The 57,671-nt window shown below is 45.8% G+C and carries 50 protein-coding genes (2 of these 50 running past the window's edge); 36 read left to right on the top strand and 14 right to left on the bottom strand.

What is annotated here, in order from left to right; translation table 11 throughout:
- Window positions 1–105, bottom strand: the start of a protein-coding gene (locus HXT60_RS04790; RefSeq protein ID WP_004112993.1) for a thiamine diphosphokinase. It extends 633 nt beyond the left edge of the window; 105 of the gene's 738 nt are visible here — the first part of the coding sequence; its start codon is at window positions 103–105; the stop codon falls past the left edge of the window.
- A gap of 301 nt (window positions 106–406) precedes the next feature.
- Between HXT60_RS04790 and infC the strand changes: the two genes are divergently transcribed.
- The 18 genes from infC to HXT60_RS04700 all read left to right on the top strand — a co-directional run bounded on the left by infC (window position 407) and on the right by HXT60_RS04700 (window position 26,447).
- Complete coding sequence (infC, locus tag HXT60_RS04785; protein ID WP_013399724.1) at window positions 407–1,141, top strand: translation initiation factor IF-3; 735 nt, start codon at window positions 407–409, stop codon at window positions 1,139–1,141.
- Entirely contained in the window at window positions 1,122–1,316 is a 195-nt protein-coding gene (rpmI, locus tag HXT60_RS04780) for a 50S ribosomal protein L35 (protein WP_004112988.1), read from the top strand. Before infC ends, rpmI begins: the two co-directional genes overlap by 20 nt.
- Before the next feature lie 56 nt (window positions 1,317–1,372).
- Entirely contained in the window at window positions 1,373–1,756 is a 384-nt protein-coding gene (gene rplT / locus HXT60_RS04775) for a 50S ribosomal protein L20 (RefSeq protein WP_004114536.1), read from the top strand.
- 357 nt (window positions 1,757–2,113) lie between these two features.
- Window positions 2,114–2,407: an ACT domain-containing protein gene (locus HXT60_RS04770; RefSeq protein ID WP_004112985.1), complete on the top strand. Its 294-nt coding sequence runs from the start codon at window positions 2,114–2,116 to the stop codon at window positions 2,405–2,407.
- A 19-nt stretch (window positions 2,408–2,426) separates the two neighbouring features.
- The gene (locus HXT60_RS04765) at window positions 2,427–3,791 is read left to right on the top strand and encodes a PFL family protein (protein WP_004112982.1); all 1,365 of its coding nucleotides are present in this window, start codon (window positions 2,427–2,429) and stop codon (window positions 3,789–3,791) included.
- Window positions 3,792–3,872: 81 nt separating this feature from the next.
- The gene (locus HXT60_RS04760; RefSeq protein WP_032841012.1) at window positions 3,873–4,895 is read left to right on the top strand and encodes a ribokinase; all 1,023 of its coding nucleotides are present in this window, start codon (window positions 3,873–3,875) and stop codon (window positions 4,893–4,895) included.
- A gap of 67 nt (window positions 4,896–4,962) precedes the next feature.
- Window positions 4,963–5,979, top strand: coding sequence for a ribose-phosphate diphosphokinase (locus HXT60_RS04755; RefSeq protein WP_004112979.1), 1,017 nt, complete (start codon window positions 4,963–4,965; stop codon window positions 5,977–5,979).
- 172 nt (window positions 5,980–6,151) lie between these two features.
- Complete coding sequence (gene rpsF / locus HXT60_RS04750) at window positions 6,152–6,448, top strand: 30S ribosomal protein S6 (RefSeq protein ID WP_004112977.1); 297 nt, start codon at window positions 6,152–6,154, stop codon at window positions 6,446–6,448.
- A 74-nt stretch (window positions 6,449–6,522) separates the two neighbouring features.
- A complete protein-coding gene (gene ssb / locus HXT60_RS04745) occupies window positions 6,523–7,164 on the top strand; it encodes a single-stranded DNA-binding protein (RefSeq protein ID WP_004112976.1) in 642 nt (213 codons plus the stop codon).
- A 205-nt stretch (window positions 7,165–7,369) separates the two neighbouring features.
- Window positions 7,370–7,618 carry a 30S ribosomal protein S18 gene (gene rpsR, locus HXT60_RS04740; RefSeq protein WP_004105399.1) on the top strand — a complete coding sequence of 83 codons (249 nt, stop codon included), beginning with the start codon at window positions 7,370–7,372 and terminating at the stop codon, window positions 7,616–7,618.
- A 16-nt stretch (window positions 7,619–7,634) separates the two neighbouring features.
- Complete coding sequence (gene rplI, locus HXT60_RS04735) at window positions 7,635–8,081, top strand: 50S ribosomal protein L9 (RefSeq protein WP_004112972.1); 447 nt, start codon at window positions 7,635–7,637, stop codon at window positions 8,079–8,081.
- A 795-nt stretch (window positions 8,082–8,876) separates the two neighbouring features.
- Window positions 8,877–16,550 (top strand): peptidase, encoded by a 7,674-nt coding sequence (locus tag HXT60_RS04730; protein WP_421790897.1) that lies wholly within the window; start codon window positions 8,877–8,879, stop codon window positions 16,548–16,550.
- Window positions 16,551–17,342: 792 nt separating this feature from the next.
- Entirely contained in the window at window positions 17,343–18,500 is a 1,158-nt protein-coding gene (gene mvk / locus HXT60_RS04725) for a mevalonate kinase (RefSeq protein WP_421790895.1), read from the top strand.
- A 66-nt stretch (window positions 18,501–18,566) separates the two neighbouring features.
- Window positions 18,567–19,706, top strand: coding sequence for a diphosphomevalonate decarboxylase (gene mvaD, locus HXT60_RS04720; RefSeq protein WP_421790893.1), 1,140 nt, complete (start codon window positions 18,567–18,569; stop codon window positions 19,704–19,706).
- Entirely contained in the window at window positions 19,703–22,192 is a 2,490-nt protein-coding gene (gene fni / locus HXT60_RS04715) for a type 2 isopentenyl-diphosphate Delta-isomerase (RefSeq protein ID WP_421790891.1), read from the top strand. The genes mvaD and fni overlap by 4 nt, the downstream gene beginning before the upstream one ends.
- Window positions 22,193–22,336: 144 nt before the next feature.
- Window positions 22,337–22,531 carry a 50S ribosomal protein L28 gene (rpmB, locus tag HXT60_RS04710; protein WP_004105392.1) on the top strand — a complete coding sequence of 65 codons (195 nt, stop codon included), beginning with the start codon at window positions 22,337–22,339 and terminating at the stop codon, window positions 22,529–22,531.
- Window positions 22,532–22,626: 95 nt separating this feature from the next.
- Complete coding sequence (locus HXT60_RS04705) at window positions 22,627–25,044, top strand: ATP-dependent DNA helicase RecG (RefSeq protein WP_421790889.1); 2,418 nt, start codon at window positions 22,627–22,629, stop codon at window positions 25,042–25,044.
- A gap of 254 nt (window positions 25,045–25,298) precedes the next feature.
- A complete protein-coding gene (locus HXT60_RS04700) occupies window positions 25,299–26,447 on the top strand; it encodes a PfkB family carbohydrate kinase (protein WP_004113479.1) in 1,149 nt (382 codons plus the stop codon).
- A 125-nt stretch (window positions 26,448–26,572) separates the two neighbouring features.
- Here HXT60_RS04700 and HXT60_RS04695 read toward each other — a convergent pair whose 3' ends face one another.
- Window positions 26,573–27,994, bottom strand: coding sequence for an MFS transporter (locus tag HXT60_RS04695; protein ID WP_020759450.1), 1,422 nt, complete (start codon window positions 27,992–27,994; stop codon window positions 26,573–26,575).
- Window positions 27,995–28,022: 28 nt separating this feature from the next.
- Window positions 28,023–28,961, bottom strand: a complete 939-nt coding sequence (locus HXT60_RS04690; protein WP_004113476.1) for a nucleoside hydrolase — start codon at window positions 28,959–28,961, stop codon at window positions 28,023–28,025.
- A gap of 231 nt (window positions 28,962–29,192) precedes the next feature.
- On the opposite strand from HXT60_RS04690, the gene HXT60_RS04685 reads away from it, so the two are divergent.
- Entirely contained in the window at window positions 29,193–29,774 is a 582-nt protein-coding gene (locus tag HXT60_RS04685) for an RsmD family RNA methyltransferase (protein WP_004117328.1), read from the top strand.
- A gap of 384 nt (window positions 29,775–30,158) precedes the next feature.
- Here the strand turns inward: HXT60_RS04685 and trmD are convergent, their stop codons facing one another.
- From trmD to cysS, 7 genes are all read right to left on the bottom strand, one after another.
- Window positions 30,159–30,989 carry a tRNA (guanosine(37)-N1)-methyltransferase TrmD gene (gene trmD / locus HXT60_RS04680; RefSeq protein ID WP_285060435.1) on the bottom strand — a complete coding sequence of 277 codons (831 nt, stop codon included), beginning with the start codon at window positions 30,987–30,989 and terminating at the stop codon, window positions 30,159–30,161.
- 32 nt (window positions 30,990–31,021) lie between these two features.
- The gene (rimM, locus tag HXT60_RS04675) at window positions 31,022–31,606 is read right to left on the bottom strand and encodes a ribosome maturation factor RimM (RefSeq protein WP_421790886.1); all 585 of its coding nucleotides are present in this window, start codon (window positions 31,604–31,606) and stop codon (window positions 31,022–31,024) included.
- An 8-nt stretch (window positions 31,607–31,614) separates the two neighbouring features.
- Window positions 31,615–31,848: an RNA-binding protein gene (locus HXT60_RS04670; protein WP_004113470.1), complete on the bottom strand. Its 234-nt coding sequence runs from the start codon at window positions 31,846–31,848 to the stop codon at window positions 31,615–31,617.
- 2 nt (window positions 31,849–31,850) lie between these two features.
- On the bottom strand, window positions 31,851–32,312 hold the full coding sequence (gene rpsP, locus HXT60_RS04665) for a 30S ribosomal protein S16 (RefSeq protein ID WP_421790884.1): 462 nt from the start codon (window positions 32,310–32,312) through the stop codon (window positions 31,851–31,853).
- 718 nt (window positions 32,313–33,030) lie between these two features.
- A complete protein-coding gene (locus HXT60_RS04660; protein WP_285085115.1) occupies window positions 33,031–34,101 on the bottom strand; it encodes an endonuclease/exonuclease/phosphatase family protein in 1,071 nt (356 codons plus the stop codon).
- A gap of 25 nt (window positions 34,102–34,126) precedes the next feature.
- Window positions 34,127–35,827, bottom strand: coding sequence for a signal recognition particle protein (gene ffh / locus HXT60_RS04655; protein WP_004114574.1), 1,701 nt, complete (start codon window positions 35,825–35,827; stop codon window positions 34,127–34,129).
- 72 nt (window positions 35,828–35,899) lie between these two features.
- On the bottom strand, window positions 35,900–37,489 hold the full coding sequence (cysS, locus tag HXT60_RS04650; protein ID WP_421790882.1) for a cysteine--tRNA ligase: 1,590 nt from the start codon (window positions 37,487–37,489) through the stop codon (window positions 35,900–35,902).
- Between the two features lie 139 nt (window positions 37,490–37,628).
- On the opposite strand from cysS, the gene HXT60_RS04645 reads away from it, so the two are divergent.
- Entirely contained in the window at window positions 37,629–37,976 is a 348-nt protein-coding gene (locus HXT60_RS04645) for a DUF3039 domain-containing protein (protein ID WP_014554407.1), read from the top strand.
- On the opposite strand, the gene HXT60_RS04640 is transcribed toward HXT60_RS04645, so the two are convergent.
- Complete coding sequence (locus HXT60_RS04640; RefSeq protein ID WP_421790880.1) at window positions 37,973–39,382, bottom strand: nicotinate phosphoribosyltransferase; 1,410 nt, start codon at window positions 39,380–39,382, stop codon at window positions 37,973–37,975. The genes HXT60_RS04645 and HXT60_RS04640 overlap by 4 nt on opposite strands.
- Window positions 39,383–39,718: 336 nt before the next feature.
- Here HXT60_RS04640 and coaD point away from each other — a divergent pair, with 336 nt between their 5' ends.
- The 6 genes from coaD to HXT60_RS04610 all read left to right on the top strand — a co-directional run bounded on the left by coaD (window position 39,719) and on the right by HXT60_RS04610 (window position 44,488).
- Window positions 39,719–40,288, top strand: a complete 570-nt coding sequence (gene coaD, locus HXT60_RS04635) for a pantetheine-phosphate adenylyltransferase (protein ID WP_014554409.1) — start codon at window positions 39,719–39,721, stop codon at window positions 40,286–40,288.
- Between the two features lie 73 nt (window positions 40,289–40,361).
- Window positions 40,362–41,273, top strand: a complete 912-nt coding sequence (locus HXT60_RS04630; RefSeq protein ID WP_421790878.1) for a hypothetical protein — start codon at window positions 40,362–40,364, stop codon at window positions 41,271–41,273.
- Window positions 41,274–41,275: 2 nt separating this feature from the next.
- Window positions 41,276–41,920: a YceD family protein gene (locus tag HXT60_RS04625; RefSeq protein ID WP_421790876.1), complete on the top strand. Its 645-nt coding sequence runs from the start codon at window positions 41,276–41,278 to the stop codon at window positions 41,918–41,920.
- A 250-nt stretch (window positions 41,921–42,170) separates the two neighbouring features.
- Window positions 42,171–42,365: a 50S ribosomal protein L32 gene (gene rpmF, locus HXT60_RS04620; protein ID WP_004113441.1), complete on the top strand. Its 195-nt coding sequence runs from the start codon at window positions 42,171–42,173 to the stop codon at window positions 42,363–42,365.
- A gap of 110 nt (window positions 42,366–42,475) precedes the next feature.
- Entirely contained in the window at window positions 42,476–43,372 is an 897-nt protein-coding gene (rnc, locus tag HXT60_RS04615) for a ribonuclease III (protein WP_004117354.1), read from the top strand.
- Window positions 43,373–43,414: 42 nt separating this feature from the next.
- A complete protein-coding gene (locus HXT60_RS04610) occupies window positions 43,415–44,488 on the top strand; it encodes a tyrosine recombinase XerC (RefSeq protein WP_116439785.1) in 1,074 nt (357 codons plus the stop codon).
- Between the two features lie 9 nt (window positions 44,489–44,497).
- On the opposite strand, the gene HXT60_RS04605 is transcribed toward HXT60_RS04610, so the two are convergent.
- Both HXT60_RS04605 and HXT60_RS04600 read right to left on the bottom strand, forming a co-directional pair.
- Window positions 44,498–44,758: a Txe/YoeB family addiction module toxin gene (locus tag HXT60_RS04605; protein ID WP_004113436.1), complete on the bottom strand. Its 261-nt coding sequence runs from the start codon at window positions 44,756–44,758 to the stop codon at window positions 44,498–44,500.
- A complete protein-coding gene (locus tag HXT60_RS04600; protein WP_004113434.1) occupies window positions 44,751–45,014 on the bottom strand; it encodes a type II toxin-antitoxin system RelB/DinJ family antitoxin in 264 nt (87 codons plus the stop codon). The genes HXT60_RS04605 and HXT60_RS04600 overlap by 8 nt, the downstream gene beginning before the upstream one ends.
- A 232-nt stretch (window positions 45,015–45,246) precedes the next feature.
- On the opposite strand from HXT60_RS04600, the gene sufB reads away from it, so the two are divergent.
- The 9 genes from sufB (at window position 45,247) to HXT60_RS04555 (ending at window position 55,554) form a co-directional block, all read left to right on the top strand.
- Window positions 45,247–46,806, top strand: a complete 1,560-nt coding sequence (gene sufB, locus HXT60_RS04595; RefSeq protein ID WP_075038759.1) for a Fe-S cluster assembly protein SufB — start codon at window positions 45,247–45,249, stop codon at window positions 46,804–46,806.
- Window positions 46,806–48,095, top strand: coding sequence for a Fe-S cluster assembly protein SufD (gene sufD, locus HXT60_RS04590; protein WP_421790873.1), 1,290 nt, complete (start codon window positions 46,806–46,808; stop codon window positions 48,093–48,095). Before sufB ends, sufD begins: the two co-directional genes overlap by 1 nt.
- A 9-nt stretch (window positions 48,096–48,104) precedes the next feature.
- On the top strand, window positions 48,105–48,881 hold the full coding sequence (gene sufC, locus HXT60_RS04585; RefSeq protein WP_004113429.1) for a Fe-S cluster assembly ATPase SufC: 777 nt from the start codon (window positions 48,105–48,107) through the stop codon (window positions 48,879–48,881).
- 82 nt (window positions 48,882–48,963) lie between these two features.
- Complete coding sequence (gene typA, locus HXT60_RS04580; protein WP_004114597.1) at window positions 48,964–50,886, top strand: translational GTPase TypA; 1,923 nt, start codon at window positions 48,964–48,966, stop codon at window positions 50,884–50,886.
- Window positions 50,887–50,895: 9 nt separating this feature from the next.
- Entirely contained in the window at window positions 50,896–51,330 is a 435-nt protein-coding gene (locus tag HXT60_RS04575) for a hypothetical protein (RefSeq protein ID WP_029600477.1), read from the top strand.
- Between the two features lie 209 nt (window positions 51,331–51,539).
- Window positions 51,540–52,568: a prephenate dehydratase gene (locus tag HXT60_RS04570; RefSeq protein ID WP_421790870.1), complete on the top strand. Its 1,029-nt coding sequence runs from the start codon at window positions 51,540–51,542 to the stop codon at window positions 52,566–52,568.
- Window positions 52,562–53,629 carry a prephenate dehydrogenase gene (locus tag HXT60_RS04565; protein ID WP_421790868.1) on the top strand — a complete coding sequence of 356 codons (1,068 nt, stop codon included), beginning with the start codon at window positions 52,562–52,564 and terminating at the stop codon, window positions 53,627–53,629. The genes HXT60_RS04570 and HXT60_RS04565 overlap by 7 nt, the downstream gene beginning before the upstream one ends.
- Before the next feature lie 24 nt (window positions 53,630–53,653).
- Window positions 53,654–54,661, top strand: coding sequence for a site-specific tyrosine recombinase (locus HXT60_RS04560; protein ID WP_421790866.1), 1,008 nt, complete (start codon window positions 53,654–53,656; stop codon window positions 54,659–54,661).
- A gap of 53 nt (window positions 54,662–54,714) precedes the next feature.
- Complete coding sequence (locus HXT60_RS04555; RefSeq protein ID WP_004113420.1) at window positions 54,715–55,554, top strand: ParA family protein; 840 nt, start codon at window positions 54,715–54,717, stop codon at window positions 55,552–55,554.
- 239 nt (window positions 55,555–55,793) lie between these two features.
- Here HXT60_RS04555 and HXT60_RS04550 read toward each other — a convergent pair whose 3' ends face one another.
- Window positions 55,794–56,111 carry a DUF6725 family protein gene (locus HXT60_RS04550; protein WP_101890357.1) on the bottom strand — a complete coding sequence of 106 codons (318 nt, stop codon included), beginning with the start codon at window positions 56,109–56,111 and terminating at the stop codon, window positions 55,794–55,796.
- An 800-nt stretch (window positions 56,112–56,911) separates the two neighbouring features.
- Between HXT60_RS04550 and HXT60_RS04545 the strand changes: the two genes are divergently transcribed.
- Window positions 56,912–57,671 carry the beginning of a Rib/alpha-like domain-containing protein gene (locus tag HXT60_RS04545; protein WP_421790864.1) on the top strand. Its footprint extends 5,435 nt past the window's final position, so only the first 760 of its 6,195 coding nucleotides appear in the window; the start codon lies at window positions 56,912–56,914; the stop codon falls past the right edge of the window.

Raw genomic sequence — 57,671 nt, 5'->3', positions numbered from 1 at the left:
GCCACCATCTGCCGCAATAGTTAAAGCGCGATCAGGAACATGTTCGCGCGTATGGTCGTAATAATCTCCAGCTGCTAAAACAACGCAGCGCTTTAAAGGCTCCATAGTCTCATAATATCGCGCGCGTGGAATTGCGTTTATTTTGCGTGTTTTACTGCGATTTGTTTAGTATTTTTGAGCACGGTTGATTATTGGCATTGATTAATGTCAAGGCTCCAAGTAGAATAGACATTTGGCTTGAGTAATCAAGAAAGTGGTATATCCCACCTGGAAGCCCAAAGTGGTTTCGGGTTCATGACTTCGGTCACGTGGCATTTATTTATTGCTACAAAGCCGCACGGCTATGAATTTAGGTTGCGTGCTTATTTTGATTGATGTGTGAACTTGAATTTATCTTTGCCTTTTGGTGTGCTGTTCCACTGTTTTAACAAGGATTGGAGTCATCATTAGCGACGAACCACGCATTAACGAAGAGATTCGCGTCTCCCAGGTACGCCTTATCGGTCCGAAAGGCGAGCAAGTGGGGGTCATCGCGACCTCGGTAGCGTTGAACCTGGCAAAGGAAGCGAACCTCGATCTCGTCGAGGTGGCACCTACTGCTAAGCCTCCTGTAGCCAAGCTTATTGACTACGGTAAGTACAAGTACAACGAGAAGATTAAGGCTCGTGAAGCGCGTCGTAATCAAAGCACAGCTGAGATTAAGGAAATTCGTTTCCGACTCAAGATTGATGATCATGATTTCGATGTTAAGAAGGGTCATGTTCTTCGATTCCTAAATGGCGGCGATAAGGTTAAAGTCACCATTATGCTGCGTGGTCGCGAGCAATCACGTCCTATCGGCGGAGTTGAGTTATTGCGTAGGCTTGCAGATGAGGTTTCCGAAAGTGGAACTATTGAGTTTGCCCCTAAGCAGGAGGGTCGTAACATAATAATGACTCTCGCTCCTAAGGGCAAGAAGATTCATACTCAGTCTGAGCAGCGTCGTAGAGGCGCTGAATCGCGCGCAGAACGTCAGGCTCGCCAGGCAGCGCGTCTTGCAGCAAAGCAAGGAACTCAGGATGCGGCAGCAGTCGCAGCACAAGCTTCTGTAGAATCTGATCAGAATCATAAGGAGGGCAGCAATGCCGAAGATGAAAACTAATTCCGCAGCGTCCAAGCGCGTTCGCCTTACCGGCACTGGTAAGGTAATGCACGATGGTAGCGCAATGCGCCACAACTTGGAGCATAAGTCTGCTCGCAAGCGTCGTGCTTTGTCTGCAGATAAAGTTTTGGCTACAGCACAGAGCAAGAATTTGAAGGGCTTGCTGGCTAAGTAAGTTGCAGTAAAGCGAAGACGCAATTAAAGATTTTTTAAGAAAGCTGAGGAATACTTATGGCACGAGTAAAGCGCGCAGTTAATGCTCACAAGAAGCGTCGCGTTGTTCTTGATAGGGCTTCGGGTTATCGCGGTCAGCGTTCCCGTCTTTATCGTAAGGCAAAGGAACAGCTGCTTCACTCATTTACTTACAACTTCCGCGACCGCAAGGCTCGCAAGGGCGACTTCCGCAAGTTGTGGATTCAGCGTATTAACGCTGCAGTTCGCGCAGAAGGAATCACCTACAACCGCTTCATTCAGGGCTTGCGTTTGGCTGGCATCGAATTGGATCGCCGCGCTTTGGCTGAGCTCGCTGTTAGCGACGTTGAAACCTTCAAGGCAATCGTTGAAGCTGCTAAGGCTGCTTTGCCAGCTGATGTGAATGCTCCAGTAGAAGCCTGATTTAGTTTGATTTAGCCTGTTCGGTCTGACTATTCTAGCTAAGCTGATTAGTCAGGCTAAATAGATTAGACTGAATAGATTAAGCTAAATAGATAGTTTAGCTAGGTTTTTATATTAAACCCGCCCATTGTGGCGGGTTTTTGTATAAGTATTTTGCATATTATGTATGTTGCGTTTTATACATAACGGGCAATAGTATAAGCATTGAGCAAAAACCAGCGCTTTACTAGATCGAAACAGATCAGGTGACGTGCTGATGAGTCGCCAGCAACCGCCGATCGGTAAGGGTTTTGCGCCTAATAAAAATAAAAAAATAATAAGACCAATAAAAGAGAAAAATCGCCAATAGGAGTGATTATGAACACCACTAATCATGATGAAAACAAAGCCGTAATCACCGTAGTAGGCAAAGATGCCGTAGGAATCATAGCCAAAGTAACATCACATTTAGCAAGCCGCAAAGCGAATATCCTAGACATATCTCAAACAATCGTCAATGGCTTTTTTAACATGATGATGATTGTAGACGTAAATGAAATAAGCGTAGAATTTGGCGAATTAGCGGAAGAACTAGCAAAACTAGGCGAAGAAATCGGCGTTCGCATACACTGCCAGCGTGCGGAAATTTTTACAAACATGCACAGAATCTAGGGATTAGTAGGAGAAACCCATGCTAAACATTATGGAAGTGAGCGAAACAAACTCAATGATCGAGCAAGAAAAACTCGACGTTAGAACCATAACAATGGGAATAAACCTGCTAGACTGTGCAGACGCAAGCGTGCAAAAAGTGTGCGAAAACGTGTACAACAAAATTACGCGCATTGCAAAAGACTTAGTCAGCACGGGCTGCGCGATTGAACGCGACTACGGAATTCCTATTGTGAACAAGCGCATAACCGTAACACCAATAAGCCTAGTTGGAGCTTCTGCGTGCAAAAGCCCAGACGATTTTGTGCAAATTGCGCACGCGCTAGACAAAGCAGCAAAAAAAGTTGGAGTGGATCTAATCGGCGGATACTCAGCGCTGCCTGCAAAATCCATGACAACAGCCGACCGCATGCTTATAGAATCATTGCCAAAAGCCTTGAGTGAGACAGATATTGTGTGCTCAAGCGCAAACGTGGGGTCCACACGCACTGGAATTGACATGGATTGCGTGGAGCTACTTGGGCGAGTAATCAAACAAATTGCACAGGCGACTGCAGACCGAGACTCCTACGGATGCGTGAAATTCGTAGCATTCTGCAATGCCCCAGACGATAACCCGTTTATGGCAGGCGGATTCCACGGCGTAACCGAAGGAGACGCTGTGATAAACGTTGGCGTATCTGGACCAGGCGTGGTTTCGCGCGCGCTAGACGAGGCGCGCGGGAAGGATTTTGCGTTCTTGTGCGAAACGATTAAGCGCACGGCTTTTAAGATTACGCGAGTAGGCCAGTTGGTTGCGCAAGAGGCATCTAGAAGGCTAGGCGTGCCGTTTGGCATAATCGACTTGTCGCTTGCGCCAACACCAGCCGTGGGAGACTCCGTAGGCGAAGTCTTAGAAAAAATCGGACTTTCTACTGTTGGCGCTCCTGGCACAACAGCCGCTCTTGCAATGCTTAATGATCAAGTTAAAAAAGGCGGAATAATGGCTAGCAGCTACGTTGGTGGGCTTTCTGGCGCGTTTATACCTGTTTCGGAAGACGCAAACATGATTGCTGCGGCAAAGTCAGGCTGCCTTAGAATAGAAAAGCTAGAAGCAATGACGTGTGTATGCTCTGTAGGCTTAGACATGATTGCAATTCCTGGAAGCACAACAGCTGCAACAATATCTGGAATGATAGCGGATGAGGCAGCAATAGGCATGATAAATCAAAAAACAACTGCTGTGCGCATAATCCCTGTGGAAGGGAAAAGCGTTGGGCAAATGGCCAATTTTGGCGGTTTAATGGGGTATGCTCCGATTATGCCAGTAAACACCGAAAGCTGCGAGGAATTCGTTTCGCGCGGTGGGCGAATTCCAGCGCCTGTGCATAGCTTTAAAAATTAGGGCGATGTCGTCTAAAAGTGACGACGTCTAAAATTGTGTGAATATCTGTGAATATTTATGAATATTTATGAAAGGGTTTCTATGATAGAAAAAACTACTCCGTTAAGCAACGAAAATCTTGCTAACGCGCTTAAAAAAATAGGAGAAAGTCAAAATCGTGTTGCTGTAGTAGGTTCCATGAACGCAGATTACACAATAGTTGCCGACCGTCTTCCAAATCCTGGAGAAACTGTAAACGGAAGTGATTTGCGAGTCCTACCAGGAGGAAAATCTGGTAATCAAGCCGTTTCTGCAGCAAAAATCGGCGCGAATGTGCAAATGTTTGGTGCTGTAGGCAGCGACGAAAACGCAGAATTCCTTCTTAACACGCTAGAATCTGCAGGTGTAGACACGTCTAAAATTTTACGTGTAGAAGGCATAAAAAGTGGCGCAACAGTAATAACAGTAGATGCAAAAGCTGGCGAAAACACAATCGTCTATGCTCCAGGTTCTAATGCAAAAGTAAGTGTGGAATATATTAGTCAAGAAGATGTTAAGAAGGCTATTAGCAGTGCAAGCGTTTTAGGATTGTGCCTTGAAAGCCCAATGGAAACTGTAACGGAGGCTGCAAAAATTGCGCGCACAGCTGGCGTAAAAGTTTTACTTAATAATTCGCCTTTTGTAAGCGAGCTGCCACGCGAGTTGATTGAAAACGCAAGCATACTGCTTGTAAACGAGCATGAAATGGCGCAATTACTTAAAATTCACGAGCCAGAAGATGGCAATTGGGATGATTTTGACTGGTTTGATGCGGCGCGCATTATGCACGAGTATGGTTTCGACGAGGCAGTTGTGACTCTTGGTGCAGAAGGCTCTGTTGTTTTAGATTACAATGCGGAAGATGGTAAAAAGGCTGTTCGCATATGCCCGCAAAAAGTTTCTGCAGTAGACACCACGGGATGCGGTGACGCATTTATGGGAACCGTTTTGGCAGGACTTGCAGCTGGATTTAGTCTAGCTCAAAGTGCGCAAGTGGCAACATATGTTTCTGCGTACGCAGCAACAGGATTTGGAGCGCAATCGTCTTACGGCAGCGCGCAACAGGTGGTTCGTGCGTTTGAGTAGTGGCGCTGTATGCTGATAGACTAGGTTAGTATGCGTTTTTACAGATTTTGCAAATGGGAAGGCAGATATGTCAACAATTCTTGAAGGCACTCCAAAAAAGCAAATGATGCTGGTAACGGGTAGAGCGTATCCGCAACTTGCGGAAGAAACTGCCAAATACCTTGGAATAGACGTTCTAGAAACAACTGCCTACGATTTTGCAAACGGAGAAATGTATGTGCGCTTTACGCAGCCAGTTCGAGGCGCAGACGTTTTTGTTTTGCAAGCGCACACCGATCCAATCAACAATTGGATTATGGAACAGCTGCTTATGGTTGACTCTTTAAGGCGAGCATCCGCTAGAAGCATAAACGTTGTAGCACCTTTCTTTGGGTATTCGCGTCAAGATAAAAAGCATCAAGGTCGTGAGCCAATTACAGCGCGACTTATGTTTGACTTATTCCGTTCCGCTGGAGCTAAAAGGATTCTTACCGTTGACATGCACGCGGCTCAAGAGCAGGGATTCTTCGACGGACCTGTAGACCACTTAACAGCAATGCCAGTGTTGATTGATTACGTTCGTAACACTATGAGCCTAGAAAACACTACGATTGTTTCCCCAGACGCTGGACGAATCAAGGTTTCGGAGCAGTGGGCCGCAAAGCTTGGTGGATTGCCGTTAGCGTTTATTCACAAAACTCGAGATACAACAAGGCCAAATCACGCGGAAGCGCACGGAATTATTGGCGATATTCAAGACAGAGATTGCATTGTTGTAGACGATATGATTGACACGGCCGGCACGATTTGCGAAGCTGTGCGCACGCTTAGAGGAGCAGGTGCGAAGTCTGTTACTTTGGTGGCAACTCATGCGCTTCTTTCAGGACCTGCCGTAGAGCGACTTAAAGGTTGCGGAGCTCGCGAAATCATTTTGACAGACACTGTTCCTGTTCCAGAAGAAAAGCGCTTAGAGAATATGACGGTTCTTTCGATTGCACCTCTTCTTGCTGCTGGAATTAGGTCTGTGTTCAGGTCTGGATCGCTTGTTTCGCTTAGAAACGCACTTCCAGAAGACATGAAACACAGAAATATTTACGCTCATTAGTGTTGTTGATTAGCTGCGCGGTGGCGAGTCGCCAGCATGATGTAGACTTAACAGGTTGTTCGTAAAATTAAATTTGCAAAAAATATTGCGTAATAACTTAATTTGCGAACGATTTGCAAACACACTCCTGCTGTGGAAATTCCACAGCCGAATAGTCCGAAGGAGGTGGGTGATGTCTGCACATAAGTATGAACTGATGTTCATTGCCGATCCAGAGCTTGATGAGCGCGGTCTTAAGAAGTTGACCGAGCAGTATCTTGAGCTTGTCACCAAAGAGGGCGGTTCCGTTGACGGTACCGACTACTGGGGTCGTCGTAAGCTTGCCTATGAGATTGACGGCAAGACTGAAGGCAACTACGTTGTAGTGAATTACACTGCTGAGCCAGCTCTTAGCGACGAGCTTGACCGTGTTTTGAATCTTAACGAATCTGTAGTCCGCACGAAGATTCTTCGCAAGGACGCAAAGTAAAGTCAAAATAAAGTTGGATTTTTGTTCTAAAATCTCAAAGTAAGAAAAGTCTTAAAGTAGGGAATGAGGCTGCAATGGCTGGAGAAACTGTTATAACGGTGATTGGAAATTTGGCTAAAGAGCCAGAAACTGCCACCAGTTCTAACGGCAGTGTTAGAACTTCTTTCACAATTGTGTCTAATTCTTCGACTTTTGACAGAAGAACAAATAGCTACATTAATGGCACACCATTATCGCTTAGATGTGTTGCATGGGGAGACTTAGCTGAGCATTGCGCGCAAACGCTTACAAAGGGAATGCGTGTTATTGTTCAGGGCAGATTGCGTGCAAACAACTACGTTGATAAAAACAGCAACGAAAAGCGATACAGCATCGATTTGATGATTGATGAAATTGGGCCATCCCTGCGATTTGCTACTGCTCAAGTTAATCGTTTGAGCTCTAAAGGCGGTTTTGCTGGGAACAATAATGGATTCAATCAGGGCGCTGGTGCTGGAGCTGGTATGAATGCTGGTGGATACACTGGCGGTTATGCTGGCGGCGCGAATTATGCGAATAGTGCGGCTGCTGGTGCTGGAATGAATGCGCAAAATGGCGCTAATCAGGGCGTAAACGTTGAAGACCCGTGGAGTGCTTCTGCTCCATCAAATGGCGGATTTGCAACGTTTGGAGCTAGCTCCGATTTTGGTGGATCAGACGAAGAGCCAGAGTTCTAGTTTACTAGCTTACTAGGCGAGATAATGGCGGTTAATCCGCGGTTGCTTGCGACTATCTAGTTGGGCGCTTGTTAGTCTAATCTAAAACATAATTTAGAATTTGATTTAAAATCTAACTAAAAATTGACTTTTATAAACTTAAAAACATCAGTTTAGCGTGTAAACAAAAATAAATGTTTATAACGCATTTGAGAGAGGACATCCTATGTCACGTAAGAGGCCGCAACCACCGGTCAAGCCTTTCAAAAAGAAGCCAAATCCTTTGAAGGCTGCCAAGATTACTGAAATTGATTACAAGGACGTTGCTTTGTTGCGTAAGTTCGTTTCGGACCGCGGCAAGATTCGTTCCCGTCGTATTACTGGTGTAACCGTACAGGAACAGCGCAAGATCGCGAAGGCAGTTAAGAACGCTCGCGAAATGGCTTTGCTCCCATACGCCACCACTGGTCGCTGATTGAGAGGATAAGAACATGGCAGAAACCAAGGTTATTCTCACCAAGACCGTTGCAAACTTGGGTCACTCTGGTGACGTTATTACTGTTAAGGCTGGTTACGCACGTAACTACTTGATTCCACAAGGCTTAGCTTTTGCATGGAATAAGGGTGCTGCTTCCCAGATTGAAGCAATGCGCCGCGCTCGCTTGGCTAAGGCTGTTGCCACTCGCGAAGAGGCTGTTGCAGCTAAGGCAGCAATCGAAGGTACTGTTGTAGAAATCGCCGCTAAGGTGAGCGAGTCTGGCAAGCTCTTCGGTGGTATTTCCGCCGATAAGATTGCTGCTGCTTTGGCACCAAAGGCCGCCGTTGAAGCACGCGCTATTAGCGTGGCTGCAATCAAGACCACTGGCGAATTCCCAGCAACTGTGGCTCTTCACCCAGAAATCAGCGCTTCCTTTACTGTTAAGGTTGTAGCTGAGTAGTTAAACGTGTTCCAGCTTCCCACGCGAGTGTTGCGAGTTTTGTAGGATTTGCGTTGTATTTGCGTTGGGAGGCAATCCATTTGGATTGATCTTAAGCATTGGCTCTGTGTGAGTTGTGGCGAGTTTTACTTGCTGTGACTCACACAGAGCTTTTTTATTGCGAATCGACGTGCATGGGCGCTTTGCGCAAGATTCGTTACAAATGTCTTTCGCGTGAGACATATGTAACGATTTTTGATTGATTTTCGTTATATTTGCATCATTGATGAGACATTTGTAACGTTTTTTGGCTTAATTTCGTTAGATTTGTCTCGCTCATGATGCAAATATAACGCGCGCGATTCGCCTTACTTGGTATTGTGCGAGGGGTATTCCTGAATTTGTTTATCGAAACGCCAAATATGGGAACAAACGCTGGATAAAAGAAAAAAGCGCGCTGTATAGGGTCTAAAAATGTGATTTGTATCATATACAAATGTTTAGATGAGTGAGCTAAAAATGGCGGTCGACTCGCCAGAATCGCAAGAATCTTTGAAAAAATTATCTCGCAAAAACCCTTAAAATAAAAGGCTTGGGGGGGGGGGTATGCGCCCCTAATTGCCGTAAACATTTGTTTATTAAGTATTAAAAATATTCTTTAGATGTTACAATGACTAATCAACGACTGCTACTCCTTTATAGTTGCACACTATTGAAAATTAGATAACTACTTTTTAGAGCTTATGACTTTTTGTCGCTCATAGGTTTAGAGCATTCAAAATTTTTGACTATTTTTCTAATGGAAAGAAGATGAAAATGACTACAAAATCCGGTAAGCACGCCAATAAGATTGCAAAGAATGCATTGGATTCTGCAGTCAACAAAGGTGTTGCAAAGGCTGTTGATATCCGCAAAGTGGCCGCTCTTTCCGCTGGAGCTGCTGGCGTGATTGCTGGTGCTGCTATTGCTTTTGGATCAACTCCTGCAATGGCTGTGGAGGCGAATACTTCTGCGCCTGTTAATACGAATGATCCTGCAAAAGAGCAGAGTGTAATTGGTAAGAAGAATGAGTCTTCTAAGTATGAGACTCCTAATAGTGAAGTGAAGGAGCAAAATAAGAAGAAAGAACCTAAGAAAGAACCGACTGAGCAGATTAAACCTACTGAGCAGACTGTAGTAAATGCTGAAGGCGCTAATTCTGATGTTACTGAGCTTGATAATAATGCTGAGCAGAAGGTTGTGGGCACTGAGGGAGGGGATGCTAAGACTTATAATAGGTCTGTAGATAACAAAGATGTGAAACAGAATACTGCAGAAAATAGCACTCCTTCAGAATCTGGTGCAAAGAAGCGTGCAAGGCGTTCGCTAGATGCAAATAAGCAACCTGATGATAGTACTGTTGTCACAGATCGCGCAACGACCCCTGCACGAGCGCCTCAATCACAATCTAACAGCACAATCGAACTTTCACAAGATAAAAAAGACACACTGCCTAACATGTACGCATGGGGCAAGTCTGACAATGTTTACGTTGAAAATGGCCAGAATCAAGAAGTAACCTTTAAGTTTGCAAAGCCAGAAGACGGTAGAACTATTACCAATATAGCTATTTTCCCGTCTGATATTAATTCTATTACTAACACGTCAATGGGATTTCTTGAGTATTATTCGGCTCCAGATGCTGGTGACCCGCATCAATCATATTCCGGTACATACAATTTTAAGGTAAATGCAGATGGCACAGCCACGCTTACCATGACTAAGTTGTATAGAGATGGCAATCTTAATAGTGCAGAAAAGTATGCTGCCAACCGTTGTATTTACGTGTACGGAAAAGGTAATGACGGTAAAGAAGTTCTGCTGTACAAAACGAATATTGTGCGTGCAACAACACTTGTTCCGCCTAAAAATGCTGGTTCGATTGTTCTAAAGTATGATGAGCAGCTTACTGACGAACAAATTCGTGCAAGGCTTAAACAGGCTCTGGATGCTCCTACCGAGGCCACTGGTAAGAAATCAATTCGTGAGCAAATTAAAACTGAAAGTACATCTAAGGGTGTTGCTAGCCGCACTGGAGCGAATGATAAATTTGTTCAGACGCCTGATGACCCTTATAAAAAGGTGGTTATTACCGATAAACAGGCGTATGACGATAGTAAATTAACTACAATTAACACGGTAACCTCTGAAAAAGGCGCTGCAGTAACCACCTATAAAACTGGCGCTCAAACACTCAATACATACCTCATCTCTGATTTGGGCTACAAGTCTGAGGCGCTAGCGCTTACGGTTGCGCGCTACGATACGCGTATCGAAAAGCCGATTGTGGACGACACATCCAATGTATCCGAAGATGTAAAGAATGAAATTGCAAAGAAGCTTGCCAGGATTAATGGAGTATCTCCAGATAAAATTACATTTGACAATGCTGGTAATGCTGTAATTAACTTCGACGGCGTGGAGTCTAAAGACGCGCCAAAGATTGCTCTGCGCGACCTTGTGTTGAAGAAGATTGCAGAGGCTGATGTTAATATTCCGACTGGCGACCAAGCAACATTTGTTTACAACCCGATTGGCTACTCTGATGCTGAAATTGCGCGCATTAAGAAGTCGATTTATGATGCTAACAAGAGCAATACAGAACTAGGCTTGACTGAAGCCGATTATGAAAAGCAGATTTCTCTTGAGTATATTACGGGCAATATTACTGCATCTGGTCGCGCCAATGATGGAATTTCGAACGGTATGGCGGAAAACGCTATTACCGTTAAAATCAAGACCGATAAAGCAGTTGCTGAGTTTAAGTCTGATGTAAAAACAGACAAGCTTACAAAACTTGTTAATATTCGCAAGGATTACACCGTTTCGTGGGAAGAATCTAATAAGAAGATTGCTAATCGTGAGTCTGACGAAGGTCTCTCGTGGAGTGAAGACCATAAGACAATCATTTACCGCTACGATCCAACCAAGGCTGCCGTGTTTAAGTCTGGCGACGTTATAAAGTTACTCAAAGCTACTCCGAAGGATCCAAACGTTGGTTTGCGCACGCTTACTGGCGGCGAATCACTTGACAGCGAAGGTAGCGGCAAGCCTCAAAAATCCTACATGCATTACGTGCTTAAAGATGACCAGCCAACTGGCGAGCTTACGCTTGGTATTATGAGTGGCCCATATTGGAATGGCGACCCTCAGATTGCAGGCACCGATGTGGATATGGGTAATGTGCTAGCAAAGACCGACAAATATAAGTGGGATGATGATGCGCAGCCTGTAGAAGTTGCTTCTAAAGACGGCAAGATTTATAGAGCGCGTCTGTTTGTTGCTCCATATGATATGGGGTACTACCAGTACTTGTATGCGTTCCCAGATGGAAAGAACGCGAATAACACTCCTAAGGCTATTAACTTTATCTTCGTGCCGCAGACGAATCACAAGAAGAGTGATTTGCAGAAGTCGATTGGCGAGCATGCGGTGACGAATGATGGCAAGAAAACGCCTACTGATTCTAAGTACTACAATGCTTCTGATTCTAAGAAGAATGCATATGATAATGCGTTGAAGGAAGCTAATGAGGCATTGAAGGCTGCTGGTACAACAGAAGATGCCAAGCTGACTGAAGCGCTTAAAGCGCGCATTGATAACGCAACGATTCAGCTGGATAAGGCGCGTGAAGCTCTTGATGGTGACGCTACCAACAAGGATGGTTTGGAAACCTCAATTGAAGCTAACGGCAAGGCTGCTGAGAATCAGACTCCTGCGTCTGGAACTCAGGCAACAAGCCAGTTCAAGAACGTAAGCGACCCTGACTTTAAGACGGCAGATGGCACTACAGACACTGAAAGAAACAAAGCCGCTAAAGCAGCTAAAACAGCTTACGATGACGCACTTGCTGAAGCTAAGAAGCTAAAGGATGACGCCAACGCCACTCAAAAGGCTGTTGATGACGCCAAGGCAAAACTTGATGCTGCGCGCGACAAGCTTAACGACTTCACTACCAATAAAAATGAGTTGAATGCCGCGATTGCCAATAATGGTCATGTGTACGAGTATACGAATGATACTCTAAATACCCTTACTGTTGATCAGAAATTGGAGAAAGCTGATCCAACATATAAAAACTCAAGTCAAGATGAGCGTGAGGCATATGATAATGCGTTAGAGACCGCAGTCCACTTGGCGAAGGATCCAAACGCTTCCCAGAAGGAAGTCAACGAGGCTATCAAGAAGCTTAAGGAAGCTAAGGAAAAGCTAGATGCTAATGCTACGGATAAGTCTAAGCTTGCCGCAGCGGAAAAGCGTAGTTTTGACAATCCTGACTCGTCTGATCCTAGCAAGCAGAGTACATTCTATAAGAATGCGCTTAATAAGAAGAGCAATGGTGATGATCAAGAAAAGCGAAATGCTACAACCGCTATCAATAATTATGATGATGCGTTAACTAATGCTCGCACTATTCTTATGAACGATAAGGCTACGCAAGCACAAGTTAACGAAGCTAAACAAAAGCTTGAAGATGCTGAAAATACGCTGCACGAGGGTTACAAGTCTGACGGCAACGACCTTACAAAGGCAATCGCAGATAATGTAAGCGGTTATCTTATGACTGCATACTTCAATGCGTTTGATCAGGCTCAAAAGGATGGCGCAAATTCTCAGGCTGCTAAGGACTTTAAGGCGTATAACGATGCGTATCAGAAGGCTAAGGTGTTAAGTGCAAAGCTTAAGGAAACTGATGTGGCCAAGAAGCCAACGCAAAATGAGATTAACGAGGCAAAGGCTGCGCTTGAAAAGGCTCGCACGGTAATTGATAGCTACGCCACCGATACGAGTAAGATTTCGGCTGCATTGCTTCAGAGCTTGGCTGTAAAGGCAAGTCCTGCGTATCAAAATACTTCTGCTGATGATGCAAGTGAGGCTGCTAAGAAGGCAAAGAAGGCGTATGACGATGCGCTTAAGAAGTTGCAAAAAGCCTTTGATGCAAAGATGCCTAAGGATAAGGATGCGCAAGGCATTGAGATCTCGACTGATAAAGTACCGTCTGCAACTGGAGATGTAACGTCTAAGAATTATCTTGATGGCATTCAGTCGCACGCAAAGGGTCATCCGCTCAACAGAGACGTTACTGCTATTCTTGATGAATTAAATTCTGCTAAGAAGGAATTGGATAAGTTTGCGACTAAGACCGACGACTTGATTAAGTCGATTAATGAGGATGCAACCACTCATCCAAGCCCAGCGTTTAAGAACGCGTCTGTGCACCGGTATTTAGGCGATGACGGTAATGCTGATGCTGATAAGAATGCTGCTGCGCGTAACGCTGCCAATTATTATGGTCAAGCTCTTAACGAAGCTAAGGATTTGCTGAATGATTCAACAGCTACGCAAGCGCAGGTAAACGCAGCAAAGAAGAAGCTTGATGATGCCCGCAAGGCTCTCGGCGAGTACAAGACTGATGTTAAAGCGCTCAAAGATAGTGTTGACAAGCACGGCTCTACAGAAGAACTTCCTTCTGCAAAGGAAGGCACTGTTACCTCCGACGCGTATCGCAACGCCGATGATCCTCACTTCTTAACTACTGATGGTAAGCCTGATACCAAGAAGAATGATGAAGCTAAGAAAGCTAAGAAGTATTATGACAAGGCTTTGGCAAAAGCTCAGGATTTGATGAAGAAAGCAGATCCTGAGAGTAAAACGCCTTTGGATGCTCAGCCAACTCAAAAAGAAATCGATGACGCCCTTAAGGCTCTCGACGATGCTCGTACTGAGATCGAGAAGTATAAGACTAATACAGATGCTTTGAGCGCTGAAGCTGAGAAGTCTCAGGCAGATACTGCAACTACTCCAACCGCTGGTCAGTTTGAGGACTCTCCAGAGTTCAAGAACGCTTACGATAAGAAGGACGGCACCAACGACAATGCGGATGTTAAGGCATACAAGGAAGCCCTCAAGAAGGCTCGTGATCTTGTAAAGTCTGCCACTTCGACAGATCCAAATACAAAGAACAGCGAACGTCCAACGCAAAAGCAGATTAACGATGCACTCGATGCTTTGAAGCAAGCTAAGAAAGCTATTACCAACGGCTATAAGACAGACGTAGATAAGCTTAAGCAAGCCAAAGAATATGCAGAAGATGTATTCAAGAAGACTCCTGAATACAAGAACGCTATTGCAATAAAGAATGACAACAATAACGCAAAGCATGAGCAGGCTGGTAAGGATCTGGGCGATGTTACTAATCAAACTGGTTTTGAAGGTCAGATTGCTAAGATCGCAAAGCAACTTGAGTATACAAGCAAGCTTACGCAGCGCGAGGTTGATGCGTTAGTAAAGCAGCTTAAGAAGGCTCAGAAGACGATTGCTGAAAGATACAAGACTAACGTAACTCCGCTCTCTAACGAAGTTGATGATAAAGATCAAGATGGCAAGCTTGTAACACCTAAGTTTGAAGAGTCGATTCCGTACAAGAATGCTCTTGAAAAAGCGAAAACGGAAACTGATAAAGATAGTGCAGACTCTGCCACCAAGAAGCTAGAAGATTACAACAAGAAGCTCAAGGCTGCGCAGGATCTTATCGCGCAGGTGAATAACCCAGATTCGAATGCTGATCCAGATAAGAAGCCAACGCAATCACAGGTAGATGAGGCTCTTAAGGCTTTGCAAGAAGCCAAGAACGCTATCAAAGATGCCTTCAAGACCAAAGTCGACGCTCTTAAGAAAGAAACAAAAGAGCTTAAGGAAGACGGCGGAGCAAAGGAAGACAAAGATAAGTTCGAAAACTCTACTGAGTACAAGAACGCTGATGCTAAGAAGGGCACTGATGGTACATCTGATAATGCTGATGTATCAGCGTATAAAGATGCCTTAAAGAAAGCCAATGATCTTCTTGACTTGTTCGGTGAAGACGGCAATCCAAAGGCCGATATTCCAGCTGATAAGCAAATACCAACTCAAAAAGAAGTTGACGATGCTCTTAAGAATCTTAAGGATATTAAGGATAAGATTCTTGCTAACTACAAGACCAATCCGCATGACTTGCAAGAAGAATTCGACAAGTCTAAGGACGGCGACGACGACACCAGAACCGACGTGTTCGAGAACACTCCAGAGTTTAAGAACGCCGATGCTAAGAAGGGTGAAGACGGCAAGTCAGATAATGCCGACATGGCGGCCTACAAGACAGCTCTTGAGACAGCCAAGAAACTTCTTGATGCTTTCGACCGTACAACAGGCAAAGTAAAAGACCAGTTGCCTCAGGGTATGACTAAGGCTCCAACTCAAAAAGAACTTGACGATGCACTCCAAAAACTTCAAGAAGCTAAGTCGAAGATAGAAAAAGACTATGCAACTAAGAAAGAGGAGCTGAAGTCTGAGGCTGGTAAGGATTCTGACTTTACTAAGACACCTGAGTATCAGAATGCTCAAGCTAAGGGTGATGACGCGTCTAAGCAAGCTCTTGAAGACTACAAGAAAGCGCTCGATGAAGCTAACAAGGTTCTTGGCGATAAGAATGCTACGCAGAAGCAGGTTGATGATGCTTTGAAGAAGCTCCAAGACGCTAAGTCTAAGCTTTCGGATGGTTATAAGACTGATAAGACTGATCTGACTGCTGAGGCTGGTAAGGATTCTGATTTCACTCAGTCTCCTGAGTATCAGAATGCTGCAGGAAGCTCAGAGGCTGAGGCTTATAAGCGCGCATTGGATGAAGCTAATGCAGTTCTTAAGAACCCTAATGCAACTCAGGCTGAGGTTGACGAGGCTTTGAAGAAGCTCCAGGATGCTAAGCAGAAGCTTGCTGATTCTCATAAGACCGATAAGTCTGGTTTGGTTTCGGAATATGTAACCGATCCTGATTTCCGTAAGTCGATTCCGTTCATTATTGGTAAGGCTGCTGATTTGGCAGAGTATCAGCAGGCGTTGAATGATGCGGATAGTGTGCTTAAGGATCCTAATGCTACACAGGATCAGGTTAATCAGGCTCTTCGTAGGCTTCGTGATGCTAAGCAAAAGTTGATTGATGCTTATAACAGACTTATTAATAGTGGCAGTGGTGTTGGTGACAATACTGGTGTTGGTGTTAATGATTCGAATAATACTAGTGTTAATAATGTTGTTGATAAGAGTGCTTTGCAGGCTGAGGTTGATCAAGCTCTTGGTGATGTTTCGGCTAATGCTAGTGGCGTAGTGGCTGATTCTAACTTGGTGAGTGAGTTTAATGCAGCTTTGAATCATGCTCGTTCAGTGTTGGCGGACGCGAATGCTACTCAGGGGCAGGTTGATTCTGCTTTGGCTCGTTTGCGTGCTGCGCGTGCAGCTTTGCGTGCGGGAATGTTTGCGGCGCGTAACTCTGCTGGAGTGAGTCTTAAGCGTGGTGACGTGAGTGGTGTTAATACTGGCGCTAGTTCCTCGGTGTTTGCTGCTTTGGCTGCGGTGTTTGCTGGGCTCGGAGTGGTTGGTGCTGCGTCTAAGCGTAGGAAGCATTCGGCTCGTTAGTTTAATCTGTAGCAGTGTGTGATGCTGCTGCAACGTAGTGTAGATTAATGGCTTGGGGATAGTTTCTTCAAGCCATTAATTATTTGGTGTTGCGCACTATTCCTTACTTGGTATTGCGCGACATTCTCTGTTTACTGTTGTATGAGGGCTGGCTAATTCTTGTCTCACAACGCTCCGCCTATTACGTGTAGTCTAGAGTTGCGGTTGTTCCGTTTTGTCTTTGATTTTGTTTTTGTGTTGAGGTTTTTTGTAGTGGTTGATCATTGGATTGTTTGATATCGGCTGCCGCTCTTATACTGTTCGACCAAGAATCACCCAGCCCTCTTACGTGCTTGAACAATTGCGTATTGTTTAATCATCGAGATTCTCGATTTTTCTTGCTCTCTCGGCGAGTCACCATCGGAGGACTGCGAATCGACTTGCATGAGCGCTTAAAGCGTAGCGCGCGAATGCACTTCGATTCGCCGAGCCGCTCAAAGCAGAAGCACTGCTTCTGCGCGGCGAAGACGTTCGCGCGCTTAGACCGAGCGAACGAAACGTCTCGCTCGCGGCGAAAAATCTCGAATCTCTACCGCACTTGCGCTCCGAATTGCCTTCGCGCGCTACGCTTTAAGCACTCAGGCAGGTCGTCGCGCAAATTCGGGAAATGTGAATGTGTTGTGTGCGTATAGAGCAAATCGTGGTGTTTAATCGCTTTAGCGACTAGATTATAAAAGTTGGGCAAATAAGCTTAAACGCGCATCAATTAAGCAGTGCCAACAGGTAAGCCATATGTGTCGCAAAGGAGGATTAGTGACTGAGTGCAACACTTTAGCGAATCGCCACGTATACAATCCGTGCGAGAGCAAGAACGCACACAAGAATGAGCGTGATAAAGAGCGTAATAACGAGTTCAATAGTATGCTCGTGGTTGCGCGCGCAAAAAATCGCGTTGGCAGAGGCACAACTTGCGCAAAAGTGATTCTTTTTGGCGAACACTCGGTTGTTTATGGCTACAGCGCAGTAGCGCTTCCATTGCAAAATCTTAAGATGCACGCAACAGTAACAAGTGCACGAGCATTCAACGACACAAACACAAGCGCAGACGAAGGCAAAAGAGCAGAATTATGCGATTCAGCAGAAGACCTTAGCTGCCAGATGCAAAACCTCATAACATTTAAAGCATTAGGATTTGATGGTCTTTTACGCAGCGCACCTGCGCGATTCGCGTCGATTAAAACCGCAATACAAGAGGCATTACGTTTCGCCAATTGGCAGGGCGAATCATTGCAAATAGAAACCGCTTGCGATTTTCCGCCAGAGCGAGGATTGGGGTCTTCGGCGGCAGCGGCAGGAGCAGTGATCCGCGCAATACTCGACTACTACAGTATTAATGCCAGCGATGAAAAACTATTCGAGATTACGCAAGACGCAGAACGCGTTGCGCACGGGAAAGCATCTGGATTAGACGCCACAGCAACCAGTGCGATGCTGCAGCAGCCAGTTCGCTTCTTGGATGGCAAATTTAGCCGAATGAGCATAAGCCCAACAATACGTGCTTGGATTGTGCTAGCTGATTCGGGATTCAAAGGAACAACAAAAGTAACAGTAGAAGCATTACGCAAAAAACGCGATAGCCAGCCGAAAATCGTAAATGCACTTTTGCAAGAGCTTGGTCAAATCGCTCTTAACGCAGAGAATGATTTAGAGTTTGGCAATATACAAAATATTGGATCGAGCATGACTCGTGCTCACAAAATTCTTGCGGAATTAGGTATAAGTACGCCATTTTTAGACGCTCTAGTTAAAAATGCTTGCGAAAATGGTGCTCTAGGAGCAAAGCTTACAGGCGGAGGCGGAGGTGGATGCATTATAGCTATTGCGCAAAGTCAGGAGGATGCGTCTAAAGTAAGCATAGCGCTTAAAAACGCTGGAGCAGCTAGAACGTGGATTGTAGAAATCGGACAATAATCATAACTAATTCGTTAGTATGCTTTAAAAACGCTTTAAAGACTAAAGACTTAAGAAAGGATACGCGTGGAAAACGTTGAAATTGAGCCAAAAATAGCGTTTAATGTGCTTGATGATATTGATGCGTTTAATAACAGTAATCACGGAGCCGCTTTTACAGCTACAGCAAACGCAAATATTGCGCTAATCAAATATTGGGGGAAACGAGATGAAACTCTGATTTTGCCATATACTTCCTCATTATCTCTGACTTTAGACGGATTTTCCACAACAACAAAAGTACGATTTGATGATTGCCTAGAGGCAGACTCGATTTGCTTAAACGGAGTAAATTTTACAGGCGATTTACTCCAAAGTTCAGAGCGTGCACGAATAGTAAAAATGCTAGATATTGTGCGAAAAATTGCTGGAATTAAGAGCAAAGCACAAGTCGTAAGCGTAAACACAGTTCCAACAGCCGCAGGATTAGCTTCTAGCGCATCTGGTTTTGCGGCACTTGCGTCTGCAGCATCATACGCCGCAGGATTAAACCTAAGCCCACGCAACTTATCGATTCTAGCTCGCAAAGGATCTGGATCAGCATGCAGGTCGATTTACGGCGGATTAGTATTATGGAACGCTGGCACAAGCGACGAAACGTCTTACGCAGAGCCAATCGAAACACCAGAAGAGCTTCAACTCGCAATGGTAACTGTTATTTTAAACTCTAGTAAAAAGAAGATTTCAAGCCGTGAAGCAATGCGACGCACAGTAGAAACATCACCAATCTACGCAGACTGGATCAAAAACTGCAAAAAAGACCTAAATACGGCGTTATCAGCTATCAAAAATTGTGATATTCAAGCATTGGGAGAAGTGTCGGAGAGAAACGCTTTAGGAATGCATGACGCAATGCGCGCGGCTGCTGAAAGCGTAAACTATTTAACAGATGAAACGCATGTTGTGCTTAACGTTGTGCGAAAAATGCGCGATGAAAGCGGATTTCCAGTTTGGGCTACAATGGATGCTGGTCCGAATGTTAAAGTTTTAACTAGCGCGGAGCAAGTTTTGCGAGTTAAAAACGAGTTGAGTTTGCGCGTGTTGAGTGAGATTAAGCGTTTGCGCGAGTCGCAGGAATCGCCGTCATTTAGCAGCTTTGCGCAATCCAATCCGCAGTTTGTTATTGCGCGCCCAGGAAGTGGCGTTAGCATACGGAGAGAATCATGACTAATGAGCAAGCTTTAGCGCCTGGAAAACTTTACATAGCAGGCGAATACGCTGTTGTAGATGGATGCGCTGCAATCGTAGCAGCTGTGAATCGTTATGTAAAAGTTACAGTTGACGATGACAACCTACTAATACGTGATAGTCATGGAAAAACGTATCACAGCTGCGACTTTAATAAAAACGAATCCGAAAAAAATAATCTTAAAAAACTAGATTTACCAACATTTTACGGAAAAATCACGAGTGAGTCTAAAAACTATAAGCCTCTTTATTGGAAGCGTGGAATCTTCGGCAGGGAATTTATTTTAGACGAAAAAGATGCAGAAGATATAAATATGAGCGCAAAAGACTCAACGGATGCTTGCGACTTGCCAGCGGAAAAGTCGCCAGCAGCCAGCGATGAACAAAACCAAGATTCTCAAATAAAAAAATTAAAAAAAATCTATTCATACGTATTTTCCGCAATGCAAATAGTAGACGATTTTGCGCGCGAAACAAAAGAAGTAAAAAACGTTTTACTAGATGAAGGAAATACAGCCATAAACCTATACAATCTACAAATAGAAAGTGATTTAGACGATAAAAAAACAGGCAAAAAATACGGGCTTGGATCATCTGCAGCCGTAACGGTGGCGGCTGTGCGAGCGCTGTGCAAATGGTACGGATTAACGCTTACAACGCCAGAATTGTGCAAGCTAGCCATAATTGCATCGTCGCTAGTAAAAAAGTCAGGAAGCGGCGGAGACGTGGCAGCAAGCGCATACGGCGGATGGGTAATGTACCGCGCGTACAATCGCGAATGGCTTGAAGCAGAAATAGAAATGATTGAAAGTGGAGACTCAAGCCTACACAAGCTGCTTAGAAAAAAATGGCCGCGATTTGAAGTAAAACGATTAAAAGTAGGCGCAGGCTTGCGACTCTTAGTTGGGTGGACGGGGAATCCTGCCAGCAGTGCAGAACTTGTTGGAAGTGTAAAAGCTGGAGTGAAGGCTGGCGATTTAACCGCGCACAATCCCTCTAAAACAAGCGCTAAGACTTACTCTAAAACATACGAAGATTTTTGCGTACAAAGCGAAAAATGCGTGCAAAAAATCGCAAATGCGCTAGAAAATGGGCGCATAGACGCGTTATTAAGCGGATTTGCGCGAAATCGTGCGCTGCTAAAAGATCTTGGCGAGATCACAGGAACATTAATCGAAACGCCAAAACTCACGCGGCTAATAGAAGTTGCCAATGGTGCAGGATTGCCGTCCAAAACAAGTGGAGCAGGCGGAGGAGATTGCGGAATCGCGATTGCGCGCGCGGAAGATTTTGATGCTGTGTTTGCTCGCATTGAAGAAGAATGGCAAAACAGCGGTATTGAGGCGCTTAATCTGAAAGTCGCAGAATTTGATGAAAGCGGCGACCTCTCGCTTATTGAACAACGCAAAGACGATCACATAAAACTCGCGTGCGAACAATACAATGCGCACGCGGAATCTGGTTTTGAACACGTGCGATTTATTCCAAACGCGCTGCCTCAATTGGCATTAAGCGATGTAGATACAAGCGTGAGCGTGTTTGACGAAAGCACAAAATGGGATACTCCGCTGTATATTAACGCAATGACTGGCGGAAGCAAAAAAGGCGAAAATATAAACGAGTCGCTAGCGAGGGTAGCTGCAAAAACTGGCTTAGCAATGGCTTCTGGCTCGCTAAGCGCAGCGCTTAAAAATCCGCATCTTGAAGAGACTTTTAGCGTGATTCGACGCTTTAATCCGCATGGATTTGTAATGGCGAATGTAAGCGCAGGAGTGAGCGCTGAGCAGGCGATTAAAGCTGTAGAAATTTTGCAAGCAAACGCGTTGCAAATCCACCTAAACGCGGCACAAGAGCTTGTGATGAGCGAAGGAGACCGCGATTTTAGTGCGTGGCTTAACAATATTGAGGCCATTGCGCGCGAGCTTGATTCAATGAAAGTGCCAGTTGTTGTTAAAGAGACTGGGTGCGGAATGAGCGCTCGGGATGTGTTGCGCTTGCAAAATGTGGGCGTGCATGCGGTGGACGTTGGCGGACGCGGAGGCACGAATTTTGTTGCGATTGAAAACGCAAGGCGTGGGCGTGAAAGCGGCTACGAGTTCCTCGATTCCTGGGGGCTTACAACTGTCGAATCGTTGCTAGACATAGCGCAATGCGATGAGATTTTGTGCGAGCCGCGCGATTCATCGGATTCTTGCAATAGTGCGCGAATGCAAGTGTTTGCAAGCGGAGGAGTGCGTACGCCGCTTGATGTTGTGCGCTCATTGCGGCTTGGTGCAAGCGCTGTTGGAGTTGCTGGCGAATTTTTGCACACGCTTATTAACGAAGGAGAAGATGCGCTTGTTGAGCAAATTGAGTCTTGGAAGGCGCAGATTCGTGTGATTATGGCGTTGCTTGGATGCAAGAATATTGAGGATTTGCGCGAAAATTCGCGGATTTTGATTGATGATAAGCCCTGTGTGATTTAATGTCGGGCGTAGTGATATACTTGTGTAGTTGTGCGTTCAAGCATGCTTATTTGTTTATGCGATTTAGCGTCGGTTAGTCGCGTGGGCGGTTTGCGTGGGTGAGCGACGCAAGACTTGCAAGTCAAAGAAAATAGGAGTCCAATTATGGCAGCTCGTTGCGCAGTATGTGGCAAGGGACCGCAAACCGGTTTCAGCGTTTCACATTCGCACATCCGCAATAAGCGCACCTTCCGCCCGAACCTTCAGCCGGTTCGCACCACCATTGATGGCGAAAATGTTCGCCTTCGTGTGTGCGTAAAATGCATTAAGGCAGGCAAGGTTCAGCGCGTTGAGGCGTGAATCGCGTGTTAGATGTAAGGCCCTGAGCAGTGCTCGGGGCTTTTTTGTTTCCCTATTTTTCGCTTAAATCGTAGCGCAACGATTATAATCGAAGTATGGCAGCACGCATAACACTAAACACAGCAATATCGTCAATCGTAAGCAACAAGAGACGCGCGTCTGCTCTAAAATCGCTAGGCGTAATCACAGTAAAAGACGCGCTAACATACTACCCATTTAGAGTCACAAATCCGCTAAAACGCGCGCATTTAAGCCAAATTTTGCCAGGTCAAGAAGTTGCGTTCTCAGCGACAATACAATCTATAAACATAGTGCAAATGGCAGCGCGACGAGGATATCGGCTAGAAGTAAACGTAGCGCAAGATGCGGCACAAGCACAGATTGTGTATTTTTCAAAGAACAGACAATACGTGCAATGGGTTAGTGGCAGAATTGCAGTAGGACAAACCGTTGTTGTAGGAGGCACAAGCGGCGAGTTCAATGGGAGACTACAGTTTACACATCCGCAGATTCTAACTGTTCGAGCAAAGAGTGCTGAAAGCGATGATTCTGCTTATAATACTGATGTGCGCGTGCAAAACAGCGATGATTTTTCTGTGCAAAGTGTAGAAGATGGGATTGAAAAACTTTGCGCGCCACAACCGATTTACCACGCAAATTCGAGAATATCTAGTGAACATATTCACGAGACGATTTTAGGATTATTGCGACTTTTTAAGACTTGCGATTCTAGCGATTTTAATGTTGATACTACAGGTGTTGCTGATACAAATGTTCCTGATACAAATGTTCTTTCAGATGTTTTGCCAGACGTTCTGCCACAATTCGTCACAAACAGTAGAAACCTAATGCACCGCGCGGCAGCATTCGAATCAATCCACAATCCACAAAACAAAAACGACTTTGAAAACGCAATACACACAATGCGCTACGAAGAAGCATTCATATCACAAATAGCAGTTTTGCAATCACGCAAAAAAGCAGGGGAAAATAAGGCATACACGTGCGAAAACAGCGAGCTAAGAAAACACTTTGAAGAAAGCCTACCATTCGAGCTAACAGAAGGACAAAAAAACGTTATTAGCGAAATAACAGCAGATATGCAAGGCGAATCGCAAGCAACCGAGGAGTCCCCATTAAAACCAATGCGTCGTCTTTTGCAAGGAGAAGTCGGCTCTGGAAAAACAATAGTAGCAATGAGCGCAATGCTACAAGCCGTAGGATCAGGACACCAAGCGGTACTAATAGCCCCAACACAAGTATTAGCATCACAGCATGCCACAAACCTACAACAGATGATTGAGCGTGCAGGACTAAACGTTGAAATAACGCTCATAACAGGCGGAATGAAGCTAGCCAGCAGACGAAGTGCACTAGCAAAAGTAGCAAGTGGAGAGCCAGCGATTATTGTGGCAACACACGCAGCTTTCTCCGCAAGCTTTAAACCAACAAACCTAGCGCTGGTGATAATCGACGAACAGCACAGATTTGGCGTAGAACAACGAGACACACTATTACGCAAGATAAGCGGAAACGCGGTTCCACACTTGTTAGTCATGACAGCCACACCAATACCGCGATCCGCAGCAATGACATGGTTTGGAGACCTAGACGCATCCTATTTAACAGAGCTTCCAGGCGGACGCAAACCAATCCGCACTTTTGTAATAAACGAAGAAGACTCGCATAAGATGGCATCCATGTTCTACCACATTCGCTCCAGAATCGATGCAGGAGAGCGAGCATATGTTGTATGTGCTCGAATAGACAGTGAAGACAGTGAAGAAAACAACGATAATACTTACAATACTTACAATAATGCTGATGCGATCTACCAAGAAAACCAAGACTCATACACTCTAAATTCACAAAATACCCAAAATACACAAATTGCTCAGCGAGAAGTCCACACAGTTTTACAAATATCAAAACGCTTACAAAACCTACCACAATTCAAAGGCGTAGAATTCGCACAACTAACAGGTCGTACAAGCGATGAAGAAAAACGCGAAATAATGCACAAATTCGACAGTGGACAAGTACAAATCCTAGTTTCCACAACGGTTATAGAAGTCGGAGTAGACGTAGCAAAAGCCAGTTGTATAGTGATTTTCGACGCAGATCGCTTCGGACTAGCACAACTACACCAGCTCAGAGGACGAGTGGGACGTTCAGGCACACAATCCTGGGCTTTCCTAGTGTCAAACGCACCAAACAATCAGTTAGCAGCTGAACGTTTACAAGTAGTAGAAAACTCGTTAGACGGCGCCATAATAGCCCAAAAAGACCTAGAATTAAGAAACGTTGGAGACGTTCTAGGAGACAGTCAGTCAGGTGGAAAATCCAGTCTAAAACTATTAAGAGTAGTAAAAGACGCAAAAATCATTGCAGAAGCAAGAGAGGACGCAAACACGCTACTAGAACACGACCCGACCTTACTAGAACATCCACAAGCCGCCGGAGCAGTTTTAGACTTTACACAAGGTAGCAGCACAGCAATACTAAGCAATTAGATTAATGAAATCAGATTCATGAAACACAAATTGCCCAAGTAGTTTTGTACAAAAATCGCTTTTAATAGGCTAAAAGCACTATTAAAAGCGGCTGATAACGATTAAGCACCCAGACGCCAAATAAAAAAATAAACGCCAAATAAAAAATAATATAATAAAAAATAATATATATTTTCACAATAAACGTGCGAAAAAAACAATTTTTGAATATCCTAGATATATAGAAAGGTAAAATCGCGAGAGATGAGGCAAAGATGACTGAGCGCGAACAACAAATTCTATCGTGGATTCAACAGAACCCTATGATTAGTCAGCAAGAACTTGCAGACCTAGCAGGAATAACAAGATCAGGCGTAGCTGCACACATTTCCAATCTTATTCGCAAAGGATACCTTAGAGGAAAAGGATACATAGTCACACCACCTAGCTACGTAACAGTAATAGGCGGAATAAGCATGGACGTGCTGGGAATCGCGTGCGGAGACCTAATGGACTACACTTCAAACGCTGCAAAAGTACGATACGCGCTAGGCGGAGTCGGACGAAACATAGCCGTGGCACTAGAAAGAATGAACACACGAGTAAGCCTAGTATCCGTGTACGGCGGCGACCACAACGGAGAATTATTCAAAGTCGACGCGTCTGTAAACGGATTAGAAATAGGATACTCAAAGCAGCTACCAGATGCAATGACAGCATCATACATGTATGTAGGAGACGCATCGGGGCAAAGGCTTTTAGCACTAGACGACATGAGCATCTACGATTACATGACACCAGACTTCTTGCGCGAAAGAATATCGATAATAGAAAACGCAGACATAGTTGCACTAGACACCAACATTTCACAAAAATCCTTCGAATGGGTGTGCGACAACTATCACAGACCAATAATGGTGCGCGCAATAACCGATGCAAAAGCTCCACGAATACTTTCCAGACTACACTGCATAGACACACTCATATTAGACACAGCCGAATCGCAGGCGTTAACAGGCATTTGTGCGGTAGACGAAAAATCTGCAGTAAGATGCGCTAAAGTATTGCTAAAACGCGGAGTTGGGCATGTGTTTGTTAACTCGGGGCGCGAGGGAGTAGCGTATGGCGTAGCGGACGAGGGAGTAGCGTTCTATCCCGTACCGCTAAAACGTGTACAAAGAATGATTGTTGCGCACGGAAACGGTGGAGAAGGCGTGCGCGCGGTTGGCAACGACAATGGTTCAAGCGATGCTGCTACAGCGGCGTTGATCTATGCTAGGTATAATCATTTTGATAACACGAAGACAGGGCGATTCGCTGTAGCCGCCGCAGCTCTTAACACAGAGTCGGTAGAAGCTGTGCACGAGTCGATGACTCCAGAGCTTGTAATGGAGAGGATGGAAAACATTCACGAGCGCGTGTAAATACCAAATCTCTATCTTTGGTGTTGAGCAAAAAATTTGCCTGAGAATGGTGCGCAAAATATGATTTTTGCAACATTCTCAGGCAATTATTAAAAGAATGAAAACGAATGAATTAGATTAGTGAATCACTCGCAATCTTCTGGCTTAGGAATCAAGAACGAGCATGCAAACGCCAAAGCAAGTAGCACGATTCCAGCAACCATCGAAGCAATATATCCAGCTGATGCTCCAGCAGATTGTACAAAATTAGTCATAACAGCGTAAAGAATCGCAAAGCTCAAGCCTGCACCAAGATTAAACGCGCCAGCATTCATTCCAGGCAAATATCCAGGATTATCCTTTGGTGAAAGCACAATTCCAAGACCGTTAAGCATAATGTTTGCAACGCCAGCATAACTGATACCAAGCCACAAAGAAAGCACTACAAGCGCCCAAACAGAAGGCGAGGCTGCAACATAAATTCCAAACACCACGCCAAGAACGCTCACAAGAATTCCAGCACGCAGCACAAGACGATACCCGAACTTTGCAGCAAGCATACCCGCAACAGGTCCAAACACGAAGCCGATGATTGCGTAAGGTGTAAGAGTTGCGAAGCTTACGATGTCCGCACCCATTCCAGCGCCAGCCTTAGCATCTTGAGCTAGCTGTGGAACAACGCCGTTCATAATTGCAAATACGCCAGTCATAGTAAGAAGCGTGCAAGAAAGCAAGCCCCAAGTGCGACGCTGACTCATATATTTTGTAGAAACAAGAGGAGCAGAGTTTTTGCCCTCTACGTTCCAGAACACTACAAAGAATACTACTGCAAGAACCACAAGACCTGCTACAAGACTCAAATTCGCGCCAGCAAGTTTACCAATCTCGTTGATAGCAAGATATGCTGCTAGGAATGCTATACCAAGGGTTACAACTCCAACCCAATCCATCTTTGGCGTATCTTGAGCATGGGATTCTTCAGCATAGAAAGCAACCAAAAGAACAGCGATTATACCAATGGCTGCCATAGTCCAGAATACGGATCTAAAGCCAAAGTTTCCTGCAAGCCAGCCGCCAAGAAGCGCATCAACGCCTGCAATACCGCCGTTCACAGAAGTCAGAATTGCCATTAGCTTTGCGTAGCGTTTTTCTTCGCTAACGCGCACGCGAAGCATAATCAAGCACATTGGTACAACAGGTCCGCTTGCTCCTTGAAGAATTCGTCCAATCATAAGAACTGTTACATTTGGCGCAATAGCGCTAACTGCACAACCCAAAATAGTGGAGATTAAAATTCCAGTAAGAACCTTTTTTCGTCCAACAAGATCAGCTAAACGCGGCAAGAACAGCGAGAATAATGCTGCTGCAGTAAAGAATACTGTTTGCGTTAAGGCGATTTGAGAATCCGTTGTTTTAAGCTCTCGAGTCATTGTTGCTAGAGCTGGAGAAAGCATAGATGCGTTAAGCTGGAATGCGAAAATCGCCACAAGCAGCGCTACCATAAGCGCTACGATTGATCGTCCACCCTTATCCAACATAGATGGTTTTTTAGATGAAACCTCAGTCATAATTAACCTCTATTTTCAATTACCTCAATTATTTCAATTCTTTTAAAGCGTCAATAATCAAATCCCAGAACTTGTTAAAGTCGAGTTTAGTTGCCACTTGAGTATGGCACTTGTCAGCCGATGGCTCTGGTCCACGCAAATCTGCCACCGTCATGCCAAGCGTCAAATCTCCCTTAATCTCAACGTCTACAGGGCATCTACGAGTTTGTACAACGCTGTGATCTATCAAATATGCAACCGTGCAAGGATCATGAACTGGTGGGTCGATAAAGTCTTGGTTGTTCTTGTATGCCTTACGGAAGAAGTCCATCAATCCGCTTGCAAAAGCAGAAAGAGGCGTACCGATAGCGTCAATCCTAGCTTGTACTTCTGGAGTGCAAAGTGCCTGATGAGTTAAATCAAGACCAACCATTGTAATAGGCCAATCTTCATTAAACACAACGTGAGCGGCTTCAGGATCTACCTTAATGTTAAACTCTGCAACTGCGCTCCAATTGCCAACGTGATAGCCGCCGCCCATGAGAACAACTTCCTTAACTCGGCTAACGATTCGTGGCTCTAGGCGAACTGCCATAGCTATGTTTGTAAGAGGCCCAGTTGGTACAAGTGTGATCGTGCCTGGCTCATGACTCATTATTGTGTCAATAATCCAGTTTACTGCGTGTCCCTCATCTAAAGGACGAGTTGGCTCTGGCAAAGTCACTCCATCCAGGCCGGTTTCTCCGTGAACAGCAGCAGCAACTTCTAGAGGACGGATCATTGGGCGGTCGCAGCCTGCGTGAACAGGGATATTTGTAGCATGTGCCATTTCTAGAGTTGCTCGCGCATTGTAAGTCACCTTTTCTAGGCTTTGATTTCCGCCGACTGTTGTTACACCAAGCAAATCAATGTTTGGATTGCCAAGCGCTAGCAGAATAGCCATAGCGTCGTCATGGCCTGGATCGCAATCTAGAATGATTGTGGTCATTTTAGCTCCTTAGTTGTTTAGTTATATTTATATGTCAGTTGTAGCTGGGATTTAGATATTTTATGCTTAGGCTTTTTAGCGAACTTCATTGTTTAGCGTAGTTTGGGATAAATCGTCAGAAACCAGTGCTAAGCAACATTTGTTTATATAAATAAACAAATGACCGTTCCAAGTATATCAATAACAAAATTCGACACAAGTCTAAGTAATTTAAAATGATATGCTTAAAATATGCACGTAATTGCAGGAAGATTTAAAGGCACGCCATTATGCGCTGCAAAGTCATGTACAAGACCAACAACAGATCGCACAAAAGAGGCGATTTTTTCTAGGCTCGACTCATGGGGAGTATGCGATGGTGCTCGAGTACTCGACTTATTCGCTGGCACAGCGGCGTTAGGTGTAGAAGCGATTTCTAGGGGCGCAAGAGAACTCGTGTGCGTGGAAGCGAACGCAGCTGCGGCGGCGTTAATAACAAAAACTGTTAAAGTACTACAAAGTCAAGGCGCGTGGAGTGAAGATTTAAGCGCTCGCGTAAATAAAAGACGCGCAGAGCAGTTCGTACAAGACTACAGCGGTGAAGCGTTCGATTTGGTGTTTGTGGATCCGCCGTACGCATTAGAGACAGAGCAAGTTGAGCTTTTGATTGAGAATATGGTCAGTAAGGGCGTTGTAAGTGCCGCAGCTGACACGCTTATTGTTTTAGAGCGTAGCGCGCGCAGTGTTGCGCCTAAGATTTGTGCTGGGTGGGAGATTTTCGACACGCGCAACTATGGCGAAACTGCTGTTATGTTCATTCAATCTACTAATTGACCTTTATTCGCGTTTAGAGCGTGACCAAGTGCGGTAGAGATTCGAGATTTTTCGCCGCTATCGAGGCGAGCCTCAGCGTCGCTAGATGGTGACTCGCCGAGAGAGCAAGAAAAATCGAGAATCTCGGTGATTAAGTGATACGCAATTGTTCAGACTTGTAAGAGGGCTGGGTGATTCTTGGTCGAACAATATAAGAGCGGCAGCCGATACCAAATAATCCAATGATCAACCACTACAAACAAACCTCAACCCAAAAACAAAATCAAAGACAAAACGGAACAACCGCAACTCTAGACTACACGTAATAGGCGGAGCGTTGTGAGACAAGAATTAGCCAGCCCTCACGCAACATCAAGTAAGAAATCGCGCTAGCGCAGCTAAATTTTACAGGTTGGCGCGCTTTGGCGAATCGCCAGAAACCTCCCACCCAAGGCTAATCAGAGTTTTTCTATCCTGCTTACTAAGCGACTTGCAATCAAGTTTCTCAATTAAATCTGGTCTAATCTGGCTAGTGCGCGCTAGTGCATCATCTCTGCGGAATCGATCCACTTTAGCGTGGTCGCCCGAAGTAAGAATCGCAGGCACGCTAAGATCGCGCCAAGTTGTGGGACGAGTGTATTGGTGATGCTCAAGAATCGCATCTGCGCCAGTGTACGACTCTTCAACAATCGACTCTGGGTTACCCATAAAGCCTGGAATCAAGCGCGTAATGGCCTCTACCATAACGCTAACAGCCACTTCGCCGCCGTTAAGAACGTAGTCGCCAATGGAATATTCGCGCACATCTACTCCGCGCGATTTATAGTATTCTGGGATTCGCGCGTCATAGCCTTCGTAGCGTCCGCACCCAAATACAAGTCGCTTTGCGCTTGCTAATTGTGTAGCGTCTTTTTGCGAAAACAGTGGGGCAGAAGGGTTTGGGAAGATTAGAACTGTGCCGTTATCGCCAATATCGGCTTTGTTATCGTCATTATCGGCGTCATCTCCATTATAAAGCAGCTCATCAAGGCATTCCGCCCACACTTCTGGCTTCATAACCATTCCAGCGCCGCCACCAACTGGCGTATCATCAACCGATTGATGAACGTCATGCGTCCATTTTCTAAGATTATACGCGTTGATTTTAAGCAAGCCATTATCTTGCGCTTTACCAAGCAAGCTCAAATCTAGCATGCGAAAATATTCAGGGAACACGGAGATTATGTCGATTTGCATTTTATAAAGCCTTTAAGCTTAAATCATGTGTTTTAGATTCCTGGGATTAATCCACCTGGAGGATCTAAAGTTAAATATTTTTCTTTAAGATTAACTTCTGGAACCAGTGCTTGAACGAAAGGCACTAGCGCAGTTTTATCATCGCCAACAGGAGTTGAAAGTCGGATTTTAAGCAATGATTGAGCACCATCAATAACGTCTACGACTTTGCCGATTTCACGCAGCGCAACTCCAAGTGAATTATTCTCACAAATGCGCGCGCTAAGACCCACCAAATCCTTAATATACCAAGCATTTTCTTGCTCTAACTCTTGCGCGCTTTGAGCCTTAGTGTAAAGCTCTAAGCCGTTTAAGGCCTCTGCATCGTTGCGATTTAGACTTTGTTCAAAAAGCAAAATCCAACGGCTTTTAAATGTTCGCGCAGACTCGATTGTAAACTTGCGCTCGCCGTCTTGCGTGTAAAGCACATTGCCTGCTTTAAAGCGCTCATAAGGTTCGTCGGTAAAAATTTGGACAGTGACTTCGCCTTTTAGTCCTTGTGCTTTTCCAATACGACAAACCCTCAGTAGGTTGTTTGAACCTTGCTGAGGGTTGTCAAAAAGTTGGTTTTTAGCCACGTTCAATCTCACTTACGTACGTCCATAATGTCTACGCGAACGTTGTGGCGGCTTAGAGCCTGTACAACAACGCGAATGGCATTAGCGGTACGACCGTTTCTTCCAATAACTCTACCGATGTCTTCTGGATTTACGCGCACGCGCAAGAGTTCGCCGCGAGCGTTTTCGTGAGAACGCACGGACACGTCATCTGGAAAATCAACGATGTTTTTAATGAGATGTTCCACAGCTTGAGCCAGCATAATTACTCAGCCTTTTCCTCGGCTTCAGCATCTGCTGCTGGAGCTTCTTCAGCTTCGTTCTTAGCGGCTTCTGCAGCAGACTGAGCCTTTGCAGCGGCTTCGGACTTAGCAGCCTTAAGCTTCTGAGCTTCGGCTTCTACAGCCTCAACGCGAGCCTGTGCGTCTGGACCAGCTTCGGAAGTCTTCAAAGTGCCTTCTGCACCTTCAAGACCCTTGAACTTCTGCCAATCGCCAGTAATCTTTAGCAGCTTCAACACTGGTTCGGTTGGCTGTGCGCCAACGCCAAGCCAGTACTGTGCGCGGTCAGACTTAATCTGAATCAAAGATGGCTGCTTGTTTGGATCGTAGATGCCGATCTCTTCGATGGACTTGCCGTTACGCTTGTTGCGCGAATCAGAAATTACAACGCGATAGAAGGCGTAGAACTTCTTGCCCAATCTCTTAAGACGAATCTTGGTTGCCAAAATGGCTCTCCTTATAACTAGAGTCGTAGAATTTCGCTCGGGTGTGGGGCACTCCTTGCGAGTTCCACTGTTCCTCGCGTGATCGATAAGAGGGCTTCGATTCACGCGAATAACTTTTCTATTATGACTGATTGCGTGGACGTTCACGCGCTTAGACCGTGCGAACGACAGGACCTACCTTTTCGCTTAGAGCGTAGCGCGCGACATTCTCTGTTTACTGTTGTATGAGGGCTGGCTAATTCTACGTTCGCGCGGATTAGCCGCGCTCGCGCCTTCGCTTGCGTTGAAAGCACACTGTGCTTTCAACTTTGAGCAAGCTCAGCGAATCGAGGTGACTTCTCGCGCATTATGCAGCTCGAAGTCGTCGATTCGCACAACGCTCCGCCTATTACGTGTTGTCTGGTGTTGCGGTTGTTCCGTTTTGGCTTTTATTTTGTTTTTGGTTGAAGTTTGTTTGTAGTGGTTGATCATTGGATTATTTGGTATCGGCTGCCGCTCTTATACTGTTCGACCAAGAATCACCCAGCCCTCTTACAAGTCTGAACAATTGCGTATCACTTAATCACCGAGATTCTCGATTTTTCTTGCTACTTCAGCGAATCACCATCAAAGATGCTGAGGTTCGCTTCATTCGCTGCGAAAAATCTCGAATCTCTACCTGACTTAGTGGGGTATTGTATGCAAAGAGCATAGTTATTCGCGCGAAGAAGGCGGCAAACTAGAGTAGGATTGAAACGCAAACGATTAACGCAAAGTGGTCGCTTCCATCCACGCGAATCGCGCGTTGCTCTGTGGCTATAGCGTTGCATCCTGTTGATTTTACTAGCACATGGTCAAGTGCAAGATTCGGCCATTTTTGCCACGTTGGCCAAGTCTTTAGTCGCTTGCCGATTTGCATTGATGCGTCTAAAAAGCCTGATTTTAGTAGCGCTCTAAAGCTTGGGTGGTCTGGAGTAGAGTTTAAGTCTCCGCCGATTATTTTGACTTTTTTGACGTCTTTGACGTTGTTTTCATTGTGATTTTCGCCGATTTTTGCAAGCGCCATTATTCCGCTGCTCCAAGCCGCACATCCGCGCATAGGCGACTTTGGATGCGCCGAAGCGAATGTTATTAAAAGATTTTCCGCGGATGAGTCGCAAGTGACCGACGTAACAATTGGCACGTTTGCTGCATCAATCTTAATCGACTTACCAAAAGATTTAACATTGCTTAGTCGCGTATAAATCGCGTTAAAGCCGCCATTTTCATGTCCGTTCGCGCTTCCCAATTGCACATGTGGAAAATCGCGCTTAATCCCAAGTTTTTCAAGGTTTTTTACAAGTTTTTTGCTTACTTCTTGTAAAAGAATCGTATCGATTTTATGCGTTTTTGCTAACTTTATTATTTGACTTGCGTTTGCGCGACCATATCTGCAATTAAGCGTCATAACGCGGATTTCTCTCGATTTTTCTAGTGATAATTCTGGCGATTTTTCCTGTTTTATTCGCAGCAATCTTACTGCCCAATACGGCGTATACGATTTTAAAGAGATTACGAATAACAGCGCATATGCTACGCACAAAAATAAATAAGATTTATAAAATTCATTTTGCGATCGTGTTGCAACTGCAGCCACAGCGCTGGCGACTTGCCCAAGTGCAGCGCAAAACGGCGCAATTGGAAGCAATGCAATAACATATGGCAGTGGCTTTAGTCTATCCGCTCCAGCTGGCAGCCACCTAAGTAGCTGCCAAGCTAGAAGCAAAACAAGTGCAACAAGTAAAATCGCAAGTAAAATAGCGTAAATCATCTACTGATTATTCGTATTATTCGCGTTATCTGCCGAAAAGACCTGCGAGTCCGCCGCCCAAATTAGGCGGTAAATCAGGCATTTCGTCAGCAAAGTCACCTTCGCCACTCATAAGATTTTGAAGATTTTCTGGCAAATTATTAGGCAAGTCCTGCTTCTTCTTCATAAAAGCAGACTCGCCATTCGCGTTATCATTTGCACTATTTGCAGAAGAATTTCCAGACAAGCGTTCTCTAAGCGCGCGCTCCTCGGCCTCGCGACGCATAGGATTACCGGACTTTCCGCCCTTCTTCTTGCTCTTCTTGTCTTTACGCTTAGACTTTCCGCCAGGACCGCCAAACCCAGGCATTCCGCCCATTCCAGGCATTCCTGCGCCGCCGCCATTGCTCATGCGCTTCATCATTTTAGCTGCTTGCTCAAAGCGTTGCAAAAGCGCATTCACTGCAGAAACTGGAACGCCTGCGCCAGCTGCAATGCGCGCGCGCCTAGAACCATCAATAATCTTGGTGTCTTTGCGCTCTTTAGGCGTCATCGAACGAATAATAGCTTCCGTACGGTCTATCTCGCGGTCATCAAACTGCTCAAGTTCCTGTCTGTGCGCTGCCATTCCAGGCATCATACCAAGAATCTTCTTCATAGAACCAAGCTTTTTAACCTGCTGAAGCTGATCCAAAAAGTCGTCTAGTCCAAAAGTTCCTTCAGATATTTTAGCGGCAGCTTTTCTAGACTCTTCCTCGTCAAACTGTTTTTGCGCATTCTCAATAAGCGTTAGAATATCGCCCATGTCGAGGATTCTTGAAGCCATTCTATCTGGATGGAAAATCTCAAAATCCTTCAAACCTTCGCCAGTAGAAGCGAACAAAATCGGCTTTCCTGTAACGCTTGCAACAGATAGCGCAGCGCCGCCTCGTGCATCGCCATCTAACTTAGAAAGCACAACACCCGTAAAGTCAACGCCCTCGTTAAACGCTTGAGCCGTACGAACAGCGTCCTGACCAATCATGGCGTCTATAACAAACAGAATTTCTTGCGGATTAACAGCATCGCGAATCTCGCGCGCCTGCTGCATAAGAGCATCGTCCACGCCAAGGCGACCAGCGGTATCGATAATAACCGTGTCGTACATTTTTGCGCGCGCGTAGTCAATAGAATCTCGCGCAACTTTAACAGGGTCTCCAGTGGCTAAACCAGCCGAAACAACTTCGCTACCACCGTCACTTTGCACGCCTCGCTCTGGCGCAAAAATCGCCACACCTGCACGCTCTGCAACAACCTCAAGCTGCGTAACAGCGTTAGGACGTTGCAAATCCGCCGCAACAAGCAAAGGCGTATGACCCGAATCCTTAAGCCAGTAGCCCAACTTTCCAGCGAGCGTTGTTTTACCAGCGCCTTGCAAACCAGCAAGCATGATTACAGTTGGTGGATATTTTGCAAAATTCAGCGGTCTATCAACGCCTGAACCCAAAACGTTTGTAAGCTCGTCGTTTACAATTCGCACAACTTGCTGAGCAGGATTCAGTGCGCTAGAAACTTCCTCGCCTAGTGCGCGCTCGCGAATTTTAGCAGTAAACGATCGCACAACATCTAGAGCTACGTCTGCGTCTAAAAGCGCACGACGAATTTCACGAATCGTGCCGTCGATGTCTGCGTCGGATAATTTCCCTTTTCTGCGCAAGTGTTTGAATGCGCCAGAAAGTCTTTCTGTTAACGAACTAAATGCTGCCATAATTGCTCTATTCTACAGGTTGTTTGGAATGTTTTGTTGTATTGCTTTTTATCATGTTTACATTGCTTTTACTTAAGACAAATGCCACGATGACCCTTGTGCGCAATCTTCGATTACAACGCCAGCGGCGGTTAAAGAGTCGCGAATCGCGTCTGCGCGTGCAAAATCCTTAGCTGCGCGTGCAATAGCCCTTTGTTCAAGCTGATTTGCAATCAAAGATTCAAGAACCTTATGCTCCGCGCTTGCGCCATTATTCGCACCTAAATCTTGCGATTTTTGCGAAAGATTGCGCCATTGTGGAGAATAAGGGTCTAGTCCAAGAGTGTCTAGCATTGCACGAACTTGCAAAACACAAGTCTTAATAAGGCTTTTAATGCCGTTGCTTTGATTTTCGTTTTGATTTTGCGCATAGTCATCCAAAAGCGCGTTACCAGAGCGAATCGCAGTAAAAATCGCAGCCAACGCGCCCGAAACGTTAATATCGTCGTTCATAGCTTTAGTAAAATCTTTTGGAAGATTATCTGCATCAACGCTTTGAACTTCCGCATAATCTGGCTGATTTTCGATTACGCGATTTGCGCGCTCGAGGAAGTTAGATATGCGATCATAAGCAGATTGTGCCTCGGTCAAAGATTGATCCGACCACTCAAGCATTGCGCGGTACTGCACGCCGCCTAGCGCGTATCGCACAACCCACGCGGATTTTTGAGCCAGAACCGATTGAACCGAAAGACCGTTTCCAAGAGATTTGCTCATTTTTTCGCCTTTAGATGTAACCCACGCGGAGTGCATCCACACGTTTGCGCTTTTCCATCCAGCAGCGAGTGTTTGCGCCATCTCGTTTTCGTGGTGTGGGAAGCGCAAGTCTAGTCCGCCGCCGTGAATGTCGAAAGCATCGCCAAGATAGCGGTGGCTCATTGCCGAGCATTCAATGTGCCAACCTGGGCGTCCTGCTCCAAACGGCGTGTTCCAGCGCGCGTCTTTTTGGTCAAAATCGCAAGGTGCTTTCCAAAGCGCAAAATCGCGAGCATCATGCTTATCTGGGCTTGCGTCAGCAGGGTCAACTGGATTGTATTTGTCGGCTTTGCTGGATTTGTCGTCGCTATTGCTGCCGTCTGAATTACCATTTTGATGTGTTAGAGCGCCGTAATCTTGCCAACTTGGCACACTAAAATACACGTTTCCAGTAGGATTGCCATTCGCGCCTGTTATTGCGTATGCATGTCCGCGATTAATCAAGCGCTGTATAAGCTCCACCATATCGTTTATGTGACCAGTCGCGCGCGGCTCCACAGTAGGCGGCATAACGCCAAGAGTGTTGTAAGCTTCAGTAAACTCGCGCTCGTAAATGTAGGCGCGCTGCCACCATGTTTGGCCATTTTCGCTAGCTTTTTTGATGATTTTATCGTCAATATCTGTAACATTTCTAACAAAAGTAACAGTGTAGCCAAGGCGCAAAAGCCATCGGCGAACAACGTCGAAGGCGATTGCTGCGCGAATATGACCTATATGAGGCGAGCTTTGCACAGTTGCGCCACACACGTACATTCCAACGTGGCCAGGAGTAACTGTTGTAAACCCGCTAGTGTTGTGCGTTGCTGTGTTATATAGGCGCAATTGTGCGGCTGCTGCTGTAAGAGTTCTGTTCGTATTTTCAAGCATAATCTCAATTATATGTTTAGCTAATAACTCACGCGTTAAGCTCGAAGTTGTCGATTCGAGTATTTGTTGCGATTATGACTTATGCTTGTATAAACATGAGTCGCAATCAACAAAGCGCGATTTGTACGAAAGGGATGCAATGACGTTTTCAAATGATTCAAAGTATAGCGAAGATCCAAACGCTGCTAATTTGAACGCTGTTATGGAAGACGATTCACAAAGCCTCCCAGATTCTGGGTCTAGCACAAGCACGAGCATACTTGAAAAGCCAGAGGTAGATGAATCAGCGCGAATGGACGATGGCGGTGACGCAGACCGCTTTGCACACTACGTTTCCAAGGATCGCGTAATCGAATCGCGCTTGACTGGGCGCCCAGTTGTAGCACTGTGTGGAAAAGTGTGGATTCCAAAACGCGAAGCTAACGACTACCCTGTTTGCCCAGAGTGCAAAAAAATCTACGAAGAGATGAACAATCTGGGCTTTTAGCCTAAAACGTTGATTTCTGTAGGAATAGCAGGGTCTCCACGCATAAGACTTTGAGCAGAAATCGGAAGTCTGCTAAGTGCTTTAGCACAATAGTCCTGTGCGCGCATAATTGCGTCATGACCCATAAACTCTGTATTAAATTCGCCATTTTGCACGTAGTCAACTAGCAAATCTTCCCAAGAATCTTGCGGCTTAAAAGTCGCGAGCGCACTCTCCGAGCCAGAAATTACATGCTCACAATCGGCTACGCCATTGCTAGCCACGCCGCCATTCGCACCGCCGCTAAAATCGTAGGAACGGTACGCAAGCTTACGCCCTGGAACAGTCGCCTTATTCTTAGACTTCTTAGCAACAGGTTGCATAACTCCATCTGTGCCCTCGCGCTCCGTAAGCTTATAAACCATTGCGCAAGTAGGTGCGCCCGAACCTGTAACAAGCATTGTTCCAATGCCGTAGGAATCAACTGGCGCATTTTGCAAAGATGCGAGCGCATACTCGTCCAAATCGTTCGTAACCGTGATTTTAGTATTTTTAGCACCCAACGCATCGAGCTGAGCGCGAACGCGACGAGCCATAACGCACAAATCGCCCGAATCAATGCGCACACCGCCAAGATCTGCACCAGCAACTTGCACGGCGGTTTTAACAGCCTCTTCTACGTTGTATGTGTCTACAAGCAACGTTGTTCCTTTTCCGAGTGCTGCAATTTGTGACTCAAAGGCATCGCGCTCCGAATCGTGCACAAGCGTAAAGCAATGCGCGGCCGTTCCAATCGCCTTAAGCCCGTAAAGCTTTGCCGCAAGCAGGTTTGCCGTGCCTTTAAAACCGCCGATTACCGCCGCGCGAGAAGCAGCCACAGCCGACCACTCGTTTGTGCGCCTGCCACCCATATCCATGCACGGCCTTCCAGCAGACGCGGAAACCATGCGTGCGGCGGCGCTCGCCACTGCGCAATCGTAGTTAAGCACGGAAAGTAGCAACGTTTCTAGCAACGTGCACTCGCCAAAAGTGCCTTCAACTTGCAAAATCGGCGAATCTGGGAAGAACATTTCGCCTTCTCTGTAACCGCGGATTTTGCCGCTAAAATGGTAGTTTTCTAGCCATTTAATGGTGTCTTTACTAACGATTTTGCGGTCTTGCAAAAATCGTAAGTCCTCGTCACTAAAGTGGAATCGCGCTAGCTCCTCTAGGGTTCTGCCTGTGCCTGCTACCACTCCGTAGCGGCGGCCTTGAGGAAGGTGCCTAGTAAAAATCTCAAAAACGCATTTGCGATTTGCTGTGCCGTCTTTTAGTGCTGCGTCGAGCATTGTGTACTCGTACATGTCTGTCATGAGTACGGAAGAGTTTGTGTAAGACTTTACTTCGGACTTTGCTTCGGACTTTGAGAAATCAAAAGAATCAAGCATTTTCAATCCTTTCTTGCGATTTTAGTAATCAAACTTAAAGCGCGTTCTTTACGACTTTTATAAGCGACTTTTACCTGCAGCCAATCATAGTCCTATGCCTATCTACGATTAGTGCGCGACGACCTGCCTTTTCGCTTAGAGCGTAGCGCGAAAAGGCAATTCGTAGCGCTGAGCCGCTCAAACGTAAAGTCCAGTGGACTTTACGTGCGGCGAAGACGTGAGCGCGCTGTAACGCGCGAACGACACAATACGCAGTAAATCCAGTACAAACTCGTGCAAAATATGCTAGTTGCGGCTTGTGTCTGGATAGTGTCAGATTCGTGGTAATCTAAAAGCATGACTATAGCTGTTTGCCCAGGCTCCTACGATCCCGTTACAGCCGGACACTTAGACGTGATACAACGTTGTACGCATCTCTTTAAAGAAGTGCATGTTTTGGTAGCTGTTAACGCGGCAAAAACGCCAATGTTTTCCGAATCGGAGCGTGTGGATATTATTCGCAATGCTGTTAAAAACCTAAAAAATGATTTTCCAGTCGGGGAATTTGCTCCACCTTTATGCGGAGCAGCACAGTCGCCAGCGTGCAAAATAGTTGTTGCCTCAACAGATGGTCTTATCACAGATTATTGCAAAAAAGTCGGCGCAACCGTAATAGTTAAGGGATTGCGCCAAAATGGTGACTATGAGGCGGAGCTTGGAATGGCTCTGGTTAATCGCAAGCTTGCTGGGATAGAAACCATGTTCCTGCCTGCAGACCCTATTTTGGAACATGTTTCTAGCTCCGTTGTAAAAGATGTTGCTCGTCACGGCGGAGACGTTTCGGGAATGGTGCCAGATAATGTGGTTCCACTTTTACAGAACGTTTTTTCTAAAACAATTGCAATATCACAAAAATACGTACAATAAAGTCATAAAATTAAAATAATAAAATAAAATTATTAGGAGAAACAGAGAGCAGCTACTTAGCGAAGGAGAAAAAATGAGCGAAAACGAAGACGACACAATGGAAAGCCAAGTATCGGCAAATCGCAGCCAAAAGTTGCCATTAAATCCAGTGATTGCAAACAACGATGATTCGCCCAGTGCTGCTTTTGAAGCTTACGACGCAGTGCCTGCGGCAAATAAGACTAAGGATGATAGTGCTGGCGATTCTTCTGCTGATTCTGCGGTTGCTGGCGATAATGCGCAAAACTTGTTCCCAATGCCAGATTTGCGTGAACGCGAAGACGGTGGTGCAATAGAATTTGAAGATGAAAAAGAAAACGTGTTTAAAGCCGCTAATCCGCAAACAGTAAGCGAAGAAGTGCGGACAAAGTCGCGTGAAGAATTCACAACGGTTTACGACATAATCGACACAATGGAAACTACGTTAAATGAAGCAAAAGGCGTGCTGTTTTCTGCTGGAATGGCAAAGATTGATCGCGAAGAATTCGGCGACTACTTATCTAGGTTAAAAGACATGCTACCAGTGCAACTTGAGCGCGCGAGTGCATTAATGCGAGAGGCAGAGAGACGCTTGCGCACGGCTCAGGCTCAAGCAAATTCAATCGTAAGTTCTGCGCAAAGCCAGGCTGCTCAGATGATTGAAGAAGCACAAGAGAGAGCTAAATTCTTGGCTGGGCAAGAAAACGTGGTCGCCATTGCAAGAAATCAGGCGCGAGGAATCGTAAACGAGGCGCAGGCAAAGGCTGATAAACTCACGCGTGGTGCGGATCAGTACAGTGCTACGGTTATGGAAGGTTTAAAACAGCAGTTAGACAAGCTAGAGCAGGATGTTCAAGCAGGTCAGCGAGTTCTAGAAGAACGCAGGCGTGCGGCGGCGCATGTGCAAGACGAGATTAACAGACAAGTTAATGGAGAAGTTGTAAACGAAAGCGAAGAAAGGAACTAAAAATGGCATCGCATCCCTCCCAGTCTTTATGGGCGGTACCAGTTGCGCAAATGGCGGCACGAGCAGGAAGTAGCATGCAATTGCATCGCGTTTTCCCGGCGCCAGAAGGTATAGGAGACAGCGTTATTGGCGTGAAGCCAGGGAGCGATGTTACAGTAGACTGCAACTTTGATTCCGTAGTGGATGGGCTTATGTTCCAGGGTACGATTACAGCGCGCGTACACGCAGAGTGCTCTAGATGCCTGATGCCGTTGCATAGGGATTGGAGCGTCGATGTGTGCGCGTTCTTTGCACAGGTGGAAAGCAAGGGTGGTGCGCGTTCCAATAATTCTAAATCTAATAGATCTAATGGCGATAATGATGATTTAGAAGATGCTGATATTTGGGACGAGGGCGACGATTCTGGAAACGTGTATCCACTGGTTGGCGGAGGCGACTTTGCTGATATCGAGGCATTGATTAGGGACACAATGGTTAGCGAGCTGCCGCTTAAACCTTTGTGTGAGCCAGATTGCAAGGGCCTTTGCTCGCAATGTGGAGAAAACTTGAACGAACATCCAGATCATCATCACGATATTACGGATATTCGGTTTGCGGCGCTTGAGGGACTTAAGCAAAAGCTTGAAAACTCGCAAAATCGCGGCTGATTTACACTAATTACGTAGTGCGCGACGACCTGCCTTTTCGCTTAGAGCGTAGCGCGAAAAGGCAATTCGGAGCGCTGAGCCGCTTAGCGTAGAAGCACGGTGTGCTTCTACGGCGGCGAAGGCGTGAGCGCAGCTAATCTGCGCGAACGACACGACCTGCCATGTAGTGTGTTTCTGAATAATGTATGGCGCTTGCTGTAATATACAGAACGCTTAAGCTCAATCGGTTGAACGAAATAGAGGAAAGATTATGGCACTGCCAAAGTACAAGACCTCGCGCGCTAATACTCATTCGCGTCGCGCCAATTGGAAGGCTTCTGCCGTGCAGACTATTACCTGCCCGAACTGCGGTTCGCCAGCGTTGTCTCACATGGCTTGCCCAACCTGCGGTAACTTCCGCGGTCGTGTGTATCGCGAAGCAATTCGCTCTGCGCACACCAAGTAGGTTGTATTTTAAAAGAACCCTGCCATCGACGGGTGGCAGGGTTCTTGTGTTTTTGCACGCTTTTATTGAGCTTGAAATTGCATGAGGTTGTAAATCAACGACTTCAACGCATGCGCTATAATGTTGAAAATATGAGTGGGAACAATACAAAAGATCAGCATGACATTCAAGATGATGTAAAAAATGACGTTCAAAATCGCAATTATCAGAACCCAAATCATCCAGAAAATGCTAGAACTAGCAGCATAGGTGTTACGCGTTCTAAAGACGGACATACTCATGATGGTGACCCTACTCAGGAGCTTTTACGCGCGCTCGGTACTACGATTTCGCCAGATTTACTTGTTGAGGCGCTCACTCATCGCTCGTTTTCGCACGAGCATCCAGGCACTAAAAACTACGAGCGTCTAGAGTTTTTGGGAGACGCTGTTTTGGAGCTTGTTTCTACAGAAACGCTGTTTTCTGCTCACCCAGATATGACGGAAGGTCAGTTGGCTAAGCTTCGCGCTAAGGCTGTTTCGGAGTGGGCTTTGAGCGCGGTTGCGCGAGATAAGTTGCACGTTGGACCGTATATTCTTTTGGGTCATGGCGAGATGGAGCATGGCGGCGCTCAAAAAGACTCGATTTTGTGCGATATTGTTGAGGCGCTTATTGGCGCGACTTTTGTTGAGCATGGCATTGACGAGGCGCGCGCTGTAGTGCATCGTTTGATTGACGACACTTTGGCGGAGGTTCTTACAGAAGGTCCTGCTCTGGATTGGAAGACTTCGCTTACGGTTTTGGCGCACGAGATGGGGCTTGACGAGCCGCAATATAGGATGTCGGTTTCTGGCCCAGATTATGCGCCCGTGTTCCATGCGCGCGCGGTTTTGGCACACGAAAGCGGCGACGAGCTGTTGGGTGAGGCGGATGGTTCTAGTAAGCGTAAGGCTCAGCTTGCTGCTGCAGATAAAGCTTGGCACGTGTTGGATAGAAGGCGTAAGTCTAGCGGAGAAAGCGGTAATTAGAGCTTTCTGATTGCTGTGATATAAGCGATTTGAGGCGGTTCTATGGCTAGCAGTCGTAATAATAATGATTTATTATTTGACGATGGTTTGGTATCGTCAACGGAAGCTTCCGACTTATCCGATCGGTATATTGATTATTTGCGTTCAAATAAAGGCCTTGGAAGTCGCACTCTTCGCGCATATAGGGTAGATGTTTTGCAATGTCTTGAATGGTGTGGTGTAAACGATCTTTCTGATTTAAATTCTGTGTCTACAAGCGTTCTGCGTCAATGGATGTATTGGCTTAATAAGAATCACGCGCGCTCTAGTTTGGCTCGCAAAGTAGTGGCTGTGCGCGGCTTTTTTGCGTGGACTACGCACGTTGGTTTGATTAGCGCAAATCCTGCGCAAATTCTTAATACACCTAAAATTGTTAATGAGCTTCCTACGGTTTTAGACGAGGCGCAAGCGGAAAAGTTATTGGATTGTGCTGAGGATCGTTCTGAAGATTATGCTGTGGATAAGTCGCCAGAAACCGAGCATCAAGAAAATACACCACTAAAGTCGCAAATAAAAATGCGAATAAAATCTAAAATAAAATCTCAAACAGAAACGAAACAAGAGTATGTAATCGCACTCAGAAATGCTGCGATTTTAGAGCTTTTATATGCCACGGGCATGCGTGTGGGGGAGCTTACGGGTCTTAATGTGCAAGATATGGATTTTGAAAATCACACTGTAAAAGTTACAGGTAAGGGAAACAAGCAGCGTGTAGTACCATTCGGTGTTCCTGCTGCAAAAGCGTGTAAAAAGTGGCTTGACTGTGGGAGAAGTGCGCTGCAAGAAAAATCTGCCGCAAGCTCGCAAGCGCTGTTTTTGGGCGCGCGAGCAAAGCGCATTGACCAGCGCATTGTTAGGAGCATTGTTCACGAGGCTGCAGCTGCTGCAAACGTGCCAGATGTTGCGCCGCACGCGCTTCGCCACAGTGCTGCAACACATATGCTCAACGGGGGAGCGGACCTTCGCGAGGTTCAGGAGCTTTTGGGGCATTCGTCGCTTAACACAACGCAGCGCTACACGCACGTTTCTATTCAGGCTCTTAAACAGCGTTACTCGCAAGCCTTCCCGCGTGCGTAGATTTTGCGATCATCTATCATAATGTGAACCGCACTGAACTATTCTCATTATGTTTCCATCGATTCGGTAAACTATTCTGTTACAGTCATCAATCCGTCTACTCCAGTATCCAGAAAAATCACCTTTCAGAGGTTCTGGTTTACCTATGCCGTTATATCCGTTGCGATCAATATCTTTAAGAAGCTGAAGGATCCTCTTAAGAGTTTTCTTATCTTGCTTAGACCAGTACTCAAAGTCTTCCCACGCTTCATCTGTCCAGGCTTTAATCATCGAGCGGAACCTCGTGTATAGTGCCGCCTGTTTCTTCCATGTGTGCTATGGATTTTTTAAGACGACTTATATTCTCCGGATTGTAAAACGGATCTGCTGAAACTTCGAATGGTATTCTGTGTTCTCTTCCAACTTTCTTAGCAAATATTGTGAATGCTGCACTCATTGAAAGCCCTAGTTCTCGGCAAACATTTTCCATAAGTCGTTTATCGTCTGCATTTAGCTTGAAATTAATGTTCACTGTATTTGTTGTCATCTAAATTACCACCTTTCTAAATAAGATTTTAATAAAAATGCAATAAAAAATAAAGTATTTTTCTTTATTTTCATTTATACAGACAAGGTTTATACAGAGAATACAAAGATGTGATTTGAGTCACGTTTGGTGGCAAAATGGTGGCAAAATCGCGCAAAGTCAAAAATCTCGGAGCGTGCGTTGCGTGGCTAAATGTATAATCGATTTATAAGCTTGATAGGAGGGTAAAACAGTGGTTGATGATTCAAATAAGCCTGAATCAAGCGCATCATTGAATGAGAATGCAGCGAATCAAAACGACTCCAGCACGCCAGAATCCAGCGCGGCAGACGTTGAAATGAGCCAGTACGTGGCAGATCGCGCTCGCGTAAACGAAGATAAAATTCGCCAAGACGAGCAGATTGTTGCCGAATTTGGCGAGTACAATTACGGCTGGCATGATTCGGATGCTGCAGGCGAAGCTGCAAAGAAGGGCATTGACGAGTCGGTTGTTCGCGCAATCTCCGCAGACAAACACGAGCCAGAATGGATGCTAAACCTTCGTTTGCAAGGCTACCGCGCGTTTTTGCAAAAGCCGATGCCTGATTGGGGAGTGGATTTAAGCGGTTTTGACGCAGACGATTTTAAATACTACGTTCGTCCAGTTCACGATCAAGCGAAAACTTGGGATGATTTGCCAGAAGATATTCGCAAAACTTACGATAGGCTTGGCATTCCAGAAGCGGAGAAAAAGCGTTTAGTTTCAGGCGTTGCAGCACAGTACGAGTCGGAAGTTATTTACAATTCGATTCGCGAGGATTTAGCAGCTCAAGGCGTGATTTTTGTTGATACGGATACAGCAGTGCAAAAGTATCCAGAGCTTGTAAAAAAGTATTTTGCAACTGTGATTCCAGTTGACGACAACAAGTTTGCGGCTCTTAACACAGCGGCTTGGAGTGGCGGATCGTTTGTGTACGTGCCAAAAGGCGTGCATGTAGATATTCCGCTTCAAGCTTACTTCCGCATTAACACGCCGAACATGGGGCAGTTTGAGCGCACGTTGATTATTGCAGACGAAGGATCGTACGTGCACTACGTTGAAGGTTGCACAGCTCCGATCTATTCCACGGACTCACTCCATGCTGCAAACGTTGAGATTGTTGTAGAAAAGCATGCGCGCGTGCGCTACACAACCGTGCAAAATTGGTCAAATAACGTATACAACTTGGTAACTCAGCGAGCTTACGTGCGCGAAGGCGGCACAATGGAGTGGGTTGATGGAAACATTGGCTCCAAGGCTACTATGAAGTATCCTGCATGCATTCTTGCTGAGCCGTACGCAAAAGCAGAAACCATGTCTTTGAGCTTTGCGGGCCGCGGTCAGTACCAAGATACGGGTGCGAAGATGATTCATTTGGCTCCGCACACGAGTTCTACGATTGTTGCTAAGTCGATTTCGCGCGGCGGTGGACGCTCTGCTTACCGCGGTCTTGTGAAGATTGTTAAGGGCGCTAGCGGCTCTAGCTCTTCAGTTGTGTGCGACGCTTTGCTTGTTGACGATTTTTCAAGGTCCGACACTTATCCGCATGTTGACGTGCGCGAAGATAACGTTTCGATGGCTCACGAGGCCACTGTTTCTAAGGTTTCCGAAGATCAGCTTTTCTACTTGATGAGTCGAGGGCTGGAAGAAAAAGAGGCTATGGGAATGATTGTGCGCGGCTTTGTGGAGCCGATTAGTCGCCAGTTGCCTATGGAGTATGCTCTGGAGCTTAATCGTCTTGTGGAATTGCAAATGGAAGGATCCGTGGGGTGATGAGCGAAGATCTGAAAAAGAATTTAGGCAATAAAATGACGGAAAAAGAAATTAATATTCCTGTAGCAGACCCTAATGATCCTTACGCGGTTCCTGCTGCAATGCCTTCTAGTGCAGATAAATCCGTGCGCTCTTTTAATGTGCAAGATTTTGCGATTCCAACTAGAAAGCAGGAAGATTGGCGATATACGCCAGTTGAGCGAATTTCCGAGTTTTTTGATAGTTTTAAGCCGTCTAATAACGTTGCTGTGGAGCTAAAAGGTGTTGATGGCGATTCGCATGTAACGATGCAAATTTTGCCTAAAAACGAGGCTCCGCATACAGAGATGAAGCCTTCGGATCGCGTGGCTGCTGTTGCGTGGAATTCTGCAAAGTCGGCGTACGTTTTGCATGTTTGTGGCGAAGTTACAAAGCCAATAATATTGCAAATTCACGGAAACAACTTGCAATCGCTAGACGCTGCGAAATCACTTGACGCATTGCACTTAGTGATTGAAGCCGATTCTTACACAAACGCGGATATTATCGTAGAACACACAGGAGTTGCAAAGCTTGCTGAAGGCGTAGAAATCATTCTTGGAGATAACGCGCATGTTTCTACAACGTTCATTCAAGAGTGGGATTCAGGCAGCAAACACGTTGGAAATCATAGGATTCACGTTGGGCAGGGTGCTTCGCTTCGTCACACAATGGTCACGCTTGGCGGAGATGTTGTGCGAATCCGCATGGATCAGGATTTTGGTGGCGAAAAGGGCGATTTAAACATGCTTGGCATGTATTTTGTGGATCCAGGCGAGCATGTTGAGCATCGTACGATGGTTGTGCACAATCACCCAGAATGCAAGTCGCGAGTAGTGTATAAGGGCGCGCTTTACGGCAAGGGAGCGCATTCTACATGGGTTGGAAACGCGCTTATTAAGCCAGAAGCTCCAGGCACGGATTCGTACGAGTTGAACAGAAACCTGGTGCTAACTCCTGGCGCGATTGCCGATTCGGAGCCAAATCTAGAAATCGAAAATGGAAATATTATTGGCGCAGGTCATGCAAGTTCTGTCGGCAGATTCGACGACGAGGAGCTGTTTTACTTGCAATCTCGCGGCGTGAGCGAAGCGGATGCGAGAAAGCTTGTTGTGCGCGGATTCTTTAACGAGCTTATTGAGGAGATTGGCGTGCCGCAAATCGTAGATCATTTGATGGCTGCGATTGAGAGGCGTTTAGCTAAGACGGAAGAATCGCAAGCAGCCGCAGAATCTGTAAATGCGGAAAAATCGCCAGAAACCGAAGAATAGGAGATAAACATGTCAACTTTAGAAATCAAGGATTTGTACGCGTCTGTAGAAACAAAAGAGGGACGCAAGCAAATCTTAAAGGGCGTAAATCTTACAGTTAATTCTGGCGAAACGCACGCTATTATGGGTCCGAATGGCTCTGGAAAGTCTACTCTCGCATACACTTTGGCAGGTCACCCAAAGTACGAAGTGGATTCGGGTCAGGTGCTTCTAGACGGCGAAGATATTTTGAAGATGACTCCAGACGAGCGCGCAAAAGCTGGGCTGTTTCTTGCAATGCAATACCCGGTAGAGGTACCTGGCGTTTCGATGACGAACTTTTTGCGCACAGCAAAAACAGAAGTGAGCGGCGAGGCTCCGACTTTGCGCGCGTGGGTTAAAGAGCTTAACGAAGCAATGAAGCGCTTAAGAATGGACCCAAAGTTTGCATCTCGTTCTGTAAACGAGGGATTTTCAGGCGGCGAGAAAAAGCGCGCGGAAGTTTTGCAACTAGAGATTTTAAAACCAAAGTTTGCAATTTTAGATGAGACGGATTCTGGGTTAGACGTGGATGCTTTGCGAATTGTTTCGGAAGGCGTAAATCGCGCCAAAGAAAGCACTGGTTTGGGCATTATGATGGTTACGCATTACACGCGAATCCTAAAGTACATTAAGCCAGATATTGTTCACGTTTTTGCGCAAGGTCACTTTGTAAAGACGGCAGGACCGGAGCTTGCAGACGAGTTGGAAGAAGAAGGATACGACAAGTATTTGCCAGAAGGTGCCAGCGAATCTGCGATTGCGTGAGTCTGCGATTGCATGAGCGGCGTGTCTAAAGCCGCGAGTAAACTCGTCTAGGTTTGGCTAAATAAAACGGAAGAGGTTTGTAATGACTGTTCGCGGTGATATTAGAAATGTGGCAATCGTAGCGCACGTTGATCATGGTAAAACAACGCTCGTAAATGCCATGCTTCAGCAGTCGCACGTATTCTCTGAGCGAGAAGAAGTGCCAGACCGCGTAATGGACTCCAACGACCTTGAGCGCGAAAAAGGCATCACCATTCTTGCCAAGAACACTGCTGTGCAATACACTGGCCCGCTCGCAGAAAAGTACGGTCACCCAGAGGGAATTACAATCAACGTAATCGATACCCCAGGTCACGCCGACTTTGGTGGAGAGGTAGAGCGCGGCATTTCCATGGTTGATGGCGTTGTGCTGCTTGTTGACGCTTCCGAAGGCCCACTTCCGCAAACTCGATTCGTTCTACGTAAGGCTCTTGAGGCAAAGTTGCCAGTGATTTTGTGCGTTAACAAAACGGATCGTCCAGACGCGCGTATTGACGAGGTTGTGAGCGAAGCTACAGATTTGCTTCTCGGTCTTGCACAAGACGTTGTTGAAGAAGGAATCGACCTAGATATTGATTCGCTTCTTGATTTGCCTGTTATTTATTGCGCTGCAAAAGCTGGCTATGCATCCTTGAATCAGCCAGAAAACGGTGGCTTGCCAGATAACGATAATTTGGAGCCTCTTTTTGACTCTATTATCTCCAACATTCCAGCACCAGAATACGAGGAAGGCGCACCTCTTCAGGCGCACGTTGCAAACATCGATTCTTCCGACTTCCTTGGTCGCCTCGGCTTAGTGCGAATCTACAATGGCACTTTGGAAAAGGGTAAGACTTACGGGCTTTCTCGTGTAGACGGCTCTATTGAAAACTTCCGTGTTTCTGAGCTTTTGCGCACGCAAGGCTTGGAGCGCACTCCTGTTGCATCTGCAGGTCCTGGAGATATTGTTGCAGTTGCAGGCGTTAATGACATTATGATTGGCGAGACGATTGTAGATCAGAACGATCCAAAGCCTCTTCCATTGATTCACGTTGACGATCCAGCTATCTCCATGACTTTCGGAATTAACGATTCGCCGCTTGCTGGCACAGAAGGCAAGGATCACAAGCTTACAGCGCGCATGATTAAAGATAGGCTTGATCGAGAGCTTATTGGTAACGTGTCTATTAAGGTTCTTCCAACAGACCGCCCAGATGCTTGGGAAGTTCAGGGTCGTGGCGAGTTGGCGTTGGCAGTTTTGGCGGAGCAAATGCGTCGCGAAGGCTACGAGCTTACAGTTGGTCGTCCTCAAGTTGTTACTAAGACGATTGACGGCCAAATTAACGAGCCTATGGAAAACACTACGATTGATGTTCCAGAAGAATACATGGGTACTGTTACGCAGCTTATGGCGGATCGCAAGGGTCGCATGGATTCTATGAGCAATCACGGATCTGGCTGGATTCGCTTGCAATTTACTGTTCCTTCGCGTGGTCTTATTGGCTTCCGCACAGCTCTTCTTTCTGCGACTCGCGGAACGGGAATCGCAAGCTCTATTTCTGCAGGCTATGCTCCATGGGCTGGTCAGATTGTAACTCGTCAAAACGGCTCCATGGTTTGCGATCGTAAGGGTGTTGCAACGCCTTATGCTATGCAGCGTTTGCAGGCGCGCGGCGTGTTCTTTGTGGATCCGCAAAGCCCAGTTTACGAAGGTCAAATCGTTGGTATTAACAACAAGCCAGATGAGTTGGATGTTAACATTACGCTTGCTAAGCATATGACTAACATGCGTTCTTCAACCGCTGATGTGCTTGAAACTTTGACTCCACCAATCAAGATGAGCTTGGAAGAGTCGCTTGACTTTGCTAACGAAGATGAGTGTGTGGAAGTTACGCCTGAGTCTATTCGCGTGCGCAAGATTATTTTGAGCCGTGATGAATGGTATAAGTGGCGTGCTAAGCAGCGTCGTCAAAATAATGCTGCGTGATTCCTTAAAATGATGTTCAACATGAAGTCGCATTCCGTGCTATTTGCTAGCAAGTGTGCGGCTTCATGCGTTTTAGCGGTATTTTGCGCGGTTTTGGGCACTTTTGCGCATCGAATGGGCGCTATGTATAACTTTCCGTACGGTCTTGTAATCGCGCTTTTGCTTGTTACTTTGAGCGCGTGTTTTGCTCGCATGCTTTGTGGCATGTTTGGTTTGATTTTGCACTCAATCGTGTGCTGTTCGGTTGTGTGGATGATTGCGCTTGGATGGTTTAGGATTTTTGGCGCGTTTCGAGGCGTGCTAGTTGCCGTTGGATTTGGCGTGGATAATCTTCCGTGGATCGCGCAAAATGCTGGATATTTTTGGCTTTATGGCATTATTATCGCTCACGTAGTTTTGCTTTTTATGCCTAATAAATTTTTTATTATTTCTGGTGCTAAATAAGCGGTGCTAAATAAGTGTAAGTTAGTTTATAGGTGAATTTTTATAGGTGAATTTGCTGCATGTTTGTGCAAAAATAACATTATGCAGTAGTCTTACTTACAAGTCTTATAGTCTTAAAGTCTTATAGTCTTAAAGTCTTATAGTCTTAAAGTCTTATAGTCTTATAGTCTTATAGTCTTATAGTCTTAGAGTAGTTTTGAGGAATAGTCATGAATAGCAATATAGTCATGAATAGTAATAAGAACAGTAATAATGCCCGTAAATTATGCTATTTAGGGCCGGAAGGTTCTTTTACTCATCAAGCTGCTTTAAAAGTTAAAGAACAATGTAAATCGTTAGATGCTTTGCGTCTTATTCCAACTGCGTGTGAGAATATTCGTAATATTGCTAGCAAAATTGAAGATTGCTACCATTTGGGTATTATTGCGTGGGAAAACAATATTGAAGGCGTAGTAATACCTAATTTAGATTTATTAATTGATGCGAAAAATATGGTTGGCATTGCTCGCTTGGGCGTTGATATAAGTTTTGATGCTGTTGTTTGCCAGTCGGATTCAATCGATAACTGTTCGACTATTGTTGCTCATCCTCACGCGTTGGCGCAATGCCGTAAGTTTGCTCAAAAGCACGGATTGAAAGAAAAAACTGCGTCTTCAAACGCTGCTGCTTGTAGGGATTTAGTTCCTGGCGAAGTTGCTTTGTGCCCTAAAATTTGTGCTGATTTATACAATAGGCAAATTGTGAGTGAAGCTGTTGAAGATTTTTCTGGCGCTCGCACTGAGTTTTTAGTGTTAGCTCCTAGAGATGAGGCTTTAAGTTTTGTTAGTATGCATCGCGAATGCTATTCATCTTTTTCTTCGATTATTGCTTTTATTCCGCGTTGTACAGGTGCTGGAGTGCTAGCAAATTTGCTTGACGTTGTGCGCGATCATGGTCTTAATATGACTTCTTTTATGTCTAGGCCTATTAAAGGTCAAGATGGTTTATATAGTTTTATTGCCACTGTTGATTCTGCTCCTTGGGATTCTACGTGTAAAGCTATGATTCAAGAAGTTGTTGAACATGGTGATTGGGTGCGAGTTTTAGCGGTGTATCCTTCTGATAATCGCAATAATCCGGTTATGAATGATTGGATGCTGCCTAATGGCGGAGTGTGTATTGATGCTCCAGGCGATGCTCTAGTTGATGCTTTGAGCGCTTTGAACACAATGCGTGCAGAAAGAGAATTATTATGGTAGAAGATGCTGAATTTTCTCAAAAATTTTCTGTTGGTATTGTAGGACTTGGACTTATTGGCGGATCAATCGCAAAGCGTTTGGCTGCGACTGGCTCTTGCAAAGTGTACGCGTATAATCGCCATCAAACAATGTATAAAGAGGCGAGGGCGCTTGGAATCACTTGCGTTGAAAGCGTTGCGGATCTTGCGCGCATGCAGCCAAATGTTTTGATTTTGTGCAATTCGCTTGCTGCTATGCCAGAAGTTCTTGGCGAGATTTCGCGCGGAATCAACAAGCAGCGCACTACTTTGACGGATGTTGGTAGCGTTAAGGGGCTTGTGCGCGAGCAGGTTAAGGCCGCGGGGCTTGGCGATTGTTACATTGGCGCGCATCCTATGGCTGGAAGCGAGTTTACGGGTTGGCAGGCGTCGAGCGCGGAGTTGCTGCGCGGCGCGCTTTGGGCAGTTAGCGTTGATGAGAGCAGTGATTTTTGGCGGTTTTGCGCGGTTTTGCGCGTTATTGTGGCGTTGTGTGGCAATCGCGCGCTTGTGTTGAACGATTCTATACACGACGCTTCGGCGGCGCTGATTTCGCACATGCCGCACGTTGTTGCTACAGCGCTGGCGAACGTTTTGTGCGGAAGCGAAAATCGCAATGTTGCGTTGCAAATGTCGGCTGGTTCTTGGCGAGATATGACACGAGTGGCGCTTACGGATCCAGATCGCACGCGTGCAATGGTTGTGGAAAATCGGCGAAATGTGGCGGATTTGCTTGGGAGTGTGATTGAGGAGTTGAGTTTTGCGAAGAAGATGCTTGAGGGAAGCGATGGCGATTCGGCGGTTGCTAGCGATGAGCGCGCGTTTTTTGCTAAGGCTGATTCTTGGCGCGAATACAAGTATAAGGAGCGCGCGGTTGCTTGCGATAAGTCGGCTGGCGATTTGCGCGAGCTTCGATTTGCACTTGATTGTGCAGGTGATTGGCAAAGTCAGCTGATTCAAAGCGCGCAAAGCGGCGAGCAGATTGTTGGCGTGGCGTTTAGCGATTCTGCGGTTGCTTGCGCATTACGCAACTCGAAGTGGTAGATTCGAGCGGCATATAATTGACATATGACCGAATCGCAGCAATCACCATTTTCCCCAAAAATCCAGCAGTTTCTAAACCACATAAGCGTGGAGCGTGGGCTTTCTCCCAAAACCGTTGAAGCTTACGAGTCGGATCTTACAAAATACACGAACTGGCTGCGTGAAGCCCGAAAAATAAACGATGTTAATGAAATCACGCAACTAGATATTGAAGAATACGTGCGCGCAATGTCATCACAAGCAATGGCATCGCAAAACTTAGGGCCTCGCACGATTGCGCGGCGAATCGCAAGCATCCACGAGTGGAACAAATTCATGCTTTCCAACGCGCAAATCGCAAGCGACCCTTCTGCAGAAGTCAAAGCGCCAAAGCAAGCGGAGCATCTTCCAGACGTGCTCAGCATTAGCGAAGTGGAGCGCGTAATCGATGCTGCTGGCGGATTTGGTAGCACGGATGCTGTCTCGCTTCGAGACCGTGCGCTTGTGGAATTTTTGTACGCGACTGGCGCGCGTGTGAGCGAGGCGGTTGGACTAAAATTCGAGGATATTGATTTGACGGAATCAGTTGTGCGGCTTAGTGGCAAGGGTCAAAAGCAGAGGCTTGTGCCGATTGGAAAGTGCGCGGTACGTGCGTTGCGCGATTATTTAGCTAACGCAAGACCTATTCTTGCAAGTCGCGCGCAAAAGTCGCCCGCAACCGCAAAGTCGCGACTCAACTCATCATCAAACTCATCGTCAAAATCTGTTAATTCTCACGTGATTTTCCTAAATAAACGCGGCAAATCGCTGTCTCGCCAATCCGCGTGGGAGGCGATTTCGCGCGCTGGCAAAATGGCTAAAATTGGCAAAGAATTGCATCCTCACACGTTTCGACATTCATTTGCAACGCATTTGATTTCAGGGGGCGCCGATGTTCGCACTGTGCAGGAGCTGCTTGGGCACGCGTCTGTTACAACAACGCAAATTTACACGCATATAAGTCCAGATGCGCTTATGGAGGCGTATGTTATGAGCCATCCGCGTGCGAGATAGCTTCACAACGACGCATCGATTCACTGAACATACCTTTTGATAAACTGGAGCGTATGCCTACTGATTTACTTGGACGCGAATATGAGACTTTCCGCGCGCCCGATGCGCTTACAACGCACGGTCCTGCGCGCATTATTGCTATGTGTAACCAGAAGGGTGGCGTTGGTAAAACTACCAGCTCCATCAATATCGCTGGTGCACTGAGTCAATACGGTAGGCGAGTTTTAATTGTTGACTTCGATCCGCAAGGCGCTGCAACGGTGGGGCTTGGGATTAATGCGAACGCGCTTGATAACACGGTTTATACGGCGCTTTTTGATTCTTCTGTAGACGTGCACGATGTGATTCGTCACACTGCCACCGAAAACATTGACGTTATGCCTGCAAACATTGATCTTTCTGCTGCAGAGGTGCAGCTTGTTACCGAGGTTGGTCGCGAGCAGATTTTGGCTGGCGTGTTGCGTAAAGTTCGTAACGAATACGACGTTATTATTATTGACTGCCAGCCTTCGCTTGGCTTGCTCACTGTAAACGCGCTTACGGCGGCGGATGGTGTGATTATTCCTGTTGCTGCGGAGTTCTTTGCGCTTAGAGGCGTGGCGCTGCTTATGCAGTCGATTGAAAAAGTGCAGCACAGAATTAACCCAGATTTGCAAGTGTTTGGCGTGCTCGTTACTATGTTTACGCGCACTTTGCATAGCGAAGAGGTTTTGCAAAGGATTTACGAGGCTTTCCAGGGGCGCGTGCTGCATTCTGTTATTTCGCGTTCGATTAAGCTGCCAGATTCCACTGTTGCGGCGGTTCCGATTACGATTTTTGCTCCTGAGCATAAGACTGCTAAGGAGTATCGCGAGGTTGCGCGCGAGCTGATTTCTAACGGCGTTGTTGAATAGCGCTTTGCGTGACGATCTGCCTTCGCATTGCGCTGTAGTGCGCGAACGATATTTCCGCTTTTTGTTGTTGATTTTGTGGTTTTGAGCTACAAAGTCGGGAAAACTTTCCGCTTTTTGTTGCTCGACACGCCAATTAGAGCAACATTCTCTCGCGCGACGACCTGCCTTTTTGCTTAAAGCGTAGCACGCGGTACGACACGCTGAAATTCAGTACAATCGCACTACATAGCTTGCGTAGATTAGCTGCGATGTTTGCGCTCGGGCACGGGCTTTAATCGCACGATTGTGCGCGCGTCGATGAACATTTCTTGCTCGGGTCGGCTTCCGTTTGCTGCCGCGTCTCGCATAAGATGCAATGTTGCGCCGTCCCAGCTTATTACGTGACCAATCGCGTCGTGGTATTCGATTTTTTGCGCGCTGCCATTGCCTGTTTGAGCATTGTCATTGTTTGCTTGCTCGCTGCCAGCTGTTTCTGTTCTGCCATTGTTTGTTTGTGCGTTGCAATTGGTTTGCGATCTTTCTCCGCCGCCTGATTGCGCAATTTTGTACGTTCGCACAACAATTCGTGCGCCAACTGGTATAAACTCTGGCAGAATCTGCCGCCTAATTAAGCTAATCGTAGTGCTGCCTTCCGTGTTATTTGTGTCTTCGCGTTATTTGCCGTGTGTTTTGCTTTGACTTTGTTAATTGTATCGCAGTGCTCTCAAACTTGTGACGTTTTGTATTACGGTGTAGCGCGCGAACGACATTTCCGCTTTTTGTTGCTGATTTTGTGGTTTTGAGCAACATTTTCGGGCGTTCCGACCTGCCTGAGCGCTTTTATGTAGTGCGTTTGTATCAAAAACGCTGAAATTCAGTACAATCTCACTACATAGCTGGCGATTTGTGGTCAGTGCGCATCCGAACCACAAGATGTTGTGGTTTTACGACACGCGGAGTGCGCAACATACTACACCATATTCATGAAACTATTCTGTTATTAGTGATCAATCAATATATTTTTTTGTAAAAGAGAACAATTATAAAAACTTTTCCTTAAAGTTCTGTTAAAGTCTATTTTTTCTTGCAATTCGTTATGGGGGGGGGGGTATATTTGCTAAATGCTTTTGCTTGAGTACTTTAGTAAAGCTGCGCGTTCTGCTGCTTTATTGTTGTGCTCACATGTGGAATCGCATTAAGCGTTGTTTGTAAATGCTGCAATTGCTAAATGCTAGTTCATGTATTTGAATGCTCTTAGTACTTCTGTACTTGATACGTGTAGTATTCTGCCCAATTTTGGGATTCGTGTAAAAGCAGGGTGTTGCTTATGCAATAGCCGAAATTGCCAAAATGGCTAGGATGTACAAACTAGCCAAAAATGACAATCGAAGGTGAGTCGATTATGTTACCTGCAAAGTTTGCTCGTTTCGCATCTCGCGTGTGCCGCATTGCGCAGAAGGTTTTTTCTGTGAGCGATACTGACAATGCGAATAGTGTGGCAGATACGTCTGCTGGTTCTGACTCTACCTATTCAACGCGCCCAGATTCCGACTACCACAGTGCGCCAATTTATTCGTACTCAAATATTCAAGTAAATTCTTCATCATCTTCTTTATCTTCATCATCTTCTTTATCTTCATCATCTGAGAATGATTCATTAAGCTCATACGTAGGTAAAACAGCAAGAAAATCGCATATCTTCCGAAACATGATTCTTGCAATAATTGTCACCTTTGCCACCATAGTAACCATGCTCATCGTGCCGCCGCTAAAAGAAGCTAATGCTGCTAATGTTGCTTGGGATTACATTGGTAATGGATATATTTCTCCTGATTCTGTTGCGAGTCACGATGTATATCGTGATTTCGATGTTCAGCCACCAGATATAGATACAATAACAATTAATGGAAAGAAAAAAACGACCATCACTTGGAATGTTCTTTTTAACGCAAATGGATGCAGACTTAAAAAAATAGAAAATCCAAATGCAGTGTGTACTTCTGACAATTTTCAACATGCGTATAGTGGTAGACCTGATTTTTATCTTATTTTGCCAAAAAACATCAAGGATAATACCATAAGAATTACGAGATATCGTACAAAAGCTATTCTCGGTATTGGTGGCAACAAGTTTGCGT

It is taken from the genome of Gardnerella sp. KA01002, from assembly GCF_049244015.1.
Taxonomy (GTDB): domain Bacteria; phylum Actinomycetota; class Actinomycetes; order Actinomycetales; family Bifidobacteriaceae; genus Bifidobacterium; species Bifidobacterium vaginale.
The sequence above is the reverse complement of the archived record's forward strand: the minus strand, read 5'-3'. Positions and strand labels throughout refer to the sequence as shown.

Coding starts and splice junctions, on each gene's coding strand:
- rpmI (WP_004112988.1), top strand. CDS start 1,122: ATGCCGAAGATGAAAACTAATTCCGCAGCGTCCAAGCGCGTTCGCCTT.
- rplT (WP_004114536.1), top strand. CDS start 1,373: ATGGCACGAGTAAAGCGCGCAGTTAATGCTCACAAGAAGCGTCGCGTT.
- HXT60_RS04770 (WP_004112985.1), top strand. CDS start 2,114: ATGAACACCACTAATCATGATGAAAACAAAGCCGTAATCACCGTAGTA.
- HXT60_RS04765 (WP_004112982.1), top strand. CDS start 2,427: ATGCTAAACATTATGGAAGTGAGCGAAACAAACTCAATGATCGAGCAA.
- HXT60_RS04760 (WP_032841012.1), top strand. CDS start 3,873: ATGATAGAAAAAACTACTCCGTTAAGCAACGAAAATCTTGCTAACGCG.
- HXT60_RS04755 (WP_004112979.1), top strand. CDS start 4,963: ATGTCAACAATTCTTGAAGGCACTCCAAAAAAGCAAATGATGCTGGTA.
- rpsF (WP_004112977.1), top strand. CDS start 6,152: ATGTCTGCACATAAGTATGAACTGATGTTCATTGCCGATCCAGAGCTT.
- ssb (WP_004112976.1), top strand. CDS start 6,523: ATGGCTGGAGAAACTGTTATAACGGTGATTGGAAATTTGGCTAAAGAG.
- rpsR (WP_004105399.1), top strand. CDS start 7,370: ATGTCACGTAAGAGGCCGCAACCACCGGTCAAGCCTTTCAAAAAGAAG.
- rplI (WP_004112972.1), top strand. CDS start 7,635: ATGGCAGAAACCAAGGTTATTCTCACCAAGACCGTTGCAAACTTGGGT.
- HXT60_RS04730 (WP_421790897.1), top strand. CDS start 8,877: ATGACTACAAAATCCGGTAAGCACGCCAATAAGATTGCAAAGAATGCA.
- fni (WP_421790891.1), top strand. CDS start 19,703: ATGACTAATGAGCAAGCTTTAGCGCCTGGAAAACTTTACATAGCAGGC.
- rpmB (WP_004105392.1), top strand. CDS start 22,337: ATGGCAGCTCGTTGCGCAGTATGTGGCAAGGGACCGCAAACCGGTTTC.
- HXT60_RS04705 (WP_421790889.1), top strand. CDS start 22,627: ATGGCAGCACGCATAACACTAAACACAGCAATATCGTCAATCGTAAGC.
- HXT60_RS04700 (WP_004113479.1), top strand. CDS start 25,299: ATGACTGAGCGCGAACAACAAATTCTATCGTGGATTCAACAGAACCCT.
- HXT60_RS04695 (WP_020759450.1), bottom strand. CDS start 27,994: ATGACTGAGGTTTCATCTAAAAAACCATCTATGTTGGATAAGGGTGGA.
- HXT60_RS04690 (WP_004113476.1), bottom strand. CDS start 28,961: ATGACCACAATCATTCTAGATTGCGATCCAGGCCATGACGACGCTATG.
- HXT60_RS04685 (WP_004117328.1), top strand. CDS start 29,193: ATGCACGTAATTGCAGGAAGATTTAAAGGCACGCCATTATGCGCTGCA.
- trmD (WP_285060435.1), bottom strand. CDS start 30,989: ATGCAAATCGACATAATCTCCGTGTTCCCTGAATATTTTCGCATGCTA.
- HXT60_RS04670 (WP_004113470.1), bottom strand. CDS start 31,848: ATGCTGGCTCAAGCTGTGGAACATCTCATTAAAAACATCGTTGATTTT.
- HXT60_RS04660 (WP_285085115.1), bottom strand. CDS start 34,101: ATGATTTACGCTATTTTACTTGCGATTTTACTTGTTGCACTTGTTTTG.
- ffh (WP_004114574.1), bottom strand. CDS start 35,827: ATGGCAGCATTTAGTTCGTTAACAGAAAGACTTTCTGGCGCATTCAAA.
- cysS (WP_421790882.1), bottom strand. CDS start 37,489: ATGCTTGAAAATACGAACAGAACTCTTACAGCAGCAGCCGCACAATTG.
- HXT60_RS04645 (WP_014554407.1), top strand. CDS start 37,629: ATGACGTTTTCAAATGATTCAAAGTATAGCGAAGATCCAAACGCTGCT.
- HXT60_RS04640 (WP_421790880.1), bottom strand. CDS start 39,382: ATGCTTGATTCTTTTGATTTCTCAAAGTCCGAAGCAAAGTCCGAAGTA.
- coaD (WP_014554409.1), top strand. CDS start 39,719: ATGACTATAGCTGTTTGCCCAGGCTCCTACGATCCCGTTACAGCCGGA.
- HXT60_RS04630 (WP_421790878.1), top strand. CDS start 40,362: ATGAGCGAAAACGAAGACGACACAATGGAAAGCCAAGTATCGGCAAAT.
- HXT60_RS04625 (WP_421790876.1), top strand. CDS start 41,276: ATGGCATCGCATCCCTCCCAGTCTTTATGGGCGGTACCAGTTGCGCAA.
- rpmF (WP_004113441.1), top strand. CDS start 42,171: ATGGCACTGCCAAAGTACAAGACCTCGCGCGCTAATACTCATTCGCGT.
- rnc (WP_004117354.1), top strand. CDS start 42,476: ATGCGCTATAATGTTGAAAATATGAGTGGGAACAATACAAAAGATCAG.
- HXT60_RS04610 (WP_116439785.1), top strand. CDS start 43,415: ATGGCTAGCAGTCGTAATAATAATGATTTATTATTTGACGATGGTTTG.
- HXT60_RS04605 (WP_004113436.1), bottom strand. CDS start 44,758: ATGATTAAAGCCTGGACAGATGAAGCGTGGGAAGACTTTGAGTACTGG.
- HXT60_RS04600 (WP_004113434.1), bottom strand. CDS start 45,014: ATGACAACAAATACAGTGAACATTAATTTCAAGCTAAATGCAGACGAT.
- sufD (WP_421790873.1), top strand. CDS start 46,806: ATGAGCGAAGATCTGAAAAAGAATTTAGGCAATAAAATGACGGAAAAA.
- sufC (WP_004113429.1), top strand. CDS start 48,105: ATGTCAACTTTAGAAATCAAGGATTTGTACGCGTCTGTAGAAACAAAA.
- typA (WP_004114597.1), top strand. CDS start 48,964: ATGACTGTTCGCGGTGATATTAGAAATGTGGCAATCGTAGCGCACGTT.
- HXT60_RS04575 (WP_029600477.1), top strand. CDS start 50,896: ATGATGTTCAACATGAAGTCGCATTCCGTGCTATTTGCTAGCAAGTGT.
- HXT60_RS04570 (WP_421790870.1), top strand. CDS start 51,540: ATGAATAGCAATATAGTCATGAATAGTAATAAGAACAGTAATAATGCC.
- HXT60_RS04565 (WP_421790868.1), top strand. CDS start 52,562: ATGGTAGAAGATGCTGAATTTTCTCAAAAATTTTCTGTTGGTATTGTA.
- HXT60_RS04560 (WP_421790866.1), top strand. CDS start 53,654: ATGACCGAATCGCAGCAATCACCATTTTCCCCAAAAATCCAGCAGTTT.
- HXT60_RS04555 (WP_004113420.1), top strand. CDS start 54,715: ATGCCTACTGATTTACTTGGACGCGAATATGAGACTTTCCGCGCGCCC.